Consider the following 48915-nt stretch of genomic DNA (forward strand, 5'->3'; position numbering starts at 1 on the left):
CCGCGAGAACCTCGGCGATGATTCCCTCATCAACCGTTCCGCTTGCTCCGACGTCGCCGCTCTTCCACTGCTTCTCGAGACGAAGGCGCTCTCCGAGCAGCTTCTTCTCTTCGTCGCGGAGGCTTGCCGCCTTCTCGAAGTCCTGGTCTTCGATGGCCGCTTCCTTCAGGCCACGAACACCGGAGATCTTGTCGTCGAACTCGCGCAGCTCGGGCGGGGCCGACAGGATCGACAGGCGCAGGCGTGCGCCGGCCTCGTCGATCAGGTCGATGGCCTTGTCCGGCAGGAACCGGTCGGCGACATAGCGGTCGGAGAGGTTCGCGGCGGCGACGAGCGCACCGTCCGTGATGCTCACCTTGTGGTGCGCCTCATAGCGGTCGCGCAGCCCCTTGAGGATGTTGATCGTGTGCGGCAGGGACGGCTCCGCGACCTGGATCGGCTGGAACCGGCGCTCGAGCGCGGCGTCCTTCTCGAAGTGCTTGCGGTACTCGTCGATGGTGGTGGCACCGATCGTCTGCAGCTCGCCGCGAGCGAGGAGCGGCTTGAGGATGGAGGCCGCATCGATCGCGCCCTCCGCGGCGCCCGCCCCGACGAGGGTGTGGATCTCGTCGATGAAGGTGATGATGTCGCCCCGGGTGCGGATCTCCTTGGTCACCTTCTTGAGGCGCTCCTCGAAGTCGCCGCGGTAGCGGCTGCCGGCGATGAGGGAGCCGAGGTCGAGCGTGTAGAGCTGCTTGTCCTTCAGCGTCTCCGGCACGTCGCCGCGGACGATCGCCTGGGCGAGGCCCTCCACGACCGCGGTCTTGCCGACGCCGGGCTCGCCGATCAGCACGGGGTTGTTCTTGGAGCGGCGCGACAGGATCTGCATCACGCGCTCGATCTCCTTCTCGCGCCCGATGACCGGGTCGAGCTTGCCGTCGCGGGCGGCCTGGGTGAGGTTGCGCCCGAACTGGTCCAGCACCTGCGACCCCTGCTGCTGGCCCTGCTGCTGCTCACCGCCCACGGCGATGGCCTCCTTGCCCTGGTATCCGCTGAGAAGCTGGATGACCTGCTGGCGCACGCGGTTGAGGTCGGCGCCGAGCTTGACGAGGACCTGGGCGGCGACGCCCTCGCCCTCGCGGATGAGGCCGAGCAGGATGTGCTCGGTCCCGATGTAGTTGTGGCCGAGCTGGAGTGCCTCGCGGAGGCTGAGCTCCAGCACCTTTTTGGCCCGCGGCGTGAACGGGATGTGTCCCGTCGGCTGCTGCTGGCCCTGGCCGATGATGTCCTGGACCTGCTCGCGCACGGCGTCGAGCGAGATGCCCAGCGATTCCAGCGCCTTGGCTGCTACACCCTCACCCTCGTGGATGAGCCCGAGCAGGATGTGCTCGGTCCCGATGTAGTTGTGGTTGAGCATCTTGGCCTCTTCTTGGGCCAGGACGACGACACGGCGGGCTCGATCGGTGAATCTCTCGAACATGGTCACTCTTCCCCGGAGCCGCGTGAGGGAGCGGCGCCGATACAGAAAGGGTAACGACGGGGCCGCGCGGAAACTGCGCTGTTCGCTCACGGCTATCCCTGCCTTCGGCGGGGCGTCGTCCGGCGCGGACTTCCAAGCGCCGCAACGGGGAGCAGGGCAGACTGGCCGCATGAGCGACGCTCGCTCGTGGGTGCTCCACGTCGACCTGGACCAGTTCGTCGCGGCCGTCGAAGTGCTGCGTCGGCCGGAGCTCGCCGGGAAGCCGGTCATCGTCGGCGGACGAGGCGACCCGATGGAGCGTGCGGTCGTCTCGACGGCCTCCTATGAGGCACGCGCGTTCGGTGTCGGGTCCGGGATGCCGCTGCGCATCGCGGCCCGGAAGGTGCCCGACGCGGTGATCCTCCCGGTGGACGCGGACGCCTACACCGCGGCGTCGGCGGAGGTCATGGAGACGCTGCGCGCCCAGCCCGACGCCACGGTGCAGGTGCTGGGCTGGGACGAGGCCTTCGTGGGCGTGCAGACCGAGGACCCGGAGGGGTACGCCCGGCGGGTGCAGAAGGCGGTGCTGGATCGGACCCGGCTGCACTGCAGTGTCGGCATCGGCGACACCCTCGTCCGTGCGAAGGTCGCAACGGGATTCGGGAAGCCTCGTGGCGTCTTCCGCCTCACCGCCGAGAACTGGGCGGCGGTGATGGGCGAGAGGCCCACGGTGGACCTGTGGGGGGTGGGCTCGAAGATCTCCCGCCGGCTCGCGGCGCACGGCATCACCACCGTCGCGCACCTGGCCCGCGCCGACCTCGAGCTGCTCACGACCGAGTTCGGGCCCCGGATGGGCCCGTGGTACGCCCAGCTCGGCCGGGGCGAGGGCACGGACGTGGTCGACGACACTCCGTGGCTCGCACGGGGCCACAGTCGTGAGACGACGTTCCAGCAGGACCTCACCGAGCGCGCGCAGGTCGAGGCGGCCGTCGGCGAGCTGGCGGCGCGCGTGCTGGAGGACGTCGCACGTGAGGGCCGTCCCGTCATCGGGATCACCCTCAAGGTCCGCTATGCCCCGTTCCTCACCAGGACGTTCGCGAGGAGGATCGCGGCGACCGCCGATCCAGAGGTCGTGCTCGCCCAGGCGCTGGACCTTGCCGACAGGTTCGAGAGCGGCCGGCCGATCCGGCTGCTGGGACTGCGCGCCGAGATGCCGATGCCGGAGGACGCCCGGGACGGGCACACCCCCACGCGCAGCGGCTGGTGACGGCGATCCCGGCTCGGGACGCGGTCAGACCGAGGGGGAACCGACCGCGAGGCGGGCGCGCTCCTCCTGCTCGATCCTGGCCTGGGCTGCTCGCTCGTGGCGGTCGGCGCGGATGATCGCCCACATGATGAACCAGAAGATGAGGCCGACCAGGATGGTCGGTGCGATCTCGAACAAGGCGCTGCCGAAGTTGTCCATGACTCCACCAGGATACGCCCGGCGTCCCGGAGCAGGAACGCGGCTAGTGGCCGCCGCCCGAGACGATGCCCACGATCCCGCTGATCAGGAGGTAGGCGCCGATCCCTCCGACGACCAGCCAGATGGCGATGCGGTTCATCGAGGGCGGCTTGCGCTTGTTCGGGTCCCGGAGCGCGTCATCGGGCAGGTAGTTCACGGTTGTCTCCTGGAGGTCACTTGACGAGCGGGAAGAGGATCGTCTCCCGGATGCCGAGTCCGGTGAGCGCCATGAGCAGGCGGTCGATGCCCATGCCCATGCCACCGGTGGGCGGCATGCCGTGCTCGAGCGCCTGCAGGAAGTCCTCGTCCACGCGCATCGCCTCGGGATCGCCGCCCGCGGCGAGCACCGCCTGGGCCACGAACCGCTCCCGCTGGATGACCGGGTCCACGAGCTCCGAGTAGCCGGTGGCCAGCTCGAAGCCGCGCACGTAGAGATCCCATTTCTCCACGACACCCGCACGGAAGCGGTGATCCCGGACGAGGGGCGAGGTGTCCACCGGGAAGTCGCGCACGAAGGTGGGGGCGGTGAGGCCCGGCTTCACGTGGTGCTCCCAGAGCTCCTCGACCCACTTCCCGCGCAGGGGGTGGTCGAGCTCGATGCCGGCGTCGTCGGCCAGCTTCTCCAGGCGGGAGACCGGCGTCTCCGGGGTGATCTCGTCACCGACCGCGTCGCTGAGGGACTCGTACATCCCGATGCGCGCCCACTCACCACCCAGGTCGTACTCGGTGCCGTCCGCCCAGGTCACCACGTGCGAGCCTGCGACGGCGAGGGCGGCGTTCTGCACGAGCTCCTGGGTGAGGTCGGCGATGCCGTCGTAGTCGCTGTAGGCCTCGTACGCCTCGAGCATCGCGAACTCCGGCGAGTGCGTCGAGTCGGCGCCCTCGTTGCGGAAGTTGCGGTTGATCTCGAAGATGCGGTCCAGCCCGCCGACGACGGCACGCTTGAGGTAGAGCTCCGGCGCGATGCGGAGGAAGAGCTCCGTGTCGAACGCGTTGCTGCGAGTGACGAAGGGCCGGGCGGAAGCGCCGCCGTGCTGCACCTGCAGCATGGGGGTCTCCAGTTCGAGGAAGCCGTGCTCGTCGAAGGTCCGGCGGAGCGAGGACACGGTCGCCGCACGGGCTCGGACGGTCTGTCGTGCGCGGTCCCGGACGAGGAGGTCGAGGTAGCGACTGCGCACCCGCGTCTCCTCGCTCAGCTCGGCGTGCAGGTTGGGCAGGGGGCGCAGCGCCTTGGCGGCCATCCGCCACTCGTCGACGAGGATCGACAGCTCGCCGCGGCGGGAGGAGATGACCTCGCCGGCGACCTGGACGAGGTCACCGAGGTCGATCACGGCCTTCCAGCCCTCGAGGGACTCCTCGCCCAGCTCGGCGAGGCTCAGCATGGCCTGGATCCTGCTGCCGTCGCCGGCCTGCAGCGCGGCGAAGCAGAGCTTGCCGGTGATGCGTGAATGCACCACGCGACCCGCGACCGAGACCCGCACCCCGGTGCGCGCATCGGCCTCGAGCTCGCCGAACCGGGCGCGCACGTCGGGGATCGCGTCGGTGACGGGCACACCCACGGGGTAGGGCTCGGTTCCGGAGGCGAGCAGCTGCGCGCGCTTGTCGAGGCGCACGGCCTTCTGCTCGCTGACCTCGGCCTCGGTCGGCTCGGGGGTCTGGTCGGTCACGCGCTGCGTCTCCTCGTCCTGAAGCACCGCCGCCTGCGGATGCCGCGTCAACGCTACCGTTCCTCCTGGAGGCCGTCGGCCGGGTCAGCCGAGGTGGGCGAGGTCGTTGTCGATCAGGCGCACATCCCCGACGCGAGCGGCGATGAGGATGCGCACCTTCCCCCGGAAGCCGTCGTCCACCGGCTGGAAGGTGCCGGGCTCCACGACGGCGAGGTAGTCGAGCTGGATGAGGGGCTCGCCCATCAGCGCCGACTGGGCGGCCGCCACGCAGGCGTCGATTCCGCGATCGGCCGCGGACACGGCGGCCTCGAGGGCGGTGTGCACGGTGCGGGCGACGGAACGCTGCCGGGGATCGAACCGCGCGTTGCGGCTGGACAGGGCGAGTCCGTCCTCGTCGCGGACGGTGTCGACCACCTCGACGCGCACCGGGAAGTCGAGGTCGCGGACCATCCGCTGCACGAGGAACACCTGCTGCGCATCCTTCTGCCCGAACACGACCACGTCGGGGCCGACGATGTGCAGCAGCTTCGCGACGACGGTGAGGACGCCCTCGAAGTGCCCGCGCCGGCTCGCGCCCTCCAGCATCCCGGCTGCGGCGCCGCCGGTGATCCGGGTGGCGGAGGGGCCGTTGGGGTACATCTCGGACTCGGTGGGCGTGAACACGATGTCGGCTCCGACGTCCGCGAGCGCCGCCACGTCGCGCTCCAGCGAGCGCGGATACGACGACAGGTCCTCGTTCTGGCCGAACTGCAGCGGGTTCACGAAGATCGAGACGACCACGACATCGGCGATGTCGCGCGCCCGCTCGACGAGCGCCAGGTGGCCGGCGTGCAGCGCACCCATGGTGGGAACGAGAGCGATCCGGCGGTCGCCCTGACCGGCACGCGCGTTCCGCACCGCCGAGCGAACGGCGGCGATGGTCGGCGCCACGATGGGCTCGCTCACGAGTCCTCCTGCAGCTCGTCGAAGCCGTCGCGGGGGAGATCGGCGAGATCGATGCTATCCGGCTGGGCGCGGCTCAGGGCGTCCTCCACCGTCGAGCGGGCGAGCGGCCCCAGCACGCTGCCGGGCGACTCCACTCCGACGCCGGCGAGCAGCCGGGTGGCCTGCTCGATGACGGCGGTCGAGAACGTCGACACCGTCGAGATGGCCTCCGCGTAGGCGGGCCGGTCGGCCTCGGCGATGAGCACGGGCTCGCCGCCCATCTCCACCACCAGCGCCTGCCCGATGGGCTGCACCGGCGTGGGCGCCGTGACCGCGAACCACGCCTCGGCGAGGCGGGCCAGGTCGAGGCTGGTGCCGGTGAACGACATCGCCGGGTGGATGGCGAGGGGGATCACGCCGGCGGCCGTGGCCGGAGCGAGCACCGCGGTGCCGTACCGGGCCGCGGTGTGCACGACGAGCTGTCCCGCCTGCCACGCGCCGGTCGAGGCGAGTCCCTCCACGAGGGCGGCGAGCGCGTCCTCGGGCACCGCCAGCAGCACCAGCTCGCTGCGCTCGATGATCTCCGGGATGGTGAGGATCGGGACTCCCGGCAGCATCACCTCGGCGCGCTCCCGGCTGGCCGCGGAGATGGCGGAGATTCCGGTGAGCGCGTGACCTGCGCCCGCGAGCGCGGCGCCGAGCACCGGGCCGACCCGGCCGGCCCCGATCACCCCGACGCCGAGGCGGCCGGAGCGGCGGGCGCTCATGCCGGCACCTGATCGGGCGAGGCATTCCAGCGGTGCGTGGTGTCGGCGGCGCCCGAGGTGACCGCGGCGGCGGAGACGTCGGCGAACAGGGAGATCGCGAGGTCCGCGTCGACGACGTCGAGCCGGGTGCTGACCGGGCCCGACACGGTGTGGGCGTGCAGGGTGGCCAGTCCGAGCGCGCGGCGGACCGGTCCCTGGAGCAGGGCGACGCTCTGCAGCCGGGCCTGGGGGACGATGACGAGTGAGCGCCAGACGCGACCGCTCCGCAGCAGCAGCGCGGAGCCGGTGAGGGTGAAGCCGGTGCGCCGCCAGGAGAACGGGCGCAGCCAGCGGGCACGTTCCGGCGCGTTGATGAAGCCGTCGGCACCGCCGGTGCCCTCGAGCCCGGCGCGGAGCACCCCTTCGGCGTCGGGTCCGCTCAGTGTGGGCAGCACGAGGGCGAGCACCCGCTCCACGTCCGCACGGTTTCCGACCGGCAGCACGGTCGTGGCCGGGGTGCCGGCTCCGTTCTGATTGGCGGACCCGCTGGCGAGGTTCATGGTGATCTGCCACCAGCCGGCCGGACGCCAGAGCAGGGGCTGCTTGACCGACACCGCGTGGATGCGGCCCGGCGGGACGGTCTGGTTGCTCGTCGACAGCAGCCCGTAGCCGATCCGCACGCCGTTCGGCGTTCCCGCGATCGTGTAGCGCAGCGACCGGGTGAACCGGTTGAACACCAGGCTCCCCATGCCGAGCAGCGCGGGCAGGATTCCGAACAGCGCGTACCAGCTGTCGGACAGGACGATCCACGGGCCGCCGATGGCGAGCACCAGCACGAGGATCACGGTCGTCTCACTGAGGAGGATCGAGCCGATCAGGCGCAGCGGTGGGATGCGCACCACGGACCTGACCTCCGCATCGGCGGGATCCAGTTCGGGCGCGAGGAGCTCCCCGATCCGCTGGGCGACCACTCCCCCGGCCTGATCGGCGGACGCCGCGGGTGCCGTCTGCCGCTTGGCGCCGGAGGCCAGCGTGAGGACGTCCCGGCGGAGCCCGTCGGCCTGGGCGGAGCGCAGGTAGGCGAGGCGCACGCCGGCGTCCTGGCCGGCGACCGAGACCTCGAGCCGGGCGGCGCCGATCAGCCGCGGCAGCAGCGGGCGCACCAGGTTGACGCCCTGGATGCGGTCGAGCCGTGCCTGCCGCTGGGTGCGGAAGAGGATGCCGGAGCGCACCTCGACCACCTCGTCGGTCACGCGGAACTGGTGGAACCGCCAGGAGAGGTAGAAGCCGAGGATGCCGAGCCCCACGACCCCGATCGCGATCAGCAGCCCTGGCAGGAGGAGCCCCCGGCCGATCAGCACGTCCAGAGGGTCGTCCTCCTGCACGCCGACCGCGAACTCCACGAACCGGTCCCGGAAGTTCGCGATGAGTCCGCCGAGGATGGCGACGAGCGCGATTCCCCCGCGGAGCAGCGGAGTTGCCGGGTGCAGCCGGTGCCACTCTCCGTCCGCGAGCGGACCCCGTGAGTCCCCTGACGGGCTCACAGCCCCACCCGGCGGCTCTCCGCCAGCTGGACGAGCGAGTCGCGGAGCCGCTCCGCCTCCTCCTCGGGCAGCCCGGGGATCGTCACGCCGGTGGCAGCGGCCGCCGTCACGAACTTGAGCTCCGAGAGGTGCAGGGCTCGGGCGAGGGGGCCGCGATTGATGTCGATCAGCTGCATGCGGCCGTAGGGCACCGAGACGAAGCGCTGCAGGAGCAGGCCGCGACGGAACAGCAGGTCGTCGTCGCGCAGCTGATAGCCGTATGCGCGCACCCGGCGCGGCACGAAGAGCACCATCACCAGCGAGAGCAGGGACACCCCGGAGAGGACGGCGCCGAGCATCGGGATGTCGAGAAGGAAGGCGACCGCTGCGGCGAGGGCGGTGAGCAGCGTCATGACGATCCCGCCGACCATCTCCACCCCGACCTGCTTGGGGGACACGCGCCGCCATGGCCCGTCCGTCACTTCGATGCGCCGAGCCATGACGTCATTCTCCCTGCAGCACGAGCTTCCGGGACTCGTCCCCGTCGTCCTCGGGCGGAACGCGGCACCAGTGCTCGACGAGCAGTCCGCAGACGATGAGGATGATCGCTCCGCCGACGCTGAGCAGGGTGGTCGCGAGTGATGAGGCGGAGGGCAGGACCGGGCGGCTGGCGAGGTAGATCGCCACGCCCACGGCCGCCCCGCCGAGGAGCGACCCGGCGAGGGTGGAGGCCTTGGCGAGCAGGACCACCCGCATGGCGCGGAACGGGTCCACGCGGTGGCCGGAGGCGCCGTGCACGGCCTGCCGGATGGGCCAGCCGGCCGCCAGCACGAGAGCGCTGATGCCGACCAGCGCGACGGGGAGCGAGACGGGCGGAAGGAGGACCGCCGCACCCGCGGACACGAGCGCCACCTCGATCAGCCAGCCGAGTCCGCCGCCGACGAGCGCGAGCAGCGCAGGCAGCCCTGCGCCGGTGCGCTTCACGGCAGCTCCGCGAGGAGGTCGGCGACCCGGCCAGCTCCGGGCAGCACGGCGTCGGGATCGACCGCCAGCCAGGGCTCGAGCACGAACCGGCGGGAGGCGGCCTCCGGATGCGGCACCCGCAGATCCGGCTCGTCGATGCGCTCGCCCCCGTAGGCGATGAGGTCCAGGTCGAGCGTGCGGTCCCCCCAGCGCTCGGTGCGCTCCCGGCCGTGCGTCTGCTCGATGGCGAGGAGGACATCGAGCAGGTCTCGGGCGGGCAGGGCGGTGCCGGCCAGCACCACCTGGTTGAGGTAGGCCGGTTTGCCGGCGTCGACTCCGTGCGCCGTCAGCGCGGCCGTCTCGATCACCGGCGAGGCGCCGGTCACCTGGATGCCGGGCACGGCATCCAGCGCGGCGACCGCCGCAGCCAGGGTCGCCTCCCGGTCGCCGAGGTTGCTGCCCAGGGCGAGCACGACCGGCACGGGGTCGGGGAGCGGCGAACCGCTGCGGACGAGGGAGACGCTCACGTCGTCGAACGCTACCGGGATGGGCGCCTGCGGCTTGTGCACCTCGACGCGGACTCGCAGAACCCGCCGGTCTTCGAGCACTGCGGCGGCGATCCGCTCCGCCAGGGTCTCGATCAGGTCGACCGGCTCTCCCGCGACGATCTCGGCGATCCGCGTGGCGAGCTCGCCGTAGTGCACCGTGTCGGCGACGTCGTCGGACCGACCGGCGAGGGAGAGGTCGAGCCCGAGATCCAGGTCGATCACGAAGTCCTGGCCCTGCTCCCGCTCCTCGGGCAGCACACCGTGCCGGCCGCGGATGCGAAGGCCCCGCAGTCGGATCTCGTCGTCCCACTGCCCGGTCATGCGCCGCGCCGCCACGCGTCGACCACGTCGAGGGCGGTCCGGGTTCCTGCGACGTCGTGCACGCGGAGCGCCCAGACCCCGGCGAGCGCGGCCAAGGCGCTGACCACTGCGGTGGGCAGGTCCCGCGGATCGGCGCCGGACCCCTGAGCCTCGGCGATCCCCGGGAGCGCGGCGAGGAACCGCTTGCGGGACGCGCCGACGAGCAGCGGCGAGCCGAGGTCGTGCAGCTCGTCCAGGTGCGCGAGCAGCCGCCAATTGTGCTCGGCGTCCTTCGCGAAGCCCAGGCCGGGATCCAGCACGATCTGCTCGGGGGCGACGCCCTGGTCGATCAGCCGGGACCGGCGCTCGGCGAGCTCCGTGCGCACCTCGGCCACCACGTCGTCGTAGCGGGCGAGGGTGGTCATCACGCTGCTCGGTCCCCGCCAGTGCATGGCGACGAACGGCACGCCCGCCTCCGCCACGACCGCGGCCATGCCGGCGTCGGCGAGGCCCCCGGAGACGTCGTTGACGACGGCGGCCCCCGCCTCGACCGCTGCCCGGGCGGTATCCGCGTTCATGGTGTCGATGCTCACGGCGATGCCGCGCTCGGCGAGGGCGGCCACGACGGGCAGCACGCGCGCCTGCTCGACCTCGGCGGGCACGCGGTCGGCGCCGGGCCGCGTGGACTCACCGCCGACGTCGATGTAGTCGGCACCGCTCTCGGCGAGCCGGATCCCCTGGGCGATCGCGTCGCCCGCGGCCAGGAAGCGGCCGCCGTCGCTGAACGAGTCGGTCGTGACATTGAGCACGCCGAAGATGCGGGGCCGCTCAGGCATGAGCGTGTCCCGCGGTCAGCAGCGCGATGGCCTCGGCCCGGCGGGCGGGCATCTCCAGGGCGCCGCGCGCCGCGGCGGTGACGGCGCTCGCCCCCTGCGTGCGCGTGCCGCGCGCCCACAGGCAGGAGTGCGATGCGCGCACGACAACAGCGACGCCGTGCGCCTGCAGGCCGTCGAGGAGGGTGTCGGCCAGCTGGTCGGTGAGGCGCTCCTGCAACTGCAGCCGGGACGCGACGATGTCGACGGCGCGGGCGATCCGGCCGAGGCCGGCGAGCCGCTCGCCCGGGAGGTAGGCGACGCCGACGGTGCCGTCGAAGGGCAGCAGGTGGTGCTCGCACACCGAGCGGAAGGGGATGTCGACGAGGGACACGAGCTGATCGGTCCGCTGGTCGAGCTCGATCGCGCCCTCCCGGAGCACGGCCGCGGCGTCCTGGTCGGTGCCGGAGAGCATCTCGGCGAAGGCCTCGGCCACGCGCGCCGGGGTCTCGGCGAGCCCCGGACGGGCCGGGTCCTCACCGAGAGCGGAGAGCAGCTCGGCGACGGCGGCACGCGCGCGGGCCGCGTCGATCGCCGGCACTACGCGGTGGCAGGACGGGGCTTGATGCGCGGTACGCGTGCCCGCTTGGGTCCGCTGCTGGGCTCCGAGTCGACGCCACCGTCCACTGCGCCCGCGTCGATCGGGGCCTTGGGCCGGGGGATGGAGACGGCCGGCAGGTCCGACACGGGACGCTTCTCGCTGGAGAGCCACTGGGGGCGCTCGGGCAGCTTGCGGATGTCCTTGAAGATGTCCACCAGCTGGTTCTGGTCCAGGGTCTCCTGGTCGAGCAGCGCGAGCGCGAGCCGGTCGAGGACGTCGCGGTTCTCCACGAGCACCTGGTACGCCTCGTCGTGCGCCGCCTCGATGAGGGCGCGCACCTCCGCATCCACCTGCTGGGCGAGCTCCTCGGAGTAGTCGCGCCCGTGGCCCATGTCGCGGCCGAGGAACATCTCGCCCGACGCGGCGCCCAGCTTGACGGAGCCGATGGCGGCGCTCATGCCGAACTCGGTGACCATCTTGCGGGCGGTGCTGGTGGCCTTCTCGATGTCGTTCGACGCCCCGCTGGTGGGGTCGTGGAACACGATCTCCTCGGCGACGCGACCGCCCATCGCGTAGGCGAGCTGGTCCAGGAGCTCGTTCCGGGTGACCGAGTAGCGGTCCTCGATCGGCAGCACCATCGTGTAGCCGAGGGCGCGACCGCGCGGCAGGATCGTGATCTTGGTCACCGGGTCGGTGTGCCGCATCGCGGACGCCACGAGCGCGTGGCCGCCCTCGTGATAGGCCGTGATCAGCTTCTCCTGATCCTTCATCACCCGGCTGCGGCGCTGCGGGCCGGCGATGACCCGATCGACGGCCTCGTCGAGGGCGCGGTTGTCGATCAGCTGGGCGTTGGAGCGGGCGGTGAGGAGCGCCGCCTCGTTGAGGACGTTGGCAAGGTCGGCACCGGTGAAGCCGGGGGTCTTGCGGGCGAGGACCTCGAGGTCGACCCCCTGCGCCATGGGCTTGCCCTTGGCGTGCACCTCGAGGATGCGGCGGCGGCCGTTCAGGTCGGGAGCGTCGACGCCGATCTGGCGGTCGAAGCGGCCGGGGCGCAGCAGCGCGGGGTCGAGGATGTCGGGCCGGTTGGTGGCGGCGATCAGGATGACGTTCGTCTTCACGTCGAAGCCATCCATCTCGACCAGCAGCTGGTTGAGTGTCTGCTCGCGCTCGTCGTGGCCGCCGCCCATGCCGGCGCCGCGATGGCGGCCGACCGCGTCGATCTCGTCGACGAAGATGATGGCGGGCGCGTTGTTCTTGGCCTGCTCGAACAGGTCGCGAACGCGGCTCGCGCCGACGCCCACGAACATCTCCACGAAGTCGGAGCCGGAGATGGAGTAGAAGGGAACGCCCGCCTCACCGGCCACGGCGCGGGCGAGCAGCGTCTTGCCGGTTCCGGGAGGGCCGTAGAGCAGCACTCCCTTGGGGATGCGAGCGCCGACCGCGAGGAACTTGGCCGGCTCCTTGAGGAAGTCCTTGATCTCCTGGAGCTCCTCGATGGCCTCATCCGTGCCAGCCACATCCTTGAACGTGACCTTGGGGCTCTCCTTGGAGACGAGCTTGGCCCGGGACTTGCCGAACTGCATGACCCGGTTGCCGCCGCCCTGCATGCCGGAGAGCATCAGCCAGAAGAAGGCGCCGATGAGGATCAGCGGCAGCAGGAAGCTGAGGGCCGACCAGACCCAGTTGGGCTGCGGGACCTCGTCGTCGTAGCCGCTCGCGATGTCGGCTGCGTCGACCGCCTTGACGATGTCGGCACCGCGCGGGGTCACGTAGTAGAACTGCACCTGCTTGCCGAGATCGGCGTCAGCGGTGCGCAGCGTGATGTCCACCCGGTTCTCGCCGTCGACGATCTTGACCGTCTCGGCCTTGCCCGCCTGCAGCAGGTCGAGGCCCTGCTGAGTGGTCACCTGGCGGAAGCCCGAGCCGGTGAGCAGGCTGGAGCCGACCCACACGACGATGACCGCGATCACGATGTAGAGGATCGGGCCTCGGAAGATGCGCTTGAAGTCCATGGTGCGACTAGGGTACAGCCCGGTATCTGGGCTTCCTCCCCTTGTTTGCCGTGGGCGAAAATCGCGCGGCCTCCGCTAGTGGCCGCCCCCCCGGTAGACGTGGGGGGCGAGGACGCCGACGCCGCGCAGGTTGCGGTACCGCTCCGCGTAGTCGAGGCCGTAGCCGACGACGAACTCGTTGGGGATGTCGAAGCCCACGTAGCGGGGGTCGACCTGCATCTTGGCGGCCTCCGGCTTGCGCAGGAGAGCGCACACCTCGACCGATGCGGGACCCCGGGAGCGGAGGTTCTCGAGCAGCCAGGAGAGAGTGAGACCCGAGTCGATGATGTCCTCGACGATGAGGACGTGCCGGCCCGCCAGCTCGGTATCGAGGTCCTTGAGAATGCGGACCACGCCCGAGGACTTGGTGCTGCTGCCGTAGGAGCTCACTGCCATCCAGTCCATCTCGACGGGCAGGGTCAGCTCTCGGGCCAGGTCGGCCATCACCATGACTGCGCCCTTGAGCACCCCGACGAGGAGGAGATCCTCGCCCGCGTAGTCGCGCTCGATGTCGCGGCAGAGCTCGGTGATCCGCTCGCGGATCTGCTCCTCGCTGAGCAGCAGGTTGAGCAGATCGTTCTCGACGTCGGCGGGGCCCATGTCCTCTTCCTTCTCCCTCAGGCGGACGGGGCGGCGGCCGAGAACCGCAGCATGCCGTCGCGGCGCTCCACCCTAACCCCGGGCAGATCGACCGGTCCCTGACCGTGCCAGTCGGTGACCAGGCGGGCCACGGCGAGGGTCTGCGCCCTGCTGGGCGTGAGGCCGAACTCGCCCTCGACCGCGAGCCGGATCACCCGCTGGCGGAGCGCGGCGGGGTTGGACGCGAGCGCAGCGACGGGGAGCGCGATGCCCGCCTCGGCGTGCTCGGCGATCTCCTCCACCCACTCCTCCGCCATGGCGTCGAGGGCCGCCGCGTCCTCCCTCAGCTGCTCCGCGGTCCGCGCGAGTGCCTCGGCCACCCCCGGACCGAGCTCGCGCTCGAGCACCGGCAGCACCTGATTCCGGACTCGGACCCGGCGGAATCGGGGGTCGAGGTTCTGCGGGTCGTGCCACGGTGTGAGGCCCGAGTCCGTGCATGCTGCCGCCGTGGTGGCGCGAGGAACGTCGAGCAGGGGGCGCAGATAGGGAGCACTGTCCGCCCGCATCCCGCTCAACGAGTCCGGCCCGGACCCGCGGGCGAGCCCCAGCAGGACCGTCTCGGCCTGGTCGTCGCGGGTGTGCCCCAGCAGCACCCGCACCGCCCCGGTCTCGGCGACGGCGGCGTCGAGGGCGGCATAGCGCGCGGCGCGGGCCGCCGCCTCGGGACCGCCCTCCCCCGTCACGGATACGCGGCGCACGAGGACCGGATGCAGTCCCAGCTGCACCGCCTGCTCGGACGCGCGCCGGGCCACCTCCGCGGACCCGTCCTGGAGGCCGTGATCCACCACGACGGCGCCCACCCGCAAGCCGGCCCGCGGCGCCTCGAACGCCGCCGCGGCGGCGAGTGCGAGGGAGTCAGGACCCCCACTCAGCGCGACGAGGATCAGGCGGTCGTCGCCGGGTCCCAGAAGGGCGAGGGAGTCCCGGACCGCCCGGCGCAGGTCGGCGACGGCCGGCGTCAATCGGGGCCGGGAGGGCATCCACTAACGTTATTGCGTCGGCGGCTCCTCGCCCCGACGCATCCCGAACTTCGCCGAGGAGAGCCATGCCCCAGTACGACGTCGTCGTCGAGATCCCCAAGGGGAGCCGCAACAAGTACGAGGTCGATCACGAGACAGGCAGGGTCTGGCTCGACCGGGTGCTCTTCACGAGCTTCGTCTACCCGGTGGACTACGGCTACTTCGAGGGCACTCTGGGCGGCGACGGCGACCCGCTGGACGCCCTGGTGCTGCTCGAGCTGCCGGTCTTCCCCGGAGTGGGCGTCAAGGTGCGCCCGGTCGGCGTGCTCAAGATGAGCGACGAGGCGGGCACCGACGAGAAGATCCTCGTCGTCCCCTACAAGGATCCGCGCTGGAGCCACATCCAGGACCTCGAGGACGTGCCGGAGCAGATCCGCAACGAGATCGAGCACTTCTTCCGCCGCTACAAGGACCTCGAGCCCGGCAAGTTCGTCAACATCGACGGCTGGGAGGGCGCCGAGTCGGCGAACCAGCTGGTCGAGGAGGCCATCACCCGCCTCGCTGAGAGCGGCGGGCACGTCCCCGGCAACTGAACCGGGCCTCATCGCGCCGGCCGCCCTCGGGATGCGGGCAAGCGCGGGGAGCGCCGTCAGCCGGTGGGGCGGGCGACGTAGCCGACGCGCTCGTAGGAGCGTACGGGCACCTCGCGGACGGGCACGCCGTCGTACGGCGCCTCGATCATCATGCCGCCTCCCACATAGAGGGTGACGTGGTACATGTCGCCCCCACCGGAGGAGTAGAAGATGAGGTCGCCGGGCTGCCGATCGGCATACGGCACCAGGTTCCCACTGCTCCGGGCGTGGTCGTACTGGTTCGTGGCGGAGTGGGTGCCGATGTAGATCCCCACCGACGAGTAGGCCATCTGAGTGAGGCCGGAGCAGTCCCAGCGGTCGGGCCCGGCTCCGCCGAGCTGATACATCTCGCCCTTCTGGGCTCGGGCGTACGAGATCGCGCCGGCGACCTTGCCCGGGGACGGCGCGGGCGCCTGCGGCTCGGGCGTCGGGCCGGGCTTCGGGTCGGGCTTCGGAGTCTCCCCCTGGCCTCCGGACTGGCCGCCCGAGTCGTCACTCGGGGATCCACCGGAGGAGTCACCGGAGGAGGGAGCCTGCGGGGGCGCCTCGGACGGGGTGCCGGCGGCGGGCGGGGCGGGGGGCTCTTCGTCCTGCCGGTCCTGCTCCGCCTGCGCCGCGGCGGCCTTCTGGCGCCGGTACTCGGCCTCCGCCTCCACCGTCGTGTTCTTGAGGGCCGCGAGCTGCTCGAGCAGCCGGCCCTGGCGCTTCTGCTGTTCGGCGAGGGCGGCCAGCGACTGCTGCGCGGCAGAGGAGGCGCTCGTGAGGGCGCTCCTCGCCGACTCGGCGAGGCGCTTGCGCTCGTCCGCGGCCTGCTTCGCTTGCTCGGTGAGCGACTCTGCCAGGTTCTGATCGGCCGCGGCCACCGAATAGATCGCCTGGGACTGCTCCGAGAGCTTGCCCATGGCGCTCAACTGGTAGAGCAGCTGGTCGGAGTTGCCGTCGAGGGCCAGGCTGAGCCCGACCTCGCCCCCCGCAGTGCGCGCGAGGTGTGCGGCGAGCAGCCCTGCCCGCATCTTGGACACCCGGGCGCGCTCGCCCGCCTGCTCCGCGCTGGCGGCCAGCTCCGCCTCACGGACGCTCGCGACATCGAGGGCGTCCTTCGTCACTCGGTACTTCTCGTCGGCGATCTGCTGCTGCCGGCCCGCCGCGGCTGCACTCGCTTCGAGGCCGTCGAGCAGCGCGGACAGGGACTCGATCTCGGCCTGCTTGGCCGCCTCGTCGCCCTTGGCGTGCTCCACGTCGTCCGACGACGGATAGTCAGGGGTGGCGGTGGCGGTCCCCACGCCGAAGCCGGCGGAGAGCGCCCCGATGGCCACGGCGGAGAGCGCGACCCTGGGCCGCATTCCGCGCCGGTCGCGTCGGGAGAGCCGGTGCTCAGCCAAGAGCCGCGCCCCGGGCGCGCATGAACGGGACAGCGTCGATCGCGCTGCCTCCGGTTCGCACCTCGAAGTGCAGGTGGCAGCCGGTGCTGGCGCCGGTCGTGCCGACCGAGGCGATGTTCTCGCCGGCGTCGACGTCGTCGCCGACGCTCACGAAGATGCCGCCCGGCCGGATGTGGGCGTAGCCGGTGCTGATGCCGTCGCCGTGGTCGATCAGCACGAAGTTGCCGTAGGTGCCGTTCCAGCCCGCATAGATCACGGTGCCGCCGGTCGCGGCATAGATGGAGGAGCCGCAGCCGGACCCCAGGTCGGTGCCGCGGTGGAAGGAGTTGGCGCCCGCGGGCTGACCGGGCCGGTAGCCGTAGTTGTCGGTGATGTAGCCGTAGGCGGGAACCGTCCACCCCTGGGAGCTCAGCTCGCCGGAGTCGCCGGAGGTTGAGCTGCCCCCTGCTGCTTCGGCGGCAGCGGCGGCGGCCGCCGCGACCGCGGCGGCGGCCTGGCGGCGGCGCTCCTCGACCCCCGCCTCGTACTGCTCGGTGGTGGTGGCGGTGACGTCCTTGAGTGCCGCAAGCTGCTGCTCGAGCACCGCATTCTTGTCCTGCTGCTCGGCGAGCTGGGCTTCGGCGGCCTGGGTGGCGGCGACGGCTTCGGCCATCTTCTTCTCGGCCTCGACTCGGAGCTTCTCGCGCTCCTTGCGGGCGACTCCGGCCTGGTCACTCAGGGACTGGGCGGTGTTCTTGGCGGCGAGCGCGGCGGAGTAGACGCCGTCGTTGATCTGGGCGAGCTTGCTGGCCGAGCCGAGCCGGGCGAGCAGCTCGTCCGCTCCTCCCCCGCCCTCGAGGAACAGGTTGGCGCTGAGTTCGGCGCCCCCGCCCGACCGGTAGAGCTGTGCGGCGAGCAGGCCGGCCCGGGCGTTGGCCTCCTTGGCGGCGGCCTTGCTCTCATCGGCCTGGTCCTGGATGGTCCTGGCCTTGAAGTCGGCCGCGTCGAAGGCGTCCTGCGCGACCTGGTACTCGGCGCCGCGCTGCTCCGCGAGAGCCTGGGTCTCGGCTACCTTCCGCTCGGAGTCGGCGATCAGACCTTCGATGCGGGAGATCTCGGCCGTCTTGGCCTTCTCGTTCTTCTTCGCGTTCTGCACGTCGTCCCAGCTGGGATAGTCGACGGCCCACGCGGGCGAGGAGGTGAGGCTCACGATCGCCAGGATCGCCAGGAGCGCGGCGAGGAGCCGTCGACGGACGTGCGCTGCGTGCACGACGATCACCCCCCGGAGACCTAGCGAACCTTGTCGGATGGGTCGAAGGTAACTCCCCTTTCGCGGGCCACCCGCCCCGGCTCGCCGGATGGGGGCGCATCTGGGGCGCGCGCCGCTCCCGCTGTGCCGGATTTGCGACCTTCGGATCCTGCCCTATGCTGGTGTGCCGGTGAGTTCCTCGAGGGAATTGCGGCCCCATCGTTTAGTGGCCTAGGACGTCGCCCTTTCACGGCGATAACACGGGTTCGAATCCCGTTGGGGTCACGAAGCCCTACACTGGAACGCACCGAAAGTAAGGCCCTGTAGCGCAGCTGGTTAGCGTGCCGCCCTGTCACGGCGGAGGTCGCGGGTTCAAGTCCCGTCAGGGTCGCGAGATGCGGCGGAAGCCGCCTCGGCGGAAGGCGAGCGCCAGCTCGACTCCCTGTCGGCTCTGTAGCTCAGTTGGTAGAGCGCACGACTGAAAATCGTGAGGTCACGGGATCGACGCCCGTCGGAGCCACTGCCCCGGGCCCAGGCTTCTACTGGGTTCGGGGCTTCTTCGTGCCCGCACAGCGAGCCCGCCCTGACTTGCCCAGTTCTGCCGCAATTTGGCATCGAGTTGCGGCCGAAGTGGGCAGGTCACCGTTGTTCGGACGCGTGCCTGCTGCAGCGGCTCAGGCGGACTCTCCGATGGGGACCTGCCCATAGCGGGAAACCTCGTCGCGGTACTTCATGACCTCGGAGCGCATGCCGATGCCGCAGACGCCGACCATGTGGTCCCCGACGTAGTAGCCGTAGACGCAATCCTCCTCGGGCCGTCCTGCGAGCAGCTCCGCCCGGTCGGCCACTGCAGGGAGCCCGAAGGCGAGGAGGTGGATGTCGTACTGATCGCTCCAGAAGGACGGCACCGGGGCGAACCGTTCTGCGACCACGGCAGGGAGGCCCGGATCGTCCGCCAGCTGCATCGCGAGGACCCGGCTCGCTCGCTTGGCTGTCTCGGTGGGGATGTTCCAGTGTTCGATCGATGCCGGCGTATCCCCGTAGATGGCGTTGGGAAAGCGGGCCACATCCCCGACGGCGAACACGTCGGCCCAGGGGCTTCCGTCGGCTCTCAGCACGCGCATGGCCGAGTCCGTGCGCAGGCCCAGCTCCGCGTCCACATCGTTCCCGCGGAGCCATTCCGTGTTGTGCACGGAGCCGATCGCCTCGACGAGGACCTCGCACGGGAGCTCGGACCCGTCCGCCAACCGGACGCCCTCCACCGAGTGCTCGCCGAGGACGTCGGCCACGTGCGTCCCCATCCGGAAGGAGACGCCGCGCGTCTCGTGACGCCGCATCACCCCTTCCGCGAGAGCCGCCCCGAGCGGGCCCAGCATCGGAAGCTGCGCGGACCCCACGACGGTCACCTGGCAGCCGATCTGGCGCGCGCTCGCGGCCACTTCGCAGCCGATGAAGCCGGAGCCCGCGATCACCACGCGAGCACCCGGCACCAATGCGTCGCTCAGTGCTCCGGCGTCGTCGAGGGTGCGCAAGGCGAACGCACCGCTCAGACCCACAGTGCGCGGCGACAGCCGCTTGGGTCGGAGTCCGGTCGCCACCACGAGGGCCCGGTAGGCGACGTCCTCCCCGTCGGCGGTGCGGACGCGTCGCCCTTCGAGGTCCGCCGATTCGATCCGGATGCCGAGCCGCCAGAGGACATCGGCGGTCGCCGCGCGCTGGGGGAACGCGACCGCCGCGTGCGACACCGGCCCCGCGAGCGCGTCCTTCGACAGAGGAGGCCGGTTGTAGGGAGCATGCGGCTCGTCCCCGAAGACGGTGATGGGGCCGGCGTAGCCCGATCGTCGAAGTGCTTCAGCGGAGCGCAGTCCTCCGAGCGACGCCCCGACGATGACTACGGGCAGGCTCACTCGGCCGCCTAGCTCCGCAGGACCAGCGCGATGGCCTGCATCGGGCACACGTCTACCGCCGCCTCGACGTTGTCGAGCTCCGAGTCGTCCGCCTCCGGGGTGTACTCCATCTCGTCATTGGCATTCAGAGAGAACACGTTCGGCGCCTCGATGACGCACGACCCGAAGTTCTGACACTGCGTCCTGTCAACTTGGATCTTCACCATGGCTGAACCTCCGTCGAATAGACCGCCGCAACGATCGTGCCAGATTGTCCGACCCGGGTCGCACTCCTTGCGCCTGCTGCCCCAAAACGGCTGGGCCCGCGACCCTGAACCCGGGATGAGCAGTTCAGCCTGGGTTCAGCGCCGCCGCAGTACCGTCGCGACACCTCGACAAGAGAAAGGAACACAATGCAGAAGAAGAGATTGACACTCGGGCTCGCGGGTTGCATTCTGGCCGGCGGTCTCGCGGTCGCGGGCAGCGGAATCGCCAACGCTGCGGGGGCGGGCGACGCCGGCCCCGCGGAGCACGACACGGCCATCAGCGGTTCGGCGCTCGAGACGGCCAGCAAGGCGGCGCTCGCGGCCACCGGCCAAGGCCGGGTCACGGACAGCGAGGTCGGCGACGAGGAGAGCTACTACGAGGTAGAGGTGACTCTCGACGACGGCAGCGAGGTCGACGTTCAGTTGGACCAGGGGTTCCAGCTCGTCGAAATCAACTGACGCGGCGCCCGGGACCCTTGCCGCCTCGGCGGCCAGGGTCCTCCGCGTTTCCGGAGCAATACTGTGGCGCTGGAGGATGCGGTGAAGGTGCTCGTGATCGATGACGACGTGAAGCTCGTGGCGCTGGTGAAGCGGGGCCTCGAGGCGGAGGGGTTCACGGTCGATGTCGCCTATGACGGTGCCGACGGCCTCTGGCGGGCGTCGGAGTCGAGTCACGACGTGATCGTGCTCGACATCATGATTCCCGGCCGCAACGGATTCCTCGTCTGTTCGGAGCTGCGGGCCAACGGATCCTCGACACCCATCTTGATGCTCACCGCCAAGGACGGCGACCTCGATGAGGCCGAGGCGCTGGACACCGGCGCGGACGACTACCTCGTGAAGCCGTTCTCCTTCGCGGTTCTGGTGGCACGCCTGCGCGCTCTCGTGCGGCGGAGTGGAACGAGCACACGAGTCAGCCTCGCGATCGCCGACTTGCGTCTGGACGTGGCGACCCGCCGGACTTGGGTGGGCGTGCGTGAGGTCGGGCTGACGGCGCGCGAATTCGCGGTCCTCAGCTACCTCGTGCAGCGAGCGGAGGAGGTCCTGTCCAAGCGGGCCATCCTCGACGGGGTATGGGACGACGATTTCGAGGGCGACCCGAACATCGTCGAGGTGTACATCGCCCGGCTGCGGCGGAAGCTGGGGGCCAGCCGCAGCAGGGCGTCGATCGAGACCATCCGCGGCGCCGGGTACCGGATGAGGGCGGACTGAGGTGAGGTGGAGTGCTCGGGTCCGGATCACGGCAGTGGCCTCCGTGCTCGTCCTCATCGTGCTCGGCGTCACCGGCGCCACACTGGCGGCGACTCAGCGCGCCGTGCTCACGGACAGTGTCGACGAGGTGCTGCAGCGCAGAGCGGCGGACCTCGAGGCGAGTCTGGATGCCGGAGAGCTGGCTGACCCGATACCGGGGCAGGGCGACGAGGAGTCGTTCGCGGAGGTGGTGGCTGCGGACGGCGGGCTGATCGCCAGCACGGCGAATCGCAGCCCCGACGGCCCACCACCGCGTGCACCCTCGCCGAGTCGGGCGTTCGGCGAGATACGCAAGGGGGACCAGCACTACCGGGTGTTGACCGAAGTCCACCACGGTTTCCTGGTCCGGGCGGGCACCCCGCTCGACGACGTCGATGACAGTGCGCTCGCCCTGGTGCGCGGTCTCGGGTTCTCCATACCGGCGGCCACCGTCCTGTTGGCCCTCCTGGTGTGGCTGGTCCTCGGCCGGGTACTGCGCCCGGTCGAGTCGATTCGCAGTCAGGTCGCCGAGATCTCGGGCGGCAGCCTGGATCGTCGTGTGCCGGTACCGGGAGCCGATGACGAGATCGGCAGGCTGGCCCGGACGATGAACGAGATGCTGGACCGGCTGGAGCGCTCGGCCGAACTTCAGGAGCGCTTCGTCGCCGATGCCTCGCACGAGCTGCGGGCGCCACTCGCCCGCATCAGGACCGAAATCGATGTCAGCCTGGCGGAGGGGGTTCACCCCGACGCCCGCGCCGTCCTCCGAAGCGTCAGTGAGGACGTGGACTCACTTCAACAGCTCGTTGCGGATCTGCTTGCGCTCGCACGAAGCGACAGCCGCGTCCCCCTGACCCATCGCCTGGCGGTGGACCTCGACGACCTGGTTCTTCGGGAGGCGGAGCGGGCCCGAACTCGGAACGTCGCGAGCATCGACCTGTCCGCGGTGTCCGGTGCCCAGGTCCTGGGCGACCCGTCGCAGCTCTCCCGCGTCATCCGCAACCTCCTCGACAACGCGATCGCCTATGGCGGAGGAAGAATAGCCGTCTCGCTCGCCGAGCAGGACGGGAGTGCCGTCCTCGCGGTCTCGGACGACGGCCCTGGTGTGCCGCCCGGATTGCAGGAGCGCATGTTCGAACGCTTCACACGTGCCGACGAGGCCCGCACGCCCTCGGCAGGGGGAGCCGGCCTCGGCCTCTCCATCTCCCGACAGATCATCGAGGCCCATGGGGGCGTCATCTCGTTCGATCCGGGGCGGCGGCGAGGCGCACGGGTCGTCGCCCGACTCCCGGCCATTCGGGCCGGGCAGTCGTAGTGCTTCGGGCCCGGCAGACGACCCGAGCCCGAAGCGATCGCTGACCTGCCCAGTTCTGCCGCAACTCGACGGCGACTTGCGGCAGAAGTGGGCAGGTCACCGTGCAGGGGTTCGTCACCCTCGACGGTGAGGGGCTGATGGGCGAGCTGACCAGGCGGTACAACCGGGTCCCCGAGCAGGTCGGATCACGCACCCTCACCGGGGTAGCGCCGTTCGGGTGACTGCGGTGGCCGGGATCGTCAACGTCGTGTCCTAGGCGGGCGGGGGCGCGGAGCCTACCGTGGAGTCATCGCCACAGAAGCGAATCCGAACCAAGTGCGTTCTTACCGACGCCCTCGTTCCGGTCGATGTGGCTCGTCTCCCACCCTCGCCAGCGCGCGACAGTGACCGCCTTCCGCCGATTCGCGAGCAGCGAACGCGTCGCATCGCGGTGCCCGCCGGACTGGCACGCCTCGTGTCGCGAATTCGCGACGTCAGATCTTCCTACCCCCGAATCGAGCAGTTCATGAAGACCTCCACCCCCTCCCAAGCCCGACCGGCTCGCTGGTTCCGCGTCGCTCGCGGACTCGGCATCGGCCTCGGCGTCGTTGTCGCGGCGACCGGAGTCTCCGCGTTCGCCAACGCTTCGCTGAACGCGACCGAGAGAGACAGCATCGCGCCCTACGGCCAGAAGGTGACGATCGCGGCGGGCGACATCAACGTCTACCGGAACGGCGGCACCGGCCCCACCATGGTGCTGCTCAGCGGCTACGGCACGCCGGCACCGGCGATCGACTTCGCGCCGCTCATCCGCGAGCTCGATGCCTTCGACGTGATCGTCGTCGAGGGGTTCGGCTACGGCTACAGCGACCTCGATGTCGGCGATCGGACCGTCGAGAACATCACCAGTGAGCTGCACGAGGTGCTCGCGGATCTCCAAGTGGATGAGCCCGTGATCCTCGTCGGGCATTCCGTTGGCGGAATCTATGCGCACTACTACGCCAACGCCTACCCCGACGAGGTGTCGGCCGTCGTCGGCATCGACCCGATGGCGGCCACTGCGTCGTCGCTCGAGGTCGGCACCCCGTCCGTCCTGGAAACCGCCACCGCGGCATCCGGCCTCTTCCGGTGGGTGACGCAGATCGCTCCCGACCTCATCCAGCCTCCGGGAACCGCCTACACCGCGGATGAGCGCCGTCGCACCGCCACGATGACCAACTGGACCTACGGCAGCCGCTCGACCGCCGACGAGTGGAGCCGCATCGGCGCCAACTCGACGAAGGCCGCAGCGCAGCCCTTCATGGCGGATCTGCCCGTTCTCGAGATCCTGTCCAGCGACAGCGTGAAGTACGACTCGGAGTGGCTGCCCAAGCACGAGGCCGAGCTCTCCGACGTCACGACGCATCAGCTCGAGGTGCTCGAGGGGGCCCACTACCTGCAGTGGACCCAGGCGCCGGCCCTGGGGCGGATCATCTCCGACTTCGTCGCCGCGCACGTCGGAAGCTGACCGGGACCTCTCCTCGATTGCCCTGTGCGGCGTACGTCATCCGTGACGTACGCCGCACACTCGACTCTCCGAGGTGTCTGGTCCGGCGTCGCATCACGCTGCGTGCCTGCGCCCACGGAACAGCAGATAGGCCGCGAGGCCCGCCCCGAGCAGCGCCACCGCCGCAGCAGCCACGAACGCTGCCTGGAATCCCGCGCCCACGTCCTGGCCCTGGCCGCTCGCAATCGCGGCGATCGAGCTGAAGGCGCTGACTCCGATGGCGCCGCCGATCTGGGAGCTCGAGTTCGCCAGGCCCGCGGCGAGACCGGATCGCGCGGCAGGAACGGCGGACGCGATGACCATCGTCGTCGGCGTGAAGCTCAGGGCGACCCCGGCCGCCGCCAGCAGCAGACAGGGAAGGACCTCCCAGCCGTAGCTGCTGCCCGTTGAGAGCCGCGCGAGCGCGAGGTGACCGATCGCCAGCAGCAGCAGGCCAACCAGCAGGGTCCGGCCGGCACCCAGTCGTCGGATCAGTCGAGGCAGCAGGAGGAGCGATACGACGAAACCGGCAACGGAGGTGGGCACCATCGCCAACCCGGAGATGCCCGGCTGGAGGAGGAGGACCTGCTGAAGGAACAAGGCCGTGAGGAAGAACGTCGACACCCGCGCCGCGCCCCCCAGCAGCCCGATGGCCACTCCGAGAGACGCCACCGGATCGCGCAGGAGGGGCAGCGGAATGATCGGATCCGCAACGATCCGCTCGATTGCGAAGAACGCCGCGGCGAGCCCGGCGGCGGCCCCGAACCAGAGGAGTGTCGGTACTGCGTTCCAGCCGTTGTCCGCGCCGGAGAGCACCGCGGCGATGAACGCGAGCGATGAGCCGGTGATCGCCGCTGCTCCCGGCGCATCGAAGCCCACGTGCAGGCGCTCCGACGCGGGCGCCGGCAGTCGGGAGGGTGCCAGAAGGACTGCGGCAATCGCGACGGGGGCCGTCACGAAGAACACCCCCTGCCAGCCGAATGCTGCCGTCACGAGCCCGCCGAGGGCGACGCCGAGCGCCCCGCCGGCTGCGGACGCGGCACCCCAGCCGCTCATCGCACGAGCCCGAGAGGTGCCGGGAAAGGTGTGCAGGATCAACGAGAGCGCCGCCGTGCTGAGCGCTGCCGCGCCGACGCCCTGGAGCGCTCGAGCGGCGATGAGCACTGCACCGTTCGGGGCCAGCCCGGCTGCGATCGTCGCCGCTGCGACGATGGCGGCGCCGACGAGGAACATCCGTCGTCCGCCGAAGACGTCGGCGGCGCGCCCCGCGAGGAGGAGGAGGCCGCCGAACGTCAGGAAGTAGGAGTTGACGATCCAGGCGAGTCCGGTCGGCCCCAGTCCGAGGTCGCGGCCGATGGAGGGCAGGGCGACGTTGACCACCGAAGAGTCGAGCATCACGAGGAACTGCGCCACGATCAGCAGTGCGAGCACTCCCCGTCGGTGGCGCGCTATCGGCGCGACGAGCACCGGCGTTGGTTCGAGCATTTCGGTACTCCGATCGACGAGCGACAGGAACAGCGCGGCAGGCCCTCAGCCTGCGATCACTGCCGTTCACTGGTCCTGCTCAACTCACTATGACCCCTGTCGTGATCGCGAGCACGAGCACGGCGGCGGCCACCCAGTCGGTGGCGGCGCAGAAGGGGGGCCACCATCGCGTGTTCGCCACGAACTGGGACCGGTGCTGCCAGTAGTCCTTCACCCCGTGTGCGGCGAGTCCGGCCACGATCAGCCAGGGCGGTCCGGTGATGCCGAGGGTGGCGATGACGACGAACGCCAGGGCGACGGCCACCTCGACGACGATCACTTTGGGGCGGCCGTCTGCCACGGCGAATCCGATGTAGATGGCGGCGATGAGGATCAGCCCGGACGCGTAGACGGTGGCTGCGGGCAGCCACCAGAAGCCGAGAGGCGAGGCAGCCTGGGCCAGGCCGGCGACCACGCCCGCGAGGACCGGCACGGACACGCCGCGCAGCCGTCCGTGCAGGCCGGCGGCAGCATTGTGAACAGTGCCGGCCGCGGTCATGGGGTGAACTGCGCGATCCGCTGCGCCCACCCTTGCAGACCGGGGCTGATCGAGATCCAGGCCGTCACCGTCGCGAAGGCGCACGACTCGGGGCCCCACCACCGCCGGCAGTCCGGCGGGCGCCGTGCTGAATACGCTCGGGTCGGTCACTGCTCTTTCCTTCCACGTCGAATCGCTGCGTCTCGTGTCGTCCCGACGAGGGGGTGCGGCGGTGAGGACTCCCGAGGGTCACCGAGAGGGCGGCCGGGAAGGTCCGGCGCGGGGCATGCCACGTCGTTCGGCGCAAGTCCGTGAGGATGCCTTCACGGTATGGCTCGCCCGGTGGCGCGCCTAGGACACGATGTTGACGATCTCGGCCACGACCCCGACTGGCGGCGCCTCCGGCCGAGACCGACGCGCGGCGGGGACCGCTCAGGCAGGCCCGAAGTGGAAGCGATGCTTGGTCGGGGTGGTGTTCAGCCGGCGCTGGAATGCGCGGTTCATCGTCTCGGGTGTGCCGAAGCCACAGCTGCGAGCAATCTGGTCCACGGGGCTCTGGGTCGTCTCGAGCAGGCGGCAAGCCGCTTCCATCCGCACCGCCTCCACATACTCCGCGGGGGTGGTGCCCACTTCCGCCTTGAAGAGTCGGCTGAACTGCCGCTCCGACAGGTGAGCGCGAGCCGACAGGACCGGGATGGAGAGGTCGTCGACCAGGTGTTCCGGCAGCCAGTCGAGCAGGTCGCGGATGGGCTCCTCGTTCGCCGATTGGGCGGCCAGGAGTGCCGAGAACTGGCCCTGCCCCCCGGAGCGACGCAGGTACACGACGAGGCGCCGCGCGACGATCGCGGCGGCCTTCCTTCCGTGGTCGTCGGCGACCAGGGCCAGCGCCAGGTCGATTCCGGCGGTGACACCGGCCGACGTCCAGACGTTGCCGTCCTGCACGTAGATCGAGTCGGGCTCGACCGAGACCTCCGGGTACTTCGCCTCCAACTCCGCGCACTCAGCCCAATGGGTGGTCGCGCGGCGGCCGTTCAGGAGGCCCGCGGCCGCAAGGAGGAAAGCTCCCGAGCAGACCGAGGTGACCCGTCGCGACTGTCCGGCCAGGCGACGGATGTTGTCGACGAGCTTCGTGTCGCCGGCCGCCAGGTCCATGTCGCGGCCGCCCGCCACCACGAGGGTGTCGATGGGACCGACGACCTCGTCGATCGGCGTTGAGGCGAACTCCAGTCCACTGGTCGAGAGCACCGAGCCACCGTGGGTGCTGACGATCTCGGTGGCATAGCGAGGTATCGGCAGGAATCGCGACGCGCTCGAGAACACCTCGAGCGGCCCGGTCACGTCGAGGATCTGAGCCGAGGCGAATCCGACGATCACGATCCGGGGTTCGATCACGGGTTTTCCTCTGGGGTCGACGTCGGTGGCCGAGATCGTCAACCTCGTGTCCTAGGTGGGCCAGCGTGCGGATCCTACCGTGGGGATGTCCCTCCGACCAGGAATCGAGCTGAAGTGCGTCCCCAACGCGGCACTGACTTCTGGTGGCTCTGGCTCCTGTTCGTCGCGGCCACGACGGCGGTCGTGATCGCCTTCGCGCGCTTCAGGAGCAATGAGCGGATCGCGGAAGCGATGGCTGCCGGGGCCGCGCGCCGACGAAGCGAACCAGGAACACCAGCGCCCGACTGAGCCGCAGAGAACCGGCGGGCTTGCGGACGTGCCACGTGCACATCTGCAGGTCCTTGCTGCGCCTGAAAGCGACCGTCCCCTCGCTCGTATCCCCGAGACCCGTCCCTGCCACACCACTGAACCTGGAGTACTCCCATGTCACCTGCCGTCCGAAACATCGGCCGAATCGCCCTCTCGACCTCGATCACCCTCGTTGCCTTCGCCGGGGCTGCCGTGGCCGGACTGGCTCAGCCCGGCCCCCCGCCCACGTCGCCGGGGGAGGCCGCCCCGGGAGGAGAGCGCTTCACCGGGTCCACCGCAGAGGGAAAGATCGTCGTCGCGGTGGTGCTCGGCAAGTCCGGCTCCGAGGCGGCCGACGTGCTCGCCCCGTTCGACGTGCTCGCCACCTCTCCCCGATTCGCCGTCTATACGATCGCCGACTCACAGGCCGCGGCGCCGCTCGATGGCGGGCTCTGGCTCACTCCCGACTTCACCTTCGCCGACGCGGCGTCGGGCGCGGCGCCGAGGCCGGACCTCATCGTCGTGCCGGCCGTGAACCTGCCCGCCGAAACAGCGGAGGAGGGGGCACGCAGCTTCATCGCCGGCCAGTACGCCGACGGCGTCCATGTGCTCGGAATCTGCGCCGGGTCCCGCCTGCTCGCCGCAGCCGGCATCCTCGACGGGCTCACCGCCACGTCACATTGGTCGCGCATCTCCGAACTCGAAGAGTCCAACCCGGCTGTCTCATGGGTCCGCGGGGAGCGGTATGTGCAGGACGGCCGGGTCACGACCACCGGCGGTGTGACCTCGAGCATTCCCGGGACGCTCAAGGTGATGGCCGACCTGGCCGGCGCTGCCGAGGCCGCACGGGTCGGGAAGCTCATCGACTACCCCGGCTGGACGCCCGACTCCCCGGCCCGCATGCCCAAGAAGACCTTCGGCCTCGACGACGTTCCCGTGCTGATCAACGCGGCCTTCCCCTGGGCCCGCCCGACCTACGACATCCGACTGGCGGACGGCGTGGACGAGATCGATGCCGCGGCACTCTTCGAGATGTACAGCTACTCACTGGCCGGCACCACGCGCGCCGTATCGGCCTCGGGGTCGGTCAGGACCCGCCACGGCCTGAACCTCCGCACCGAAGTGCTGGGCGAGTCGACCGGCGGCGAGACCCTGCAGGCCGGCGGCTTCACGAGCCGCAGCGGGAGAGGAGGCTTCGACGCCGCCTTCGAGCAGCTGGGACGCACCGCCGGCTCCTCCGTTGTGGAATCGGTCAGCAAGATGCTCGAGTACCCGATCGACCGGGTGAACCGCGACCAGCCTTTCGCGTGGCAGCAGTGGCGCTCGACAGCGCTCCTCGCCGCCGCGGCACTCCTCGCCATCGCTGCGGGCTGCCTCCCCCTCGTTGCGCGCCGGATCCTGCGCCGCAGATGAGCCGCGCGCCCTTCCCCGAAGTTCGGCCCACGACACGAAGGAGGCCCGCCGTGGCCAACCGACCGAAGACCGCGACACGGAATGTCGCTGCCTATCGTGCCCGCCTCTTCCGCGGCGTTCTCGAGTATCTCGGGATGGTCGCGGCGATGCTCGCGGGGATGGTCGTCCTCGGCCTGCTCCGAGACGTGGTCGCACCGGGTCCCGCCCTGCGCGCCGACCTCGAGACGATGATCATGGCCACCGAGATGGTGATCGGCATGGCGGCGTGGATGATCGCGCGACGCCACGCCTGGCGCGGCATCGCCGTCATGTCCGCCGCCATGTACCTCCCGTTCCTCGTCCTCGCCCCGCTGCTCTGGGTCGGCGCGATCTCCGCAGAAGCCCTCGGGATCGGTGGTCATCTGCTGATGCTCGTCGCGATGGCCCTCGCGATGCCGCTGACGCACCGAACGGGCCACGGGGCACAGCGGGCGCAGCACGAGGGAACAGCTCGCTGAGCCGACCCTCCTGTGGGTGGCTGCGGGTACCGTGCCTCTCGTGGCCGAGCCGATCCAGTCCTGGTGGGCACGCCGCCAGTTCTCCCGCGGGGAGCGCGTGCCCTACGCGGTGGGCACCTACCGGGAGGCATGGGCAGCGTTCCCCGTCCTCATCCGCCAGTACCACCCGGAGCTCAACGCCGGGATCACGCTGACGCAGATCCCCCCGGCCGCCGAGGTGCTGCTGCAATGGCAGTGCGACGCGGGGCACATCTTCGTGGCCACCCCCGAGGAGCAGCGGATGCGGCCCGGCCGCGAGCGGCGGAAGTCGTCGTGGTGTCCGAGTTGCTCGGCGATGGCGCGGCCTCGGCCGGTCCGGATGCCCGAGCCGGTGCCGGAGCCGGCACCCGGGCAGGAGTCGGCACCTGAACCGGAGGCGGAGGCGCCGTTCGCCCTTCTCGCCTCGGCCGAGTGGCCACCGGCCGCGTCCTCGCCTGCTGCCCCTCGCGCCGCGCCTGCCCGGGTTCGCCCCGCGGCGCGACGTCGCGCTCCCCGGCTCTGCCTGCGCACGCCCGAGCTGCCCACCGGGGAACCGTTCGTCAGCGACTGCGCTCCCAGGCCCGCGTCGGCGGCCGAGGGGCAGCTTCGGGCCGAGCTGGCGGGTCGCCTGGAGTGGACGCCGGGGTTCAACGCGGTCCGGCTCGGGCGGCCCTTCTTCGAGCACCTGGAGGCCTGGCCCGACATCCTGCTCCCTGAGCTGCGCATCGCCGTCGAGTACGACACGGTGGGCCGGCACGGCCTCGAGCACGTCGGCCACCGCGAGGAGGCGGACCGGCGCAAGGACCGCGCGGTGCGCGCCGCCGGCTGGGAGGTCGTCCGGATCCGGACCGGGCGCCTGGAGAAGCTGGGGCCGCACGATGTCCAGCTGAGTGGGCTGACCCGCGCGGCGTACCCCGCGATCCTCGACGAGTTCCGGGCCATCCGCGGGCCGTTCCTCGTCGACGCCTATCTCCGCTGACCCCGGTCTGCGTCGCCCCTGCCCCGCAGCCCTACCCCCGCAGGGCGGTGGCCTCGCTGACCCACCGAGCGTGCAGATCCCAGGGATCGTCGACGCCGGCCGCGACGGCACCGACATGCTCGAGAAGCTCCGGCGACCTGCGGAACCACTCGCCCCCGAGGCGGTCATCCGCGAACTGCGCATGCCGTCGCTGCTCGAGCCGGCGCCCGCCGCGCTCGAACCCGAGCAGCTCGTCGTGCCAGATGCGGCCGAACCGCTGCCGAGGGTTCCCGGTCGTGCCGATCTTCACCCGGTCGGCGTAGCGGAGGTAGTAGACCACGTCCACCCGGGGCGGCGGCAGCTCATCGTCGACAACGTCCCCGACGCGCCACTCGCAGATCCCGCAGATCCATCCCGAGGGGTAGCGGACGCCCGTGCGCGACCCGCACGCGCGGCACGGAGCGGGAAGCAGGTCGGCGAGACCGTCCGCGCGCAGCGCCCAGTCCGCCGCGACCGCGAGGTGCAGATCGCACAGGTCAAGGGGCGCGTCCGCGGCGATGACGCCGCCGCAGTCGCCTGCGAGACAGCGGCGCGAGTGCTGCGCCCGCTTCATCGTCGGCGGGGGCGCAGACAGGACGCGGTTGCCTCGGATACCGGACATGCGGATGTGCTCCCTCTTCCAGGAGCAGGGCCGGCCACCTGCCGACCCCGATCGTACCCAGTGAGGTCTGACGTTGCCCGGTGGTGCGGCGCCGGAAGCTACTTGAGCTGGCCCGACCCGTCCGCCGGCAGGACCGCCGGCGCCGCGGGCAGGGCGACCAGGGCGGCCGGGAGCCCGGTGCGGATCTCGCGGGAACGGCTGCCGGGCAGTACCGCGAGGACCAGAAGCACGGCGGTGGTGATGATCGCTGCCCCGATGAGTACGGGGATCACGGTGCTGGCGTGCTCGGCAGCGGCGCCGAGGGAGAGGAGGAGGAATCGCAGCAGCACGAGAAGAAAGCTATGGCCTCGCGGGCACCCTCGAAGGCCCCCCGCGTTACAACTAAGCAACGGTTCGCTGGGCCCCGCCTCGACCCCTGCTGAACGCCCTGCGGCGTGTTGTGCGCGGCTGTATCGAAGGCGCCCTGGTCAGCACGGCGAGCCCGCGACGAGCGCCTGGGCGGCGACGGCAACCCCGTTGACGGATTGCCGCTCGGCGACGAGCGTGGAGGAAACATGTGCGGATCTCCAGGAGGAACCATGTCGGTCAAGAGCAGCGTCGTCGTGATCACGGGAGCCTCGAGCGGCATCGGACGGGCCACGGCCCTGCGCTTCGCGAAGAAGGGCGCATCCGTCGTCCTCGCGAGCCGGCGCGAGACCGCTTTGCAGGAGCTCGCGGTGCGGTGCCAGGAGCTCGGCGGGTCGGCACTCGCCGTGCCGACGGATGTCTCGGACGCGGCGGCCGTGCAGGCTCTCGCCGATGCCGCGATCCGCAAGTTCGGCCGGATCGACGTGTGGGTGAACAACGCCGCGATCTCGGTGTACTCACCGTTCCTCGAGATGCCGCTCGACGACCTCCGGCGGGTGCTCGACGTGAACATCCTCGGCTACGTCTACGGGGCGAGGGCAGCGCTGCTGGAGATGACGAAGGAGGGTCGCGGATCGCTCATCAATGTGGCGTCCATCGTGGGCGAGATCCCGCAGCCGTACACCGCGGCGTACGGCATGTCCAAGGCGGCGGTGCGCGCTCTCGGAGTCAGCCTGCGCTCCGAGCTGTGGCTCGCCAAGCAGAAGAGGATCAAGGTCTCGACAGTGCTGCCGGCCACGATCGACACCCGCTTCTTCCAGCACTCCGCCAACTACACCGGCCGCAAGGTGGTGGCGATGCCTCCCGTCTATCCCGCGGAGCTCGTGGCGAAGGCCATCGTGGACCTCGTGAAGGACCCGAAGGACGAGGTGACCGTGGGCGCGCTGGGCAAGACGATGGTGAAGCAGCACCGGGCCGCACCGGGGCCCCTCGAGGCGCAGATGGCGGTGCAGGTGGAGAGGACGCACCTGTCCCGCACGGAGCCCGTCGCCGCCAACCCTGGCACGATCTACGAGCCGGCTGCGGACCCGGCGGACGCCACCGTCTCCGGGGGCTGGCACGGTGCCAGCCGCACCGCCCGACGGGTCGTCGTCGGTCCGCTGCTGCTCGCGGGCGGCGGAGCGCTCGCCTGGCGCGCGCTGGGGCGCCGCGGCGCTAAGCGGTCGTAGGGCGGGCGGCGGGCAGGGGTCGCGGCACCGCGGGGACCCCGACGAGAAGCGATCCCGCTGGCGCGTCGTGGAGCACGACGGCTCCCGCACCGACCAGGCAGTCGTCTCCGATGGTGATCGCGCCGAGCAGGGTCGCCCCCGCGCCGATGATCACCCGGTCGCCCACGGTGGGATGGCGCTTCACGTGCCGCAGCGTCGTGCCGCCGAGGGTGACCCCGTGGTACAGCGTGACGTCGTCGCCGATCTCGGCGGTCTCACCGATGACGACCCCCATGCCGTGATCGATGAAGAGGCGCCGCCCGATCCGGGCGCCGGGGTGGATCTCCACGCCGGTGAGGAAGCGGGCGAACTGCGAGAGCATGCGGGCGGGAAGCCGCAGGTTCCGCCGCCAGAGCCGTGAGGTCAGCCGATAGGCCCAGATGGCGTGCAGCCCCGGATAGGTGAGCCCGACCTCGAGGCGGCTGCGCGCAGCCGGGTCGCGGCGAAGGGCACAGGAGATGTCCTCGCGAACGCCCAAGTCAGTCGACGAGGTCCTGGTACAGCACCGTCGAGAGGTACCGCTCACCGAAGCTCGCGACGATCACGACGATGGTCTTTCCGGCGTTCTCGGGCCGCTTGGCGAGCTGCACCGCGGCATGCACGGTGGCGCCCGAGGAGATGCCCGCGAGGATGCCCTCCTCGGCGGCGAGGCGGCGTGCCATGGCGACCGACTCGGCGATGTCCACGTCGATCACCTCGTCGTAGACCGCGCGGTCGAGGATCTCGGGCACGAAGTTGGCGCCGATCCCCTGGATCTTGTGCGGACCCGGCTGCCCGCCGTTGAGGATCGGCGACTCCTTCGGCTCCACGGCGACGACGGTCAGGCCCGGCTTCTGCTCCTTGAGGTAGCCGCCGGCGCCGGTGATCGTGCCTCCGGTGCCGATGCCGGACACGAACACGTCGACGGCGCCGTCGGTGTCGTCCCAGATCTCCGGCCCGGTGGTGCTGCGGTGGATGGCGGGGTTCGCCTCGTTCTCGAACTGGCGTGCTCGCACGGCTCCCGGCGTGTTCGCCACGATCTCCTCGGCCCGTGCCACGGCGCCCTTCATGCCCTCGGAGCCGGGGGTGAGCACGAGCTCGGCACCGTATGCCTTGAGCAGCATGCGGCGCTCGGTGCTCATGGTCTCCGGCATCGTGAGGATCACCTGGTAGCCCCGGGCGGCGCCGACCATGGCCAGTGCGATGCCGGTGTTGCCGCTGGTGCCCTCGACGATGGTGCCGCCCGGCTTCAGCTCGCCGGACTTCTCGGCGGCGTCCACGATGGCGACGCCGATCCGGTCCTTCACGCTGGCCGAGGGGCCGTAGAACTCGAGCTTGGCGAGCACGGTGGCCTCCGCCCCGTCGGTCACGCGGTTGAGCCGCACCAGTGGGGTGGAGCCGAACGCCTCCGTGATGGACGAAAGGATGCGCGCCATGGGAATCTTTGCCTCTCAGGCCGTCGTGCGGGTACGGGGAGCGGTGCGGGGGATCATCAGCAGCGTCGTGATGCTGACGGCGATCAGCAGGATGGCGCCGATGGTGACGAGGGGGCCGAGCCCCGCTGCGGGGAGCACGAACATCGCGACGCCTGCTGCGATGGAGACGATACCGCTGACGTAGCCGAACCAGCGGGGCTTGATCGCGTTCCGGACCCCTGCGATCAGGTCGACGAGGCCGTCCGCGATCCAGCCGATGCCGATCACGATGGCGAGCACGACGAGGGCCTGGAACGGGTCGGAGAGGGCGAGGATCCCGGCGATGACGACGAAGACGCCGAGGGTGCCGCTGACCCAGCGCATGGGTGCGCTGTAGCCGTCGGCGATGATCGCGGTCACGATCCGGAAGATGCCTGTCGCGACGAGGAAGCTGCCGAAGAGGATGGCGACCGTGTAGAGCGTGGGGCCGGGGAGGACGAGTCCGATGACGCCCAGCAGCACCCCGATGGCGGCGACCGCGATGGTCTGCGAACGGTGCACGCGAGCGAGGAAGGGGGCGGTACCCGGCCCGGTGGGCGGGGTCGGCTCGGATGCCGGGGTGTAGAGCGGTTCGGTCATCGGAGACCTTTCCTCGCGGGGGCGTCGAACACGTGCCCCCTCAGTCTGTCAGGAGCAGGGCGGAAGCCGCGATCTTCCGATCAGAGGCAGGCGCGCGCGATCGCGGCGATGTGTCGGCTGTCGGTGCCGCAGCAGCCGCCCAGCACGGTGAGACTGGGCAGGACCGCCCGCAGCTGGGCCAGCTCTGCTGCCAGCTCGTCCGGGTCGCCGGAGTCCAGATCCGGCGCCTCGTCGAGCTCCGCATGACTGCGCCTCGACGCGTTGGGCCGGCAGCCGACGACGCGCGCTGCCCACGCCTCGCCCTCGATGAGGTCTTCGGGCAGGTGCTCAGGATGCGAGCAGTTGACGAGGTAGCCGAGCGGATATCCGCCGGTCGCAGCATCGACGAACTCGATCCCTTCGCGGAGCGAGTCGCCGGAGGCGAGCCGGCCGTCGGTCTCCACGGTGAAGGAGACGAGGATCGGCATGCCGGCGTCACGGGCGGCGAGCGCGACTCCCGCCGCCTCCTCCGGATAGTTGAGGGTGAGTGCCTCGATCAGATCGACCTCGCCTGCCGCGAACACCCGGGTCTGAGCCGCCGAGTACTCCCTGGCCTGCTCGATCCCCTGCCGCTCATCCGCCCGATACCCGTCGCCTCGGGGGCCGATGACCCCCGCGATCAGCACCGGGCTCTCTGCGGAGTCGTGCCGGTCGCGCACCCCGACCGCGAGCGCGATCGCGGCGGCATTGACCTCCTCGAACTCCGCACGCGAGTAGCCGAGGAGGCTGGTCCAGTCGGGGTTCGCCCGCCACGTCGCGGTGTCGAGCAGGAAGCCGGCGCCGGCCTCCGCTGCGAGCGACGCGAACCCGTCGTAGTACGAGGCGAGCCGGATGCGGCCCGCTTCGCTGCGCAGCAGCTCGCATGCGGCGAAATGCGGCAGGTCGATGCCGTCACCGAAGATCAGGGTCGTCTCCAGGCCACCATCGGTGAGCACCGGGCGGAACGCGCCGCCGATCGGCGGGGCACTGCGGTATCTCGCCATTGCTTCCCTCGTGGCGCAACGCGCCGGTCGCGGTCAGGCTATGCCCGGCTCGCGCTATCCGACAACCGGCTGTTCCGGCCGCCGGCGGGCGAATCGGTCGGTGGCGTCGATCAGGGCGTCGAGGATGCCCGGCTCGTCGTAGGCGTGGCCGGCGTCCGGGATCATCCGCAGCTCGGCCTCGGGCCAGGCGATGGACAGGTCCCACGCCGTCATGGGCGGGGTGCACACGTCGTACCGGCCCTGCACGATGACCCCCGGAATGTGCCGCAGGCGCGTCGCGTCGCGGATCAGCTGTCCCTCCTCGAACCAGCCCCGGTTCGCGAAGTAGTGGTTCTCGATGCGCGCGAAGGCCAGCGCGTAGCGCGGTTCGGCGAACTGCGCGACCACGTCCGGCCTCGGCAGGAGGGTGATGGTGGATGCCTCCCAGGTCGCCCAGGCGACCGCCGCAGGTCCATGCACGAGCGGGTCCTCGTCGGCGAGAAGGCCGGAGTAGGCCGAGATCATGGCGTCGCGCCGCTCCTCGGGAACCGGCTCCAGGAATCCCTGCCACAGGTCGGGGAACAGCGCTGCTGCGCCCCCCTCGTAGAACCAGTCGAGCTCCGCCTTGCGGAGCGTGAAGATGCCCCGCAGGACGAGCTCGGTGACCCGGTCGGGATGCGTCTCCGCGTAGGCGAGGGCGAGCGTGCTGCCCCACGAGCCGCCGAGCACGAGCCAGCGGTCGATGCCGAGGACCTCGCGCACCCGCTCGATGTCGCCGACGAGATGCCAGGTGGTGTTGGTGGCGAGGTCGGCGGCCGGGTCGCTCGCGTGCGGGAGGCTGCGCCCGCAGCCGCGCTGGTCGAGCAGGACGATGCGGTACCGCTCGGGGTCGAAGAGGCGGCGGTGATCGGGGCTGGTGCCTCCGCCCGGCCCGCCGTGCAGGAACACGGCGGGCTTGCCCTCGGGGTTGCCGGAGGTCTCCCAGTAGATCCGCTGACCGTCCCCGACGTCGAGGAGCCCGGAGTCGTACGGCTCGAGCGCCGGGTAGAGGGCGCGCATCTCAGGCGCTGACGGCCGCATCGCGCAGCGACGGGTCGAGCACGGCCGGCTCGAGGTAGATGACCCGTGCGACCGGCACCGCGGCTCGCACCCGGGCCTCGATGGCGTCGATGCGCTGCGAGACATCGGCCAGCGGCACCGTGGGTGCCATCGCCACCTTGGCGGCGACGAGCAGCTCGTCGGGGCCCAGGTAGAGGGTCTTCGCATGGATGATCGAGTCCACCTCGGGCCCCGCGGCGATGGCGGCGGTGATCTTGGCGAGATCGGCACGCGTCGCCCCCTCGCCCACGAGCAGGCTGCTCATCTCCATTCCGAGGATCACGGCGACCGCGATGAGCAGCACGCCGATGCACACCGTTCCGATGCCGTCCCAGATCACGTCGCCGGTCAGCCAGGAGAGGCTGACGCCGAGCAGCGCGAGCACGAGCCCGACGAGGGCGGCCAGGTCTTCGAGCAGCACCACCGGCAGCTCGGGCGCTTTCGCTCTGCGGACGAACTGCACCCAGGACTGGCCGTTCCGGAGCGGATTCGCCTCGTGCACGGCCGTCCGGAGCGAGAACGACTCGAGCACGATCGCGATCACCAGCACGAGCGCGGGCAGCCAGACATTCTCCAGCGGGTGCGGGTGGCCGATCTTGTCGACGCCCTCGTAGAGCGAGAAGACGCCGCCGACCGAGAACAGGATGATCGCCACGATGAACGCGTAGACGTAGCGGCTGCGGCCGTAGCCGAACGGATGCTCCGCAGTGGCGGCCCGCCGCGATCGACGGCCGCCCACGAGGAGAAGCAGCTGGTTGATCGAGTCGGCGAGGGAGTGCACTCCTTCGGCCAGCATCGAGGCGGAACCCGAGAAGAAGGCGGCGACGAACTTGGTCGCCGCGATGCCGAGGTTCGCGCCGAGGGCGGCCATGATCGCGCGGTTTCCACCGGAGGTGCTCATGAGGCCATTCTCCCGTGCGGCAGGGCCGCTTCGCTCGGCGCCGGCATCAGGGCGTGGCCGGGGCGAAGGTGTCGCACGCGGTCGGGCCGCCGTTGTACCCCGCGGTGAACCACTTCTGGCGCTTCTCGCTCGAGCCGTGGGTCCAGCTCTCGGAGTTGGCGGTGGTGCCCTGGATGCGGTCGTCGCCGACCGCCGCTGCGGCGCTGAGGGCATCGGTCAGCTGAGCGTCGGTGATCTGCTCGAGCAGCGGGTTGCCGTTGACGTCCTTGGTGCCCGCCGCCGCGGACGCCCAGGCTCCCGCGTAGCAGTCGGCCTGCAGCTCCACCCGCACCCCGTTGGAGGTGGGGCCGGTGTCGCCGTCCTGGGACCGCTCCAGCACCCCGGTGAGGCTCTGGATGTGATGCCCCCACTCGTGCGCGACGACGTACAGCTCGGCGAGCGGACCGCCGGAGGAGCCGTACTTGCTGCGCAGGTCGTCGTAGAAGGCGGTGTCGAGATAGATGGAGGTGTCGGGCGGGCAGTAGAACGGCCCGACCGCCGCGGTGGCGGCGCCGCAGCCGGTGTCCGTGGAGCCGTCGAAGGTGTACACGCCGGGGGTGGTGTAGTTGTCCGCCCCGACCGTTGCGGCGGCCCCGGCCCAGTAGTCGTCGAGCGAGGTCGCGGCGCCCACGACGAGGCACTCGACGTTGGCGTTCGCGTCGCTTCCGGTTCGGCACTCCTCCGGTGAGGTCCCCGGATCCTGCTGGGATGTCCCCGACCCTCCGCCGAGCAGCGGCGCAAGGCCGGTGAGGTCGATGCCGACCAGCTGGGAGATGACGACGAGGGCGATCGCACCGAGTCCGCCGCCGACGCCGATGCCTGTCGCGGTCCGCCTGCGGCGCTTGACCTTGCTCGGGTCCAGCCTGGCGTTGTCGTTGAACGTCATGCGTTCGACCGTACCGGCGCATCGAACACGCACCCGAGGGTTGACGGATGCTCGCCTGTCCCTGCCAGAGGCCGTTCACCCGTCCGGGGGTGCGCCGAGAGCGCGGACCGTCTGGATGGTGTCCGCCTCGGCCGCGGACTTGTCGTTCCGGTAGCGGAGGACCCGGGCGAACCGGAGGGCCAACCCGCCGGGATAGCGGCTCGAGCGCTGCAGGCCGTCGAACGCGATCTCGACGACCTGTTCAGGGCGCAGCCGCACGGTCCACCCGTCGTCCTCCTCCGCCAGTTCGCGGAACCGGGTCGTCTGCCAGGCGAGCATCTCGTCCGTCAGCCCCTTGAACGTCTTGCCGAGCATGACGAAGCCGCCGCTGCCGTCCCGCGCACCGACGGAGATGTTGGAGAGGAGCCCGCGGCGCCGGCCTGAACCGCGCTCCACGGCGAGCACCACGAGGTCGAGGGTGTGCCTCGGCTTGACCTTGACCCAGACGGCGCCTCGGCGGCCCGCCTCGTAGCCGGCTGCGGCATCCTTGACCACCACACCCTCCTGCCCGGCGGCGACCCAGTGGGTGAAGGCGTCCTGAGCGACGCGGGCGTCGGCGGTCACGACGCGCTCGACCACCTGACCGGCAGCGATCCGGTCGAGCACGGCGAGGCGCACGGCGAGTGGGGCCTCGAGGAGGTCGCGGCCGTCCACGTGCAGAACGTCGAAGAAGAAGGGGGTGAGGGTGACGGCAGCGGCCGCCTCGATGTCGCTCGTCGCGCTCCGCGCCGCGGTCTCCTGGAAGGGGCGCGGCCTTCCCGTCTCGTCCAGCGCGATCGCCTCGCCGTCGAGAACCGCGGACTGCATGGGCATCCGCAGCACGATCGAGACGAGCTCCGGGACCCGCTCGGTGATGTCGTCGAGACTGCGGGTGTAGACGCGCACGTCGTCGCCGGACCGGTGCACCTGGATGCGGATGCCGTCGAGTTTGGCGTCGACGACGACCTCCCGGCCGGCGAAACCGGCGAGGGCCGTGGCGATGTCGGGCGCCGAGGCGGCGAGCATCGGGCGGACGGGCCGTCCCACCGTGAGCCGGAACCCCTCCAGGGCGGTGCGGGCCGCGTCGGGGGACCCGGCGGCGAGGGCGGCCGTAGCGACCGGCTCCGTCGACCCGGCCAGCATCGCCGCGCGGCGGACTGCGGCCGCGGGCACTCCCACCGCCTCTGCCACCGCGTCGAGGAGCAGCGAGTCGAGGGCTCCTTGGCGCACCTCGCCGGCGATGAGGCCGCGGAGGAGCTTCTGCTCCTCGGCCGTCGCCGCTCCGAACAGCTCCGCGGCGCCCGCGGAACGGGCGGCGGCCGAACCGGGCCCGGCGAGGGCCGCGATCCGCTCGAAGGCGGCGTCGACGGCGAGCACCTCGAGCGACGGCCGGGCGGCGGGGCCCGGCAGGCCGGAGAGCGACCGCCAGCCGAGACCGGTGCGGCGCTGGCGCAGCTCGCCGGCGAGGTAGCGCGCGACGACGGGGATCTCCTGGGGCGCCGTCCGCAGGAGCAGGTCCGCGAGCAGGCGCCGCTTCGCGATCCGCGAGCTCGTGGCGGCGAGCGCAGAGGAGGTCGCGGCGACATCGGCGAGCATCATGTTCCCCATCCTGCCGACGCAGATCCGGGCGCACGACATCGACCTCCCTGTCGGAGCACGAGGCGCGCAGTCGGAAGATGCGAGGTGCTGCCTATGCCCCCGCCTGCCGGCGTCTCACTCCGGGGACGCGAGCACCTCGAGGAGGGCGTCGCCGTAGCGCTCGAGCTTGGCCTGGCCCACTCCGGTGATGCCCGCGAGCGCGCCGAGGTCCGCGGGACGGGAGGTGGCGAGTTCGCGCAGCGTCGAGTCGTTGAACACGACGTAGGCGGGCACGCCCTGCTCCTTCGCCTCGCCGGCCCGCCACTGGCGCAGCCGCTCGAACAGCGGGAGGGCGTCGGCCGGAAGATCGGGCGCGGCCGAGCGAGCGCTGGACCTGGACCGCACGGCGCGCTCCGGGTCCTTGCGCAGCTCGACGGTGCGCCCACCGGTGAGCACGCTGGGGCTGTCCGGCGACAGCACGAGGGTGCCGTAGCCGTCCTCGGTGACCCCGATGAGGTTCTGGGCGAGGAGCTGGCGCAGCACGCCGCGCCACTGCTGCTCGGCGAGATCGGCGCCGATCCCCCAGGTCGCCAGGTTCTCGTGACCGTGCTGCTTGGTGCGCGGCGTCTCCTTGCCGCGGAGGATGTCGATGATCTGACCGCCGCCGAACCGCTGGCCCCGCTCGCGGGACAGCCGGACCACGGTGGAGAGCAGCTTCTGGGCGGCGACCGTGCCGTCCCAGGTCTCGGGCTTGAGGATGCAGGTGTCGCAGTTGCCGCACGCCTCGGCCCCCTCCTGCCCGAAGTAGGCGAGGAGCCGGGAGCGGCGGCACCCGACGGTCTCGCAGAGCGCGAGCATGGCGTCGAGGTTGGCCTGCAGGCGCCGGCGATGTGCCGCGTCGCCCTCGGAGGAGTCGATCATGCGGCGCTGCTGGACGACGTCCTGCAGTCCGTAGGCGAGCCACGCGGTGGCCGGCAGGCCGTCGCGCCCCGCACGCCCGGTCTCCTGGTAGTACCCCTCCACCGACTTGGGCAGGTCGATGTGGGCCACGAATCGCACATCCGGCTTGTCGATGCCCATGCCGAAGGCGATGGTGGCGACCATCACGATGCCGTCCTCGCGGAGGAAGCGCTGCTGGTTCTTGGCCCGGACCCGGGCGTCGAGACCGGCGTGATACGGCAGGGCCGAGATGCCGGAGCCGGCGAGGAAGGCCGCAGTCTGCTCCACGCTCGCCCGGGAGAGCGCATAGACGATGCCGGCGTCGCCCGGGTGCTCGGCCCGGAGGAAGTCGAGCAGCTGCTTGCGCGGCTCCGCCTTGGGCACGATGCGGTACTGGATGTTGGGGCGGTCGAAGCTCGAGACGAAATGCGCGGCGTTCTCCAGCTGCAGGCGTCCGGTGAGCTCCTTGTGGGTCGCCTCGGTGGCCGTCGCGGTGAGCGCCATGCGGGGAACGCCGGGCCAGCGCTCGCCCAGGTCGCCGAGGGTGAGGTAGTCGGGCCGGAAGTCGTGGCCCCACTGGGCCACACAGTGCGCCTCGTCGATCGCGAGCACCGACAGGGAGTGCCGAGCGTGCACCGCATCGAGCATGCGCCGGGTGGACTCGAGCGCCAGCCGCTCCGGTGCCACATAGAGCAGGTCGACGTCTCCGTCGGCGAGCGCCGACTCGACGCGCGAGCGCTCCGCCGAGTCCTGGGTGGAGTTGAGGAACTCGGCGCGCGCCCCGACCGAGCGGAGCGCCTCCACCTGGTCCTGCATGAGCGCGATCAGCGGCGAGACGACCACTCCCACGCCCGGCCTGGCGAGGGCGGGGATCTGGTAGCAGAGGGACTTGCCCCCGCCGGTCGGCATCAGCACGACGGCATCGCCGCCGCCGGTGACGTGCTCCACGATGGCAGCCTGGTCGCCGCGGAACGCGTCGTAGCCGAAGACCGAGTTGAGGATCTCGAGCGGGTCCCGCACGAGTTCGATCGAAGGCATGCGGGCCATGCTAATCGGCTCCCCCGACGGCACGCCCGTCGGCTCTCGGACGGTGGGCGATCCGTGGCATGGACGCGCCGAGGAGGGGCGCATGCCAGGATGAGTCCGATGTCGGCCCTCCTCGCCGCGCTGTTCGGAGTGTCCGGCGCCCTCGTCTACGGCGCTGCCGACTTCTTCGGCGGACTCGCGTCGCGGCGGATCGGGGCCGTTCTCACCGCGGGGGTCGGCTCACTCGCCGGGCTCGTGATCCTGTTCATCGCGTTTCCCGTCTTCGGCGGACACTGGTCGGCGGATGCCGTGCTGCTGGGGGTGATCTCCGGGGTGGCGGGTGCCATCGCGCTCTGCCTTCTGTACGCGTGCCTCGCGCTCGGCCCGATGAGCGTCCTGTCGCCCATCACGGCACTCATGACGGCGATCGTTCCGATGCTGTGGGGTCTCCTGCGCGGCGAGCGCCTCTCGCTGCTCGGCTACGGCGGACTCGCCCTCGCGCTGGTCGCGATCGTGCTGGTCGCCTTCGTCCCGGAGAGGACGGCCGTCCGGGCGAGCGCCCGCGGCATCCTCATGGCGGTCGGCGCCGGCTCCCTCATCGGGGTCTTCCTGGCGCTGATCGATGCGACCCCGGACGACTCCGGCGTTCTCCCCCTGCTGTTCAACCGGGCGGTGAACGCCCTCATGCTGTTCAGCCTCCTGGGGCTGCTGGTCCTGCGATCGCGTGCGCGCGGCGGGCAGAGCGAGGGACGCGCTGCGGGAGGCATCCGGATCGCGGTCCTCTGCGGCTCCCTCGACGGCATCGCGAACGTCCTGCTGCTCGCGGGACTGCGGACCGGCGACCTGACGGTGGTGTCGGTGCTGACCGCCCTCTACCCGGCAGGGACGATCGCGCTCGCCGCCCTGGTGCTGCACGAGCGGATCGCCCGCGTGCAGGCGATCGGACTCGTCCTGGCGCTGGTGGCGGCGGCGATCCTCGCGCTGACGTGACGAAAGGGGCCGGCCGCCGAAGCGACCGACCCCTGCTCGGCGTCCGAGTCAGCGGTGCAGGAGCTCCGCGGGAACGTCTCCGCCGAGCGCGATCGAGGTCACTTCGGCGGTGATCTCCGCGCGGTCGAGGAGCTCCTCGAGCCGGCGGCGGCGGGACTTGGCGATGAGGGTCACGACCATGCCCTGCTTGCCCGCCCGGCCGGTGCGGCCGGAGCGGTGCAGGTAGGTCTTGTACTCCTCCGGCGCGTCGGCCTGGATGACCAGGCCGATGTCGTCCACGTGGATGCCGCGCGCGGCCACATCCGTCGCAACCAGCACCTTGACCCGGCCGCTGGTGAGCCGCTCCAGGTTGCGGGTGCGCTTGGCCTGGTTGAGGTCGCCGTGCAGGCTGGTGGAGGGCAGGCCGGCGTCGGACAGGTCCTCGGCGAGCTGCTCGGCGAAGGCGCGGGTGCGGGCGAACACGAGGGTGCGATCGGACGCGGCCGCGAGGTCGGTGAGAAGGCGCATCTTGTCCTTCTGGTCGATCAGCAGCACGCGGTGCTCGATGGTCGAGGACTCCTGGTCCTCGCCGGCGACCTCGTGCACCGACGGGTTCACGAGGAACTCGTCGACGAGGGTGGCGACGCCGCTGTCGAGGGTGGCGGAGAACAGCAGGCGCTGGCCGGCCTTCGGGGTGCGGCCGAGGATGCGCTGCACCGGCTCCAGGAAGCCGAGGTCGCACATGTGGTCGGCCTCGTCGAGCACGACGACCTCGATGTCGGAGAGGTCGAGGTGCCCCTGCTCGAGCAGGTCCTCGACGCGTCCCGGGGTGCCGATCACGATGTCGACGCCGCGGCGCAGGGCGCCGACCTGGCGGGCCTGGGGCACGCCACCGTAGATCTGGGTGGTGAAGAGCCCGACGCTGCGGGCGATCGGCTGGATGGTGCCGTCGATCTGAAGGGCGAGCTCCCGGGTCGGTGCGAGGATCAGGGCGCGCGGGTTGCGGCCCATTGCGCGCTTGACGCCACCGTTGCCACCCTTGAGGATGCGCTCCACGAGGGGCGCGCCGAAGGCGATCGTCTTGCCCGAGCCGGTTCGCCCGCGGCCGAGCACGTCACGACCGGCGAGCACGTCCGGGATGGTCGCGGCCTGGATGGGGAACGGCGCGGTGGCGCCCAGCTCCTCCAGAGTGCGGACGATGTTGGTGCCGAGGCCCAGATCGCCGAAGGTGACCCCCTCGACGTCGACCGCGTCGGTGGAGACCGCCACGAGACGGTCGAGGACCACGTCCTCGACGTGGTTCATCGAGCGGTCGGGACGCCCCGAGCCGCGGCTGTCGTACCGGCCGGCGCTGTTCTCGCGCTCGTGGCGCGCGGAGCGGTCGTCGCGATTGGAGCGGGGCGCCCGATCGTTCCTGTCGTCGCGGGGGCCGCGGTCGGTGCGGTCATAGCGCGGGGCGCTCTCCGTGCGCTCGTACCGAGGGGCGCTGTCCTGGCGCGGGGCGCGGTCCGCACGGTCGTACCGAGGGGCTCGCTCGTCACGGTCGAAGCGGGGGGCGCGGTCGCTCTGCTCCCGGCGGGGAGCACGGTCGTCCCGAGCGAAGCGGGGAGCACGGTCGTCCCGAGCGAGGCGCGGCGCCGCGGCCCGGCGGTCGTCCCGGGGCGCACGGTCGTCACGCTCGAGGCGGGGCGCACGGGTCTCACGCTCGACGCGAGGGGCACGGGCGTCCCGGTCGAAGCGGGGTGCGGCAGTGCGGCGGTCGTCGCGGGGGGCGCGGTCATCGCGGCCGTAGCGGGGCGCACGGTCGTCGCGAGGCGCGCGATCGTCACGGGGAGCATCGCGATACTCGCGGCGGGGACCGTTGCCGAAGGAGCGGCCGTCGTTGCGTCCCTCGGTGGAGCCGCGACGGTCGTCCTGGCGGGGCGCGCCGAAGCGGCGGGCCGGGGCGCCGCTGTCGCGGGTGCGGGAGGGGCGGTTCTCGGGCGGCGTCCAGTCGGGGCGGCCGTCGGTGCTCTCGGCGCGGCCCCGGGTGTCGGCGCGGCGGTCGGCGCTCCAGCGGCCCTTCGAGGGCGACTCGTCGGGGCGGTGGCCGCGGTGGCTGGGGCTCCGGCTGCCGGCCTTGGCACCGGAGCGCGCCGAGGACCCGGCGCCGGGCGTGCGGGCAGAGAAGGACTTGGGCATGGATGTTCCATTCGGGGAGGCCGCGAGGGCGGCAGGGCTGTCCCGAGCATCCATTGGCCGGGCCGATCGAGAGGATCGCCAGCGATCCGCTGGCGATGGACCGGCCCCGAGTGACACACACTTCACTACGCCGGAACACCGGCGCTCTCGTCACGAGCCGACCTCGTTACATTAGGCCCAACAGGCATCCGGGCGCACCTATTCCGCGAAATCGGCCCTTCTCCAGGCTGTTCTCCGCCGAAGACCGTGCGCTACGCGGACTCGGCGAGCGCCTGCTCCCGGCGCGCGCGGCGACGCTCGCGGGGGCCCTCGACCAGCGCGTAGAGCACGGGCAGCACGATGAGGGTCAGCAGGGTCGAGGAGGCGAGCCCGCCGATCACCACGAGCGCCAGCGGCTGCGAGATGAATCCGCCTCCGCCGGTCAGCCCGATGGCCATCGGCAGCAGGGCGAAGACCGTCGCCAGGGCGGTCATCAGGATGGGGCGGAGGCGCCGGGACGCGCCCTGAAGCAGCGCGTCCCGCACGGTCGCGCCGCGCTCCCGGTACTGGTTCACCAGATCGATGAGCACGATGGCGTTCGTCACGACGATGCCGATGAGCATCAGCACGCCGATGATCGAGGCGACGCCGAGCGGGATCCCGGTCGCCACCTGGAGCAGGATCGCTCCGGTCGCCGCGAACGGCACCGAGACGAGCAGCAGCAGCGGCTGCAGCAGGGAGCGGAACGTCGCGACCATGACGATGTAGACGATGAGGATGGCCACGAGCAGCGCGATGCCGAGCTGGCCGAAGGCGTCCCGCTGGTCGGCGCTCACCCCGCCGATCTCGGCGGTCGCGCCGCCGGGCAGGTCGACGCTGCTGAGCGCCTGCTGCACGGCCGCGTTCGCGGTGGTCAGGTCATCCGTCGCGGGCGTGACCGACACCGTGGCGCTGCGCAGGTTGTCGACGGTGGTGACCGTCGCCGGTCCCTCGACCACGTCGACCTTCGCGAGGGTGTCGAGCCGCACCGGCCCGAGCGGCGTGGGCACGTCGAGTGCGGCGAGCTGCTCGCGGGTGTCCGGTGCGTCTGCGGCGGCCAGATAGATGGAGTAGAGGTCGTCATCGATGGTGACCCTGCCGACGGTGGCCGGCAGCGTCGCCTGGGACACGAAGCCGGCGAGCGCCGACTCGGTGTAGCCGGCCGCGGCCGCATCCGTGCGGTCGATCGCGACCTCGAGGTAGGGCTGCGCCGCGGCGAGGTTGCTGCTGGCCTCCGCCACCGCGTCCAGCGGGCTCACGGCGTCGAGGATCGCCTGGGCGGCGGTCTCGAGGTCGCCCTGGCCCCCGGCGGTGATGTCGATGGCGATGACGCTCGAGGACCCGAAGCCGCTGGAGGCCTGCACCGAGAAGGTGCCGGCGGCGCCGCCGAGGGAGTCCAGCCGGTCGCGCACCTGCTGCTGGAGGGCGTCCTGGTCGGAGCCCTCAACCGTGGTGATCGAGTACACCGCCTGTGATCCGCTCCCGCCCCCGCCCCGGAAGGCCGCCGCGATGCCCCCGCCGCCTCCGCCGATGGAGGCCTGAACGGTCTCGACGCCGTCGATAGCCTGAAGCTCGTCCTCCACCCGGGACGCCGCTGCGGCCTCCACGTCGAGGCTCGTGCCGGGATCGAACTGCTGGGTGACGCTCAGCGTGTTCTGGCCGCTGGAGCCGAGGAAGTTCGTCTTCATGAGCGGCAGCAGCGCGAGCGAGCCGCCGAAGACGAGCGCGGCGACGAGGATCGTGACGAGCGGCCGCAGCAGGGTGGCCCGGAGGATCCGCAGGTAGGCGCGCTGCAGCCGGCTCGGGCCGGCTGGTGCGGCCGCGGCCACCGCCCTGGGGGCACGGCGGCCGTCCTTCAGCACCCAGTACGCGAGCACCGGCACGATCGTGAGCGAGACCAGCAGCGACGCGAGCAGGGCGATGGTCACCGTGAGGGCGAACGGCCGGAACAGCTCGCCGGTCGAGCCCTCGACGAAGGAGATGGGGAGGAACACCGTCACCGTGGTCAGGGTCGACGCGGTGACGGCCCCCGCCACCTCTCGCACCGCTCCGGCGATCGTGTCCACGCGGTTGCGGCCCGCCTCCTCGGGCGAGGAGAGGTGCCTCTTGATGTTCTCGAGCACGACGATCGAGTCGTCGACGACGCGGCCGATCGCGATCGTGAGCCCGCCGAGGGTCAGCAGGTTGAGCGAGTAGTCGGAGAACTGCAGCCCCACGAAGGTGATGAGCACCGAGGTGGGGATGCTGATCGCGGTGACGATCGTGGCGCGGACCGAGAGCAGGAAGACCAGGATCACGAGCACGGCGAAGACGAGGCCGAGGAGTCCCTCGGTGGCGAGCGACTCGATCGACTGCTCGATGAAGGGCGCCTGGTCGAACACGATCGTGAACTTGGGATCGCCCACGGCGGCCCCGAGGCCGGGCAGGGCGGCGCGCACCGCGTGCGACACCTCGACCGTGTTCGCCCCCGGCAGCTTCGTGACGCCGATCGTCAGCGCCGGCTCGCCGTTCACCCGGGACAGGCTGGTGATCGGGTCGTTCTCGAGCTTCACGGAGGCGACGTCGTCGATCGTGGTCGCCCTCGTCGCCCCGACGAGCGGAAGCCTCGCCACATCTCTCACCGAGGCGAGCCGGGTCCCCGCCTGGACCGACAGGGTCTGGCCGTCCTGGGTGAGGGCGCCGGCGGGCACGAGCACCCCGCTCGACTGCACCGCCTCCCGGACAGCCTGGACCGTCACGCCTCGCGCGGCGAGCTCGTCCGGTTCCGGTGTGATCGTGATGCGCTGCCCCGGGGCACCCGACACCGTCGCGGCGCGCACGCCGTCGAGGTCCTCGAGCTGGGGCACGACGACGCGACGGAGGTCGGCCGCGAGCGCCGTCACATCGTCCCCGCCGGTCACCGCGACCTGGAGGACCGGGAAGTCGTCGATGCTGCCGCTCAGCACCTGAGGGTCGAGGTTCTCGGGCAGCGAGGAGGAGATCCGGTTGATGGCCTGAGCGATCTTGTTCTCGGTGGAGGGCAGGTCCGTGCCATAGGTGAAGGAGGCGGAGACCACGCTGCGTCCGGTGCTGGAGGTGGCCGAGGTGGACTCCAGTCCCGCGATGCCCTGGATGGCCTGCTCGATGGGGATGCTGACGCTTCCGTTCACCACCTCGGGCGACGCCCCCTGATAGGTGGTCACCACAGCGAGCCGGGGGAACGAGATCGACGGGATCAGCTCCTGCTTGAGCGCGGTGAGCGCGATGCCCCCGAAGACGGCCGCAACGA

At 71.2% G+C, this 48915-nt stretch carries 46 protein-coding genes and 3 tRNA genes; 14 read left to right on the forward strand and 35 right to left on the reverse strand.

Annotated elements, in window-relative coordinates; translation table 11 throughout:
- Window positions 1-1459: Clp protease N-terminal domain-containing protein (locus JWR33_RS09775; protein ID WP_297411514.1), on the reverse strand; the 1459-nt coding region annotated here is incomplete at its 3' end.
- Window positions 1460-1628: 169 nt separating this feature from the next.
- Between JWR33_RS09775 and JWR33_RS09780 the strand changes: the two genes are divergently transcribed.
- On the forward strand, window positions 1629-2705 hold the full coding sequence (locus JWR33_RS09780; protein WP_297411516.1) for a DNA polymerase IV: 1077 nt from the start codon (window positions 1629-1631) through the stop codon (window positions 2703-2705).
- 24 nt (window positions 2706-2729) lie between these two features.
- Here JWR33_RS09780 and JWR33_RS09785 read toward each other — a convergent pair whose 3' ends face one another.
- The 14 genes from JWR33_RS09785 to tilS form a co-directional block, all read right to left on the reverse strand.
- Window positions 2730-2903: a hypothetical protein gene (locus JWR33_RS09785; protein ID WP_297411518.1), complete on the reverse strand. Its 174-nt coding sequence runs from the start codon at window positions 2901-2903 to the stop codon at window positions 2730-2732.
- Window positions 2904-2946: 43 nt separating this feature from the next.
- Window positions 2947-3099, reverse strand: a complete 153-nt coding sequence (locus JWR33_RS09790; protein WP_297411519.1) for a hypothetical protein — start codon at window positions 3097-3099, stop codon at window positions 2947-2949.
- A 16-nt stretch (window positions 3100-3115) separates the two neighbouring features.
- A complete protein-coding gene (lysS, locus tag JWR33_RS09795; protein ID WP_297411590.1) occupies window positions 3116-4609 on the reverse strand; it encodes a lysine--tRNA ligase in 1494 nt (497 codons plus the stop codon).
- A gap of 84 nt (window positions 4610-4693) precedes the next feature.
- A complete protein-coding gene (gene panC, locus JWR33_RS09800) occupies window positions 4694-5554 on the reverse strand; it encodes a pantoate--beta-alanine ligase (protein ID WP_297411521.1) in 861 nt (286 codons plus the stop codon).
- Window positions 5551-6300: a Rossmann-like and DUF2520 domain-containing protein gene (locus JWR33_RS09805; RefSeq protein ID WP_297411523.1), complete on the reverse strand. Its 750-nt coding sequence runs from the start codon at window positions 6298-6300 to the stop codon at window positions 5551-5553. Before JWR33_RS09805 ends, panC begins: the two co-directional genes overlap by 4 nt.
- Window positions 6297-7823 carry a PH domain-containing protein gene (locus tag JWR33_RS09810; protein ID WP_297411525.1) on the reverse strand — a complete coding sequence of 509 codons (1527 nt, stop codon included), beginning with the start codon at window positions 7821-7823 and terminating at the stop codon, window positions 6297-6299. Before JWR33_RS09810 ends, JWR33_RS09805 begins: the two co-directional genes overlap by 4 nt.
- Window positions 7820-8302: a PH domain-containing protein gene (locus JWR33_RS09815; protein ID WP_297411527.1), complete on the reverse strand. Its 483-nt coding sequence runs from the start codon at window positions 8300-8302 to the stop codon at window positions 7820-7822. The genes JWR33_RS09810 and JWR33_RS09815 overlap by 4 nt, the downstream gene beginning before the upstream one ends.
- Before the next feature lie 4 nt (window positions 8303-8306).
- Complete coding sequence (locus JWR33_RS09820) at window positions 8307-8786, reverse strand: DUF3180 domain-containing protein (protein ID WP_297411528.1); 480 nt, start codon at window positions 8784-8786, stop codon at window positions 8307-8309.
- Window positions 8783-9634: a 2-amino-4-hydroxy-6-hydroxymethyldihydropteridine diphosphokinase gene (gene folK, locus JWR33_RS09825; RefSeq protein ID WP_297411531.1), complete on the reverse strand. Its 852-nt coding sequence runs from the start codon at window positions 9632-9634 to the stop codon at window positions 8783-8785. The genes JWR33_RS09820 and folK overlap by 4 nt, the downstream gene beginning before the upstream one ends.
- Window positions 9631-10449, reverse strand: coding sequence for a dihydropteroate synthase (folP, locus tag JWR33_RS09830; protein ID WP_297411532.1), 819 nt, complete (start codon window positions 10447-10449; stop codon window positions 9631-9633). The genes folK and folP overlap by 4 nt, the downstream gene beginning before the upstream one ends.
- Window positions 10442-11026 (reverse strand): GTP cyclohydrolase I, encoded by a 585-nt coding sequence (gene folE / locus JWR33_RS09835; RefSeq protein ID WP_297411534.1) that lies wholly within the window; start codon window positions 11024-11026, stop codon window positions 10442-10444. Before folE ends, folP begins: the two co-directional genes overlap by 8 nt.
- Window positions 11026-13038, reverse strand: a complete 2013-nt coding sequence (ftsH, locus tag JWR33_RS09840; protein ID WP_297411536.1) for an ATP-dependent zinc metalloprotease FtsH — start codon at window positions 13036-13038, stop codon at window positions 11026-11028. The genes folE and ftsH overlap by 1 nt, the downstream gene beginning before the upstream one ends.
- Before the next feature lie 75 nt (window positions 13039-13113).
- On the reverse strand, window positions 13114-13677 hold the full coding sequence (gene hpt, locus JWR33_RS09845) for a hypoxanthine phosphoribosyltransferase (protein WP_297411538.1): 564 nt from the start codon (window positions 13675-13677) through the stop codon (window positions 13114-13116).
- Window positions 13678-13694: 17 nt separating this feature from the next.
- Window positions 13695-14696, reverse strand: coding sequence for a tRNA lysidine(34) synthetase TilS (gene tilS / locus JWR33_RS09850; protein ID WP_297411540.1), 1002 nt, complete (start codon window positions 14694-14696; stop codon window positions 13695-13697).
- Window positions 14697-14761: 65 nt separating this feature from the next.
- Between tilS and JWR33_RS09855 the strand changes: the two genes are divergently transcribed.
- The gene (locus tag JWR33_RS09855) at window positions 14762-15268 is read left to right on the forward strand and encodes an inorganic diphosphatase (protein WP_297411542.1); all 507 of its coding nucleotides are present in this window, start codon (window positions 14762-14764) and stop codon (window positions 15266-15268) included.
- 56 nt (window positions 15269-15324) lie between these two features.
- On the opposite strand, the gene JWR33_RS09860 is transcribed toward JWR33_RS09855, so the two are convergent.
- The gene (locus JWR33_RS09860; protein ID WP_297411544.1) at window positions 15325-16650 is read right to left on the reverse strand and encodes an NlpC/P60 family protein; all 1326 of its coding nucleotides are present in this window, start codon (window positions 16648-16650) and stop codon (window positions 15325-15327) included.
- Between the two features lie 31 nt (window positions 16651-16681).
- Window positions 16682-17947 carry a M23 family metallopeptidase gene (locus tag JWR33_RS09865; RefSeq protein WP_297411546.1) on the reverse strand — a complete coding sequence of 422 codons (1266 nt, stop codon included), beginning with the start codon at window positions 17945-17947 and terminating at the stop codon, window positions 16682-16684.
- A 182-nt stretch (window positions 17948-18129) separates the two neighbouring features.
- On the opposite strand from JWR33_RS09865, the gene JWR33_RS09870 reads away from it, so the two are divergent.
- From JWR33_RS09870 to JWR33_RS09880, 3 genes are all read left to right on the forward strand, one after another.
- Window positions 18130-18202 (forward strand) — tRNA-Glu (locus JWR33_RS09870).
- Window positions 18203-18234: 32 nt separating this feature from the next.
- Window positions 18235-18308: transfer RNA gene (locus tag JWR33_RS09875), tRNA-Asp, on the forward strand.
- A 56-nt stretch (window positions 18309-18364) separates the two neighbouring features.
- A tRNA-Phe gene (locus JWR33_RS09880) sits at window positions 18365-18437 on the forward strand.
- Between the two features lie 154 nt (window positions 18438-18591).
- On the opposite strand, the gene JWR33_RS09885 is transcribed toward JWR33_RS09880, so the two are convergent.
- Both JWR33_RS09885 and JWR33_RS09890 read right to left on the reverse strand, forming a co-directional pair.
- Complete coding sequence (locus JWR33_RS09885) at window positions 18592-19824, reverse strand: FAD-dependent oxidoreductase (RefSeq protein WP_297411548.1); 1233 nt, start codon at window positions 19822-19824, stop codon at window positions 18592-18594.
- 8 nt (window positions 19825-19832) lie between these two features.
- Complete coding sequence (locus JWR33_RS09890) at window positions 19833-20030, reverse strand: ferredoxin (RefSeq protein ID WP_297411550.1); 198 nt, start codon at window positions 20028-20030, stop codon at window positions 19833-19835.
- Between the two features lie 186 nt (window positions 20031-20216).
- Here JWR33_RS09890 and JWR33_RS09895 point away from each other — a divergent pair, with 186 nt between their 5' ends.
- The 4 genes from JWR33_RS09895 to JWR33_RS09910 all read left to right on the forward strand — a co-directional run bounded on the left by JWR33_RS09895 (window position 20217) and on the right by JWR33_RS09910 (window position 24100).
- Window positions 20217-20528 (forward strand): hypothetical protein, encoded by a 312-nt coding sequence (locus JWR33_RS09895; protein WP_297411552.1) that lies wholly within the window; start codon window positions 20217-20219, stop codon window positions 20526-20528.
- Window positions 20529-20609: 81 nt separating this feature from the next.
- Window positions 20610-21281, forward strand: coding sequence for a response regulator transcription factor (locus JWR33_RS09900; RefSeq protein WP_297411591.1), 672 nt, complete (start codon window positions 20610-20612; stop codon window positions 21279-21281).
- A gap of 34 nt (window positions 21282-21315) precedes the next feature.
- Entirely contained in the window at window positions 21316-22614 is a 1299-nt protein-coding gene (locus tag JWR33_RS09905) for a HAMP domain-containing sensor histidine kinase (protein ID WP_297411553.1), read from the forward strand.
- Window positions 22615-23119: 505 nt separating this feature from the next.
- Window positions 23120-24100, forward strand: coding sequence for an alpha/beta hydrolase (locus JWR33_RS09910; RefSeq protein WP_297411555.1), 981 nt, complete (start codon window positions 23120-23122; stop codon window positions 24098-24100).
- Window positions 24101-24193: 93 nt separating this feature from the next.
- Here JWR33_RS09910 and JWR33_RS09915 read toward each other — a convergent pair whose 3' ends face one another.
- From JWR33_RS09915 to JWR33_RS09925, 3 genes are all read right to left on the reverse strand, one after another.
- Window positions 24194-25603, reverse strand: a complete 1410-nt coding sequence (locus tag JWR33_RS09915) for an MFS transporter (protein WP_297411557.1) — start codon at window positions 25601-25603, stop codon at window positions 24194-24196.
- 79 nt (window positions 25604-25682) lie between these two features.
- Complete coding sequence (locus JWR33_RS09920; protein WP_297411559.1) at window positions 25683-26291, reverse strand: hypothetical protein; 609 nt, start codon at window positions 26289-26291, stop codon at window positions 25683-25685.
- Window positions 26292-26552: 261 nt separating this feature from the next.
- Window positions 26553-27512, reverse strand: coding sequence for a helix-turn-helix domain-containing protein (locus tag JWR33_RS09925; protein WP_297411561.1), 960 nt, complete (start codon window positions 27510-27512; stop codon window positions 26553-26555).
- A gap of 423 nt (window positions 27513-27935) precedes the next feature.
- On the opposite strand from JWR33_RS09925, the gene JWR33_RS09930 reads away from it, so the two are divergent.
- From JWR33_RS09930 to JWR33_RS09940, 3 genes are read left to right on the forward strand one after another with little or no spacing between them, the layout of a single operon-like run.
- Window positions 27936-29213, forward strand: coding sequence for a DJ-1/PfpI family protein (locus JWR33_RS09930; protein ID WP_297411563.1), 1278 nt, complete (start codon window positions 27936-27938; stop codon window positions 29211-29213).
- Window positions 29214-29263: 50 nt separating this feature from the next.
- On the forward strand, window positions 29264-29710 hold the full coding sequence (locus tag JWR33_RS09935; RefSeq protein ID WP_297411565.1) for a hypothetical protein: 447 nt from the start codon (window positions 29264-29266) through the stop codon (window positions 29708-29710).
- Between the two features lie 40 nt (window positions 29711-29750).
- The gene (locus JWR33_RS09940; RefSeq protein WP_297411566.1) at window positions 29751-30707 is read left to right on the forward strand and encodes a zinc-ribbon domain-containing protein; all 957 of its coding nucleotides are present in this window, start codon (window positions 29751-29753) and stop codon (window positions 30705-30707) included.
- Window positions 30708-30738: 31 nt separating this feature from the next.
- On the opposite strand, the gene JWR33_RS09945 is transcribed toward JWR33_RS09940, so the two are convergent.
- Window positions 30739-31299: a GIY-YIG nuclease family protein gene (locus tag JWR33_RS09945; protein WP_297411592.1), complete on the reverse strand. Its 561-nt coding sequence runs from the start codon at window positions 31297-31299 to the stop codon at window positions 30739-30741.
- Window positions 31300-31445: 146 nt separating this feature from the next.
- Window positions 31446-31676 (reverse strand): hypothetical protein, encoded by a 231-nt coding sequence (locus JWR33_RS09950; RefSeq protein WP_297411567.1) that lies wholly within the window; start codon window positions 31674-31676, stop codon window positions 31446-31448.
- 249 nt (window positions 31677-31925) lie between these two features.
- Between JWR33_RS09950 and JWR33_RS09955 the strand changes: the two genes are divergently transcribed.
- On the forward strand, window positions 31926-32921 hold the full coding sequence (locus JWR33_RS09955; protein WP_297411569.1) for an SDR family oxidoreductase: 996 nt from the start codon (window positions 31926-31928) through the stop codon (window positions 32919-32921).
- On the opposite strand, the gene epsC is transcribed toward JWR33_RS09955, so the two are convergent.
- From epsC to recQ, 9 genes are all read right to left on the reverse strand, one after another.
- Window positions 32908-33438, reverse strand: a complete 531-nt coding sequence (gene epsC / locus JWR33_RS09960) for a serine O-acetyltransferase EpsC (protein WP_297411571.1) — start codon at window positions 33436-33438, stop codon at window positions 32908-32910. The genes JWR33_RS09955 and epsC overlap by 14 nt on opposite strands.
- Before the next feature lies 1 nt (window position 33439).
- On the reverse strand, window positions 33440-34375 hold the full coding sequence (gene cysK, locus JWR33_RS09965) for a cysteine synthase A (protein ID WP_297411573.1): 936 nt from the start codon (window positions 34373-34375) through the stop codon (window positions 33440-33442).
- Window positions 34376-34390: 15 nt separating this feature from the next.
- Complete coding sequence (locus tag JWR33_RS09970) at window positions 34391-34993, reverse strand: DUF308 domain-containing protein (RefSeq protein ID WP_297411575.1); 603 nt, start codon at window positions 34991-34993, stop codon at window positions 34391-34393.
- An 80-nt stretch (window positions 34994-35073) separates the two neighbouring features.
- Window positions 35074-36015, reverse strand: coding sequence for a homocysteine S-methyltransferase family protein (locus JWR33_RS09975; RefSeq protein WP_297411577.1), 942 nt, complete (start codon window positions 36013-36015; stop codon window positions 35074-35076).
- 54 nt (window positions 36016-36069) lie between these two features.
- Window positions 36070-37053, reverse strand: coding sequence for a prolyl aminopeptidase (gene pip / locus JWR33_RS09980; RefSeq protein WP_297411579.1), 984 nt, complete (start codon window positions 37051-37053; stop codon window positions 36070-36072).
- Window position 37054: 1 nt separating this feature from the next.
- The gene (locus JWR33_RS09985) at window positions 37055-37993 is read right to left on the reverse strand and encodes a cation diffusion facilitator family transporter (RefSeq protein ID WP_297411581.1); all 939 of its coding nucleotides are present in this window, start codon (window positions 37991-37993) and stop codon (window positions 37055-37057) included.
- Between the two features lie 46 nt (window positions 37994-38039).
- Window positions 38040-38918 (reverse strand): neutral zinc metallopeptidase, encoded by an 879-nt coding sequence (locus JWR33_RS09990; protein ID WP_297411583.1) that lies wholly within the window; start codon window positions 38916-38918, stop codon window positions 38040-38042.
- Window positions 38919-38993: 75 nt separating this feature from the next.
- On the reverse strand, window positions 38994-40535 hold the full coding sequence (locus JWR33_RS09995; protein WP_297411585.1) for an ATP-dependent DNA ligase: 1542 nt from the start codon (window positions 40533-40535) through the stop codon (window positions 38994-38996).
- A 114-nt stretch (window positions 40536-40649) separates the two neighbouring features.
- On the reverse strand, window positions 40650-42491 hold the full coding sequence (recQ, locus tag JWR33_RS10000; RefSeq protein WP_297411586.1) for a DNA helicase RecQ: 1842 nt from the start codon (window positions 42489-42491) through the stop codon (window positions 40650-40652).
- A 108-nt stretch (window positions 42492-42599) separates the two neighbouring features.
- Here recQ and JWR33_RS10005 point away from each other — a divergent pair, with 108 nt between their 5' ends.
- Complete coding sequence (locus JWR33_RS10005) at window positions 42600-43469, forward strand: DMT family transporter (protein ID WP_297411587.1); 870 nt, start codon at window positions 42600-42602, stop codon at window positions 43467-43469.
- A gap of 48 nt (window positions 43470-43517) precedes the next feature.
- On the opposite strand, the gene JWR33_RS10010 is transcribed toward JWR33_RS10005, so the two are convergent.
- Entirely contained in the window at window positions 43518-45629 is a 2112-nt protein-coding gene (locus JWR33_RS10010) for a DEAD/DEAH box helicase (protein WP_297411588.1), read from the reverse strand.
- A gap of 251 nt (window positions 45630-45880) precedes the next feature.
- On the reverse strand, window positions 45881-48915 hold a 3035-nt coding region (locus JWR33_RS10015), incomplete at its 5' end, for an efflux RND transporter permease subunit (protein ID WP_297411589.1).

Origin of the sequence: Naasia sp., from assembly GCF_025465545.1 — a bacterium.
Taxonomy (GTDB): Bacteria; Actinomycetota; Actinomycetes; order Actinomycetales; family Microbacteriaceae; genus Naasia.

Bases quoted from the DNA above. Each gene is read 5' to 3' on its own strand.
- JWR33_RS09895 (WP_297411552.1), top strand. From the start codon at position 20,217: ATGCAGAAGAAGAGATTGACACTCGGGCTCGCGGGTTGCATTCTGGCC.
- folK (WP_297411531.1), bottom strand. From the start codon at position 9,634: ATGACCGGGCAGTGGGACGACGAGATCCGACTGCGGGGCCTTCGCATC.
- JWR33_RS09990 (WP_297411583.1), bottom strand. From the start codon at position 38,918: ATGACGTTCAACGACAACGCCAGGCTGGACCCGAGCAAGGTCAAGCGC.
- ftsH (WP_297411536.1), bottom strand. From the start codon at position 13,038: ATGGACTTCAAGCGCATCTTCCGAGGCCCGATCCTCTACATCGTGATC.
- JWR33_RS09855 (WP_297411542.1), top strand. From the start codon at position 14,762: ATGCCCCAGTACGACGTCGTCGTCGAGATCCCCAAGGGGAGCCGCAAC.
- JWR33_RS09815 (WP_297411527.1), bottom strand. From the start codon at position 8,302: ATGGCTCGGCGCATCGAAGTGACGGACGGGCCATGGCGGCGCGTGTCC.
- JWR33_RS09915 (WP_297411557.1), bottom strand. From the start codon at position 25,603: ATGCTCGAACCAACGCCGGTGCTCGTCGCGCCGATAGCGCGCCACCGA.
- JWR33_RS09945 (WP_297411592.1), bottom strand. From the start codon at position 31,299: ATGAAGCGGGCGCAGCACTCGCGCCGCTGTCTCGCAGGCGACTGCGGC.
- JWR33_RS09970 (WP_297411575.1), bottom strand. From the start codon at position 34,993: ATGACCGAACCGCTCTACACCCCGGCATCCGAGCCGACCCCGCCCACC.
- JWR33_RS09930 (WP_297411563.1), top strand. From the start codon at position 27,936: ATGTCACCTGCCGTCCGAAACATCGGCCGAATCGCCCTCTCGACCTCG.
- hpt (WP_297411538.1), bottom strand. From the start codon at position 13,677: ATGGGCCCCGCCGACGTCGAGAACGATCTGCTCAACCTGCTGCTCAGC.
- JWR33_RS09805 (WP_297411523.1), bottom strand. From the start codon at position 6,300: ATGAGCGCCCGCCGCTCCGGCCGCCTCGGCGTCGGGGTGATCGGGGCC.
- JWR33_RS09780 (WP_297411516.1), top strand. From the start codon at position 1,629: ATGAGCGACGCTCGCTCGTGGGTGCTCCACGTCGACCTGGACCAGTTC.
- JWR33_RS09890 (WP_297411550.1), bottom strand. From the start codon at position 20,030: ATGGTGAAGATCCAAGTTGACAGGACGCAGTGTCAGAACTTCGGGTCG.
- recQ (WP_297411586.1), bottom strand. From the start codon at position 42,491: ATGCCTTCGATCGAACTCGTGCGGGACCCGCTCGAGATCCTCAACTCG.
- pip (WP_297411579.1), bottom strand. From the start codon at position 37,053: ATGCGCGCCCTCTACCCGGCGCTCGAGCCGTACGACTCCGGGCTCCTC.
- folP (WP_297411532.1), bottom strand. From the start codon at position 10,449: ATGCCTGAGCGGCCCCGCATCTTCGGCGTGCTCAATGTCACGACCGAC.
- JWR33_RS09785 (WP_297411518.1), bottom strand. From the start codon at position 2,903: ATGGACAACTTCGGCAGCGCCTTGTTCGAGATCGCACCGACCATCCTG.
- cysK (WP_297411573.1), bottom strand. From the start codon at position 34,375: ATGGCGCGCATCCTTTCGTCCATCACGGAGGCGTTCGGCTCCACCCCA.
- JWR33_RS10005 (WP_297411587.1), top strand. From the start codon at position 42,600: ATGTCGGCCCTCCTCGCCGCGCTGTTCGGAGTGTCCGGCGCCCTCGTC.
- JWR33_RS09955 (WP_297411569.1), top strand. From the start codon at position 31,926: ATGTCGGTCAAGAGCAGCGTCGTCGTGATCACGGGAGCCTCGAGCGGC.
- JWR33_RS09985 (WP_297411581.1), bottom strand. From the start codon at position 37,993: ATGAGCACCTCCGGTGGAAACCGCGCGATCATGGCCGCCCTCGGCGCG.
- JWR33_RS09995 (WP_297411585.1), bottom strand. From the start codon at position 40,535: ATGATGCTCGCCGATGTCGCCGCGACCTCCTCTGCGCTCGCCGCCACG.
- tilS (WP_297411540.1), bottom strand. From the start codon at position 14,696: ATGCCCTCCCGGCCCCGATTGACGCCGGCCGTCGCCGACCTGCGCCGG.
- JWR33_RS09975 (WP_297411577.1), bottom strand. From the start codon at position 36,015: ATGGCGAGATACCGCAGTGCCCCGCCGATCGGCGGCGCGTTCCGCCCG.
- JWR33_RS10010 (WP_297411588.1), bottom strand. From the start codon at position 45,629: ATGCCCAAGTCCTTCTCTGCCCGCACGCCCGGCGCCGGGTCCTCGGCG.
- JWR33_RS09860 (WP_297411544.1), bottom strand. From the start codon at position 16,650: ATGCGGCCCAGGGTCGCGCTCTCCGCCGTGGCCATCGGGGCGCTCTCC.
- JWR33_RS09910 (WP_297411555.1), top strand. From the start codon at position 23,120: ATGAAGACCTCCACCCCCTCCCAAGCCCGACCGGCTCGCTGGTTCCGC.